Origin of the sequence: Mesorhizobium sp. M3A.F.Ca.ET.175.01.1.1 (genome assembly GCF_004791945.1) — a bacterium.
GTDB lineage: Bacteria > Pseudomonadota > Alphaproteobacteria > Rhizobiales > Rhizobiaceae > Mesorhizobium.
In genome coordinates this window covers 110,735-165,280 of the sequence record NZ_SRTP01000013.1, presented here as the reverse complement: position 1 = coordinate 165,280, position 54,546 = coordinate 110,735, and the positions used below count along the sequence as shown (strand labels likewise).

The 54,546-nt window shown below is 64.3% G+C and carries 58 protein-coding genes (2 of these 58 only partly in view); 25 read left to right on the top strand and 33 right to left on the bottom strand.

From position 1 onward, the window contains the following. Positions 1-713, top strand: partial view of an MBL fold metallo-hydrolase gene (locus EN818_RS25035; RefSeq protein WP_095807013.1) — the 3' portion only. It extends 325 nt beyond the left edge of the window; 713 of the gene's 1,038 nt are visible here — the last part of the coding sequence; the start codon falls outside the window, past its left edge; its stop codon occupies positions 711-713. Positions 714-752: 39 nt separating this feature from the next. On the opposite strand, the gene EN818_RS25030 is transcribed toward EN818_RS25035, so the two are convergent. After that, a complete protein-coding gene (locus EN818_RS25030) occupies positions 753-2,825 on the bottom strand; it encodes a transcriptional regulator (protein ID WP_129553835.1) in 2,073 nt (690 codons plus the stop codon). A 172-nt stretch (positions 2,826-2,997) separates the two neighbouring features. Here EN818_RS25030 and EN818_RS25025 point away from each other — a divergent pair, with 172 nt between their 5' ends. Together EN818_RS25025 and EN818_RS25020 are read left to right on the top strand one after the other, a co-directional pair. Beyond that, positions 2,998-4,083 (top strand): pyridoxal-phosphate dependent enzyme, encoded by a 1,086-nt coding sequence (locus EN818_RS25025; RefSeq protein WP_095807012.1) that lies wholly within the window; start codon positions 2,998-3,000, stop codon positions 4,081-4,083. Between the two features lie 90 nt (positions 4,084-4,173). Then, on the top strand, positions 4,174-5,652 hold the full coding sequence (locus EN818_RS25020) for an aspartate aminotransferase family protein (protein WP_129553836.1): 1,479 nt from the start codon (positions 4,174-4,176) through the stop codon (positions 5,650-5,652). Positions 5,653-5,673: 21 nt separating this feature from the next. Here EN818_RS25020 and EN818_RS25015 read toward each other — a convergent pair whose 3' ends face one another. Beyond that, positions 5,674-7,683, bottom strand: a complete 2,010-nt coding sequence (locus EN818_RS25015) for a BTAD domain-containing putative transcriptional regulator (RefSeq protein WP_095807010.1) — start codon at positions 7,681-7,683, stop codon at positions 5,674-5,676. Positions 7,684-7,843: 160 nt separating this feature from the next. Here EN818_RS25015 and EN818_RS25010 point away from each other — a divergent pair, with 160 nt between their 5' ends. After that, on the top strand, positions 7,844-8,080 hold the full coding sequence (locus EN818_RS25010) for a DUF1127 domain-containing protein (protein ID WP_095807009.1): 237 nt from the start codon (positions 7,844-7,846) through the stop codon (positions 8,078-8,080). Positions 8,081-8,107: 27 nt separating this feature from the next. On the opposite strand, the gene EN818_RS25005 is transcribed toward EN818_RS25010, so the two are convergent. From EN818_RS25005 to EN818_RS24995, 3 genes are all read right to left on the bottom strand, one after another. Next, the gene (locus EN818_RS25005; RefSeq protein WP_095807008.1) at positions 8,108-8,488 is read right to left on the bottom strand and encodes a YciI family protein; all 381 of its coding nucleotides are present in this window, start codon (positions 8,486-8,488) and stop codon (positions 8,108-8,110) included. 106 nt (positions 8,489-8,594) lie between these two features. Next, a complete protein-coding gene (locus tag EN818_RS25000) occupies positions 8,595-10,004 on the bottom strand; it encodes an ATP-binding protein (protein WP_095807007.1) in 1,410 nt (469 codons plus the stop codon). Beyond that, on the bottom strand, positions 10,001-10,717 hold the full coding sequence (locus tag EN818_RS24995; RefSeq protein WP_095807006.1) for a response regulator transcription factor: 717 nt from the start codon (positions 10,715-10,717) through the stop codon (positions 10,001-10,003). Before EN818_RS24995 ends, EN818_RS25000 begins: the two co-directional genes overlap by 4 nt. Positions 10,718-10,952: 235 nt before the next feature. Between EN818_RS24995 and EN818_RS24990 the strand changes: the two genes are divergently transcribed. The 4 genes from EN818_RS24990 to clpS all read left to right on the top strand — a co-directional run bounded on the left by EN818_RS24990 (position 10,953) and on the right by clpS (position 12,515). Next, positions 10,953-11,255, top strand: a complete 303-nt coding sequence (locus EN818_RS24990) for a hypothetical protein (protein ID WP_095807005.1) — start codon at positions 10,953-10,955, stop codon at positions 11,253-11,255. 38 nt (positions 11,256-11,293) lie between these two features. Then, on the top strand, positions 11,294-11,542 hold the full coding sequence (locus EN818_RS24985; protein WP_095807048.1) for a hypothetical protein: 249 nt from the start codon (positions 11,294-11,296) through the stop codon (positions 11,540-11,542). A gap of 146 nt (positions 11,543-11,688) precedes the next feature. Beyond that, entirely contained in the window at positions 11,689-12,024 is a 336-nt protein-coding gene (locus EN818_RS24980) for a hypothetical protein (protein WP_245420394.1), read from the top strand. A 185-nt stretch (positions 12,025-12,209) separates the two neighbouring features. After that, positions 12,210-12,515, top strand: a complete 306-nt coding sequence (gene clpS, locus EN818_RS24975) for an ATP-dependent Clp protease adapter ClpS (protein ID WP_095807004.1) — start codon at positions 12,210-12,212, stop codon at positions 12,513-12,515. A 61-nt stretch (positions 12,516-12,576) separates the two neighbouring features. Here the strand turns inward: clpS and EN818_RS24970 are convergent, their stop codons facing one another. From EN818_RS24970 to EN818_RS24955, 4 genes are read right to left on the bottom strand one after another with little or no spacing between them, the layout of a single operon-like run. Beyond that, positions 12,577-14,664: a hypothetical protein gene (locus tag EN818_RS24970; RefSeq protein WP_095807003.1), complete on the bottom strand. Its 2,088-nt coding sequence runs from the start codon at positions 14,662-14,664 to the stop codon at positions 12,577-12,579. 3 nt (positions 14,665-14,667) lie between these two features. After that, on the bottom strand, positions 14,668-17,484 hold the full coding sequence (locus EN818_RS24965; RefSeq protein WP_095807002.1) for a DUF4159 domain-containing protein: 2,817 nt from the start codon (positions 17,482-17,484) through the stop codon (positions 14,668-14,670). Next, positions 17,481-18,413 carry a DUF58 domain-containing protein gene (locus EN818_RS24960; protein WP_095807001.1) on the bottom strand — a complete coding sequence of 311 codons (933 nt, stop codon included), beginning with the start codon at positions 18,411-18,413 and terminating at the stop codon, positions 17,481-17,483. The genes EN818_RS24965 and EN818_RS24960 overlap by 4 nt, the downstream gene beginning before the upstream one ends. After that, positions 18,413-19,417: a MoxR family ATPase gene (locus EN818_RS24955; RefSeq protein WP_095807000.1), complete on the bottom strand. Its 1,005-nt coding sequence runs from the start codon at positions 19,415-19,417 to the stop codon at positions 18,413-18,415. The genes EN818_RS24960 and EN818_RS24955 overlap by 1 nt, the downstream gene beginning before the upstream one ends. Before the next feature lie 153 nt (positions 19,418-19,570). Between EN818_RS24955 and EN818_RS24950 the strand changes: the two genes are divergently transcribed. Genes EN818_RS24950 through EN818_RS24940 form a run of 3 tightly spaced genes read left to right on the top strand, consistent with a single transcriptional unit; the run spans position 19,571 to position 22,112 of the window. After that, positions 19,571-20,215: a DUF1285 domain-containing protein gene (locus EN818_RS24950; protein ID WP_095806999.1), complete on the top strand. Its 645-nt coding sequence runs from the start codon at positions 19,571-19,573 to the stop codon at positions 20,213-20,215. Next, a complete protein-coding gene (locus EN818_RS24945) occupies positions 20,215-20,847 on the top strand; it encodes a CoA pyrophosphatase (protein ID WP_095806998.1) in 633 nt (210 codons plus the stop codon). Before EN818_RS24950 ends, EN818_RS24945 begins: the two co-directional genes overlap by 1 nt. Beyond that, positions 20,844-22,112, top strand: a complete 1,269-nt coding sequence (locus EN818_RS24940) for a CCA tRNA nucleotidyltransferase (RefSeq protein ID WP_245420393.1) — start codon at positions 20,844-20,846, stop codon at positions 22,110-22,112. Before EN818_RS24945 ends, EN818_RS24940 begins: the two co-directional genes overlap by 4 nt. Positions 22,113-22,165: 53 nt before the next feature. Here the strand turns inward: EN818_RS24940 and EN818_RS24935 are convergent, their stop codons facing one another. The 5 genes from EN818_RS24935 to hemF form a co-directional block, all read right to left on the bottom strand. Further along, positions 22,166-23,152, bottom strand: coding sequence for a S8 family serine peptidase (locus EN818_RS24935; protein WP_095806996.1), 987 nt, complete (start codon positions 23,150-23,152; stop codon positions 22,166-22,168). A gap of 78 nt (positions 23,153-23,230) precedes the next feature. Further along, positions 23,231-23,809: a hypothetical protein gene (locus tag EN818_RS24930; RefSeq protein WP_095806995.1), complete on the bottom strand. Its 579-nt coding sequence runs from the start codon at positions 23,807-23,809 to the stop codon at positions 23,231-23,233. Between the two features lie 273 nt (positions 23,810-24,082). Then, complete coding sequence (locus EN818_RS24925; RefSeq protein WP_095806994.1) at positions 24,083-24,268, bottom strand: DUF1059 domain-containing protein; 186 nt, start codon at positions 24,266-24,268, stop codon at positions 24,083-24,085. Positions 24,269-24,537: 269 nt separating this feature from the next. Continuing rightward, positions 24,538-24,798, bottom strand: coding sequence for a DUF1344 domain-containing protein (locus tag EN818_RS24920; protein ID WP_095806993.1), 261 nt, complete (start codon positions 24,796-24,798; stop codon positions 24,538-24,540). A 259-nt stretch (positions 24,799-25,057) separates the two neighbouring features. Next, entirely contained in the window at positions 25,058-25,972 is a 915-nt protein-coding gene (gene hemF / locus EN818_RS24915) for an oxygen-dependent coproporphyrinogen oxidase (RefSeq protein WP_095806992.1), read from the bottom strand. 122 nt (positions 25,973-26,094) lie between these two features. On the opposite strand from hemF, the gene EN818_RS24910 reads away from it, so the two are divergent. Further along, positions 26,095-26,352, top strand: coding sequence for a hypothetical protein (locus EN818_RS24910; RefSeq protein ID WP_095806991.1), 258 nt, complete (start codon positions 26,095-26,097; stop codon positions 26,350-26,352). Between the two features lie 152 nt (positions 26,353-26,504). Here the strand turns inward: EN818_RS24910 and soxR are convergent, their stop codons facing one another. Further along, positions 26,505-26,948 (bottom strand): redox-sensitive transcriptional activator SoxR, encoded by a 444-nt coding sequence (gene soxR / locus EN818_RS24905; RefSeq protein WP_095806990.1) that lies wholly within the window; start codon positions 26,946-26,948, stop codon positions 26,505-26,507. A 148-nt stretch (positions 26,949-27,096) separates the two neighbouring features. Next, the gene (locus tag EN818_RS24900; protein WP_095806989.1) at positions 27,097-27,555 is read right to left on the bottom strand and encodes a tRNA (cytidine(34)-2'-O)-methyltransferase; all 459 of its coding nucleotides are present in this window, start codon (positions 27,553-27,555) and stop codon (positions 27,097-27,099) included. Positions 27,556-27,838: 283 nt separating this feature from the next. Here EN818_RS24900 and EN818_RS24895 point away from each other — a divergent pair, with 283 nt between their 5' ends. Genes EN818_RS24895 through EN818_RS24880 form a run of 4 tightly spaced genes read left to right on the top strand, consistent with a single transcriptional unit; the run spans position 27,839 to position 32,505 of the window. Next, complete coding sequence (locus EN818_RS24895; RefSeq protein WP_165350001.1) at positions 27,839-28,399, top strand: hypothetical protein; 561 nt, start codon at positions 27,839-27,841, stop codon at positions 28,397-28,399. A gap of 25 nt (positions 28,400-28,424) precedes the next feature. Then, positions 28,425-30,305 (top strand): ABC transporter ATP-binding protein, encoded by a 1,881-nt coding sequence (locus tag EN818_RS24890; protein ID WP_095807046.1) that lies wholly within the window; start codon positions 28,425-28,427, stop codon positions 30,303-30,305. Next, entirely contained in the window at positions 30,302-32,185 is a 1,884-nt protein-coding gene (locus EN818_RS24885; protein WP_095806988.1) for an ABC transporter ATP-binding protein, read from the top strand. The genes EN818_RS24890 and EN818_RS24885 overlap by 4 nt, the downstream gene beginning before the upstream one ends. Before the next feature lie 8 nt (positions 32,186-32,193). Beyond that, positions 32,194-32,505, top strand: a complete 312-nt coding sequence (locus EN818_RS24880; protein ID WP_095806987.1) for a DUF6665 family protein — start codon at positions 32,194-32,196, stop codon at positions 32,503-32,505. On the opposite strand, the gene EN818_RS24875 is transcribed toward EN818_RS24880, so the two are convergent. Continuing rightward, complete coding sequence (locus tag EN818_RS24875; protein ID WP_095806986.1) at positions 32,506-32,850, bottom strand: cupin domain-containing protein; 345 nt, start codon at positions 32,848-32,850, stop codon at positions 32,506-32,508. A 311-nt stretch (positions 32,851-33,161) separates the two neighbouring features. Here EN818_RS24875 and petA point away from each other — a divergent pair, with 311 nt between their 5' ends. From petA to EN818_RS24855, 4 genes are all read left to right on the top strand, one after another. Next, the gene (gene petA, locus EN818_RS24870; RefSeq protein ID WP_095806985.1) at positions 33,162-33,722 is read left to right on the top strand and encodes a ubiquinol-cytochrome c reductase iron-sulfur subunit; all 561 of its coding nucleotides are present in this window, start codon (positions 33,162-33,164) and stop codon (positions 33,720-33,722) included. A gap of 17 nt (positions 33,723-33,739) precedes the next feature. Further along, the gene (locus EN818_RS24865) at positions 33,740-35,041 is read left to right on the top strand and encodes a cytochrome b N-terminal domain-containing protein (protein ID WP_095806984.1); all 1,302 of its coding nucleotides are present in this window, start codon (positions 33,740-33,742) and stop codon (positions 35,039-35,041) included. 19 nt (positions 35,042-35,060) lie between these two features. Then, positions 35,061-35,933 carry a cytochrome c1 gene (locus EN818_RS24860; protein WP_095806983.1) on the top strand — a complete coding sequence of 291 codons (873 nt, stop codon included), beginning with the start codon at positions 35,061-35,063 and terminating at the stop codon, positions 35,931-35,933. Between the two features lie 195 nt (positions 35,934-36,128). Next, positions 36,129-36,674 carry an adenine phosphoribosyltransferase gene (locus EN818_RS24855; RefSeq protein WP_095806982.1) on the top strand — a complete coding sequence of 182 codons (546 nt, stop codon included), beginning with the start codon at positions 36,129-36,131 and terminating at the stop codon, positions 36,672-36,674. 95 nt (positions 36,675-36,769) lie between these two features. Here EN818_RS24855 and EN818_RS24850 read toward each other — a convergent pair whose 3' ends face one another. The 5 genes from EN818_RS24850 to EN818_RS24830 form a co-directional block, all read right to left on the bottom strand. Then, positions 36,770-37,249: a MaoC family dehydratase gene (locus EN818_RS24850; RefSeq protein WP_095806981.1), complete on the bottom strand. Its 480-nt coding sequence runs from the start codon at positions 37,247-37,249 to the stop codon at positions 36,770-36,772. Beyond that, a complete protein-coding gene (locus EN818_RS24845; protein WP_095807045.1) occupies positions 37,246-37,716 on the bottom strand; it encodes a MaoC family dehydratase in 471 nt (156 codons plus the stop codon). Before EN818_RS24845 ends, EN818_RS24850 begins: the two co-directional genes overlap by 4 nt. A 124-nt stretch (positions 37,717-37,840) precedes the next feature. Then, a complete protein-coding gene (gene ychF / locus EN818_RS24840; RefSeq protein ID WP_095806980.1) occupies positions 37,841-38,944 on the bottom strand; it encodes a redox-regulated ATPase YchF in 1,104 nt (367 codons plus the stop codon). A gap of 94 nt (positions 38,945-39,038) precedes the next feature. Then, entirely contained in the window at positions 39,039-39,764 is a 726-nt protein-coding gene (gene pth, locus EN818_RS24835; RefSeq protein WP_095806979.1) for an aminoacyl-tRNA hydrolase, read from the bottom strand. Positions 39,765-39,788: 24 nt separating this feature from the next. After that, entirely contained in the window at positions 39,789-40,433 is a 645-nt protein-coding gene (locus EN818_RS24830; RefSeq protein ID WP_095806978.1) for a 50S ribosomal protein L25/general stress protein Ctc, read from the bottom strand. Between the two features lie 383 nt (positions 40,434-40,816). Here EN818_RS24830 and EN818_RS24825 point away from each other — a divergent pair, with 383 nt between their 5' ends. Next, positions 40,817-41,467 (top strand): glutathione S-transferase family protein, encoded by a 651-nt coding sequence (locus tag EN818_RS24825; protein ID WP_135904617.1) that lies wholly within the window; start codon positions 40,817-40,819, stop codon positions 41,465-41,467. Between the two features lie 31 nt (positions 41,468-41,498). On the opposite strand, the gene EN818_RS24820 is transcribed toward EN818_RS24825, so the two are convergent. Next, positions 41,499-42,728 (bottom strand): MFS transporter, encoded by a 1,230-nt coding sequence (locus EN818_RS24820; RefSeq protein ID WP_165350002.1) that lies wholly within the window; start codon positions 42,726-42,728, stop codon positions 41,499-41,501. A 126-nt stretch (positions 42,729-42,854) separates the two neighbouring features. Between EN818_RS24820 and EN818_RS24815 the strand changes: the two genes are divergently transcribed. Beyond that, a complete protein-coding gene (locus EN818_RS24815) occupies positions 42,855-43,739 on the top strand; it encodes a helix-turn-helix transcriptional regulator (protein WP_095806977.1) in 885 nt (294 codons plus the stop codon). Positions 43,740-43,843: 104 nt separating this feature from the next. Here EN818_RS24815 and EN818_RS24810 read toward each other — a convergent pair whose 3' ends face one another. The 6 genes from EN818_RS24810 to lgt all read right to left on the bottom strand — a co-directional run bounded on the left by EN818_RS24810 (position 43,844) and on the right by lgt (position 49,654). Beyond that, the gene (locus tag EN818_RS24810; protein ID WP_095806976.1) at positions 43,844-44,779 is read right to left on the bottom strand and encodes a ribose-phosphate pyrophosphokinase; all 936 of its coding nucleotides are present in this window, start codon (positions 44,777-44,779) and stop codon (positions 43,844-43,846) included. A 261-nt stretch (positions 44,780-45,040) separates the two neighbouring features. Further along, positions 45,041-45,646 (bottom strand): hypothetical protein, encoded by a 606-nt coding sequence (locus tag EN818_RS24805; protein WP_095806975.1) that lies wholly within the window; start codon positions 45,644-45,646, stop codon positions 45,041-45,043. Positions 45,647-45,701: 55 nt separating this feature from the next. Then, the gene (locus tag EN818_RS24800) at positions 45,702-46,853 is read right to left on the bottom strand and encodes a Xaa-Pro peptidase family protein (protein ID WP_095806974.1); all 1,152 of its coding nucleotides are present in this window, start codon (positions 46,851-46,853) and stop codon (positions 45,702-45,704) included. Further along, the gene (gene pgeF / locus EN818_RS24795) at positions 46,853-47,647 is read right to left on the bottom strand and encodes a peptidoglycan editing factor PgeF (protein WP_095806973.1); all 795 of its coding nucleotides are present in this window, start codon (positions 47,645-47,647) and stop codon (positions 46,853-46,855) included. The genes EN818_RS24800 and pgeF overlap by 1 nt, the downstream gene beginning before the upstream one ends. 88 nt (positions 47,648-47,735) lie before the next feature. Next, complete coding sequence (locus EN818_RS24790; protein ID WP_095806972.1) at positions 47,736-48,803, bottom strand: class I SAM-dependent methyltransferase; 1,068 nt, start codon at positions 48,801-48,803, stop codon at positions 47,736-47,738. Next, a complete protein-coding gene (gene lgt, locus EN818_RS24785) occupies positions 48,800-49,654 on the bottom strand; it encodes a prolipoprotein diacylglyceryl transferase (protein ID WP_095806971.1) in 855 nt (284 codons plus the stop codon). The genes EN818_RS24790 and lgt overlap by 4 nt, the downstream gene beginning before the upstream one ends. A gap of 127 nt (positions 49,655-49,781) precedes the next feature. Here lgt and EN818_RS24780 point away from each other — a divergent pair, with 127 nt between their 5' ends. The 3 genes from EN818_RS24780 (at position 49,782) to EN818_RS24770 (ending at position 51,269) form a co-directional block, all read left to right on the top strand. After that, complete coding sequence (locus tag EN818_RS24780) at positions 49,782-50,084, top strand: accessory factor UbiK family protein (RefSeq protein WP_095806970.1); 303 nt, start codon at positions 49,782-49,784, stop codon at positions 50,082-50,084. 306 nt (positions 50,085-50,390) lie between these two features. Then, positions 50,391-50,891: a YbjN domain-containing protein gene (locus EN818_RS24775; RefSeq protein WP_095806969.1), complete on the top strand. Its 501-nt coding sequence runs from the start codon at positions 50,391-50,393 to the stop codon at positions 50,889-50,891. 18 nt (positions 50,892-50,909) lie between these two features. Next, on the top strand, positions 50,910-51,269 hold the full coding sequence (locus tag EN818_RS24770) for a tRNA-binding protein (protein ID WP_095806968.1): 360 nt from the start codon (positions 50,910-50,912) through the stop codon (positions 51,267-51,269). A 158-nt stretch (positions 51,270-51,427) separates the two neighbouring features. Here EN818_RS24770 and EN818_RS24765 read toward each other — a convergent pair whose 3' ends face one another. The 4 genes in view from EN818_RS24765 to EN818_RS24755 are tightly spaced (at most 56 nt apart) and all read right to left on the bottom strand, a layout consistent with a single transcriptional unit that may run on beyond the window. Next, complete coding sequence (locus EN818_RS24765; RefSeq protein ID WP_095806967.1) at positions 51,428-52,450, bottom strand: glycosyltransferase family 1 protein; 1,023 nt, start codon at positions 52,448-52,450, stop codon at positions 51,428-51,430. After that, a complete protein-coding gene (locus tag EN818_RS32825) occupies positions 52,438-52,602 on the bottom strand; it encodes a hypothetical protein (RefSeq protein WP_165350003.1) in 165 nt (54 codons plus the stop codon). Before EN818_RS32825 ends, EN818_RS24765 begins: the two co-directional genes overlap by 13 nt. Before the next feature lie 56 nt (positions 52,603-52,658). After that, positions 52,659-54,074, bottom strand: coding sequence for an ATP-binding protein (locus EN818_RS24760; RefSeq protein ID WP_095806966.1), 1,416 nt, complete (start codon positions 54,072-54,074; stop codon positions 52,659-52,661). A gap of 51 nt (positions 54,075-54,125) precedes the next feature. After that, on the bottom strand, positions 54,126-54,546 hold the 3' portion of the coding sequence (locus EN818_RS24755; protein WP_095806965.1) for a response regulator transcription factor. It continues 299 nt past the right edge of the window; the window shows 421 of its 720 coding nt (coding positions 300-720); its start codon lies beyond the right edge, outside the window; it ends in the stop codon at positions 54,126-54,128.

Sequence of the window (54,546 nt, the reverse complement as noted above, 5' to 3'; positions counted from 1 at the left end):
ACACGCCTGGCCATACCGACGATTCCTACAGCTTCATCCTGCCGGACCGCGTCTTCACCGGCGATACGCTGCTCATTCGCGGTACCGGGCGCACCGATTTCCAGAACGGCGATCCGCGGCAGCAGTATGAGTCGATCTTCGGCCGCCTGCTCAAGCTGCCGGACGAGACGCTGATCTTCCCGGCGCACGACTACAAGGGGGAGACCGTGTCGACCATCGGCGAGGAGAAAGCTTTCAACCCGCGCCTGCAGGTGAAATCGGTCGACGAATATGTCGAGATCATGAACAATCTGAAGCTTTCCAACCCGAAGATGATGGATGTCGCGGTGCCGGCCAATATGAGGGTCGGGCTGCACCAGGACGACATCGCCAGTCGCGGCTGGTCGGTGACCGCCGAAGAGGCGCTGGCGCTGGTCGGACGGCCCGATGTGGCGCTGATCGACCTGCGCGAGCAGACCGAGCGCGAGCGCCACGGCGTCATTCCGGGCGCGATCCATCTGCCCTATGCGCGGCTGCAGGAAAACATCACCCCGGGCGGCATGCTGCACGAGCTGGCAAAATCGACGACCAAGCAGATCCTGTTCTATTGCGCCTTCGGCGAACGCTCGGCGATGGCCGTGCAGGCGGCCCAGGACGTCGGCATTGCCAGCGCCCGCCACATCCAGGGCGGCATCGATGCGTGGAGGAAGGCGAGCGGACCGCTCATGCGCTAGGCGTGCCGATGTTCAGGTGATGCCGGCGTTGCCGGTGGATCAATGCAATCCGATGAGCTTGGCGCCATTGCGGAACAGGGCTTGGCCGTCACGATCGAAGCGGAAGGTGGCGATGAAATCGTCGGCCCGGTAATCCGGCAAGGTGTTGCGGATCGCGGCGGCAAACTTCCGCGCCTCGTCCAGTCGCCCGGCCAGAGCCAGGCAATGCGCGGCGATGGCCAGGATAATGACATGGGCATTGGGCCGGGCTGCCGCCTTCAGGGCCCATTCCGAGGCCTGCTCGAATTCGCCCAGCCGCGCATGGGCCATGGCGCGCGCGCCCATCATGCCGAACAGCAGCGGATCGAACGGGCTGAGATGGCGCGAGTGGTCGGATGAGCCGATCGCCGATTGCGGGTCGCCGGACTGCGAGTGCACGAAGGACAATGCATAATGGCCGAGCGCGAAGTTCGGGCTGAGGTCGACGGCCTTCGACAGCTCGAGCAAAGACCCGTCCCCGTCGCCGCGCATCCATAGCGCCCGGCCCATGGCCCAGTGCGCGGCCGGGTTGCGGTCGTCGACGAGAAGGCTTTGGCCGGCGCTTTCAAAGGCAAGGGCCGCCTCCCGGTCGCGATCGCCCCAGCGCTGGAAGGCGTTCTGCCAATGGGTGAAGGAAAGCCCGGCATAGGCGCGGGCGAAGGTGGGGTCGAGCTTCAGCGCTTCGTTGAAGAACTGCTGCGCCAGTTCGTTCTCCTGGCGGGTGAAGCGGTACATGTGCCAGAGGCCGCGATGATAGGCCTCCCAGGCATTGAGCGAGTTGGGCGCCTTCAGCATCGCGCGATTGCGCTCGACCATCGCGATCTCGGCCGCGATCGAGGAGACGATGCTGTTGCCGATGCCCTCGATGACGGTGAAGATTTCATCCGGCCTGTGCTCGAAGGTCTCGGTCCAGACAATTCTGGCCGTGCGCACTTCGACGAGCTCGACCGCGACCATGACGCGGCCGGACAGGCTGCGGACCGAGCCCGTCGCAACATAGTCGACATTGAGCCTGCGCCCGGCGTCTTCGGGTGCGATGTCCTTCTCGGCGAGCGCAAAGACCGAGCCGCGGGCGATGACGAAGAAATCCCGAAGCTTGGCGAGGCGCGTGATGATGTCGTGCGTCAGGCCGTCGGCCAGCCCACCGCGGAAAGTGCCGATGCCGGCGGCTTCCGCAAACGGCATCACCGCCAGCGAGGCCCGGCGCGTCGCAGCCGGTTCGGAATCGGCCGCAACGATCGGCGGTTGCGGAGCCAGGAACGGCAGCCCGGATCGGGCGCAGGGCGTCGCGCTGAGGTTGCGGGCCCTGATCTCCTGCCATGCCTCGCGCAACGGGGTGAAATCCAGCTCTTCCGAGTGGAACAGCTCCGCCGCGGTGGCAAGGTGCTCCTCGCCGGCGCCGATCTGTCCGCGCCGTGCGAGACTTTCCAGCAGCGCGACATGCGCGCGCCCGTCGAACGGCGCCAGCTCCAGCCATTTGTCCAGATAGACGCCTGCTTCATCGGCGCCCTGCGGGAGAAGACCGATGATGTGCTCCAGAACGGCGACGTGGCATGAGCTGAAACGGCGGCGTTGAGCGGTCAGCCAGCTGGTGAAATGCGGGCTTCGATCGAGCTCCAGCCCGTCGAGGAAATCGCCGGCAAAAAGTTGCTCGAGCGCCCGCAGGCGTTCGAGGCTGAGCGTATCGATACCTTCCGTCGCCGCGGCGGCCGCTTCGAGGGCATCGACATGCAAATCGACGAGGCGAAGCGCCACCGTGTCGCCTTCGGTCTCGATCCTGTGGCGGCCCGGCTCGTCCAAGGCGCCGCGAAGCTTGCTCAGGCACCAGCGAAGCTCGCCGCGCGGATCGTTGGGCACATCCCAGAGAAGTTCGCAAAGCCGGCTGCGGCTGACCGGGTGTGGCGCGAGCGCCAGATAGGCAAGCAATGCGCGCAGCTTGCGCGAGGAAGGCAGCGTGACGGGCGCGCCGCCACGAGCAATCGCCAGTTGCCCAAGCAGTCGTACGGACAGGCCGGCGACGGTGTCGTTCAGGCTCGATCGGGTGGATTCCACGTATGTTTCCACGCTCTCTCCAACGCTCACCAGTTGGTCCATGTTCTATCACCAAAGACGACAGGAAGCATCCGGCAGCCCCATTCCGTGCCGGAATGCCGCCGTTGCCGCATCCGCGGCAGGTCGAGCAACCCTAGCGCGGCAACGTGTCGAAACCGCGCCGCCGAAGCCGCCGGTTTGTAACCGGCATGTGAGATATCGAGGAGAGAAGCCCATGCTGCAGAAGTTAAAAATCAGGACCACTGCCGGTCGCGGCCGGCTGTTCGACAGCATTCTGGACACGGTCGGCGACACGCCGGTGATCCGTATCAACAATCTCGGCCCGGCCCATGCGACGATCTATGTCAAGGCCGAGTTCTTCAATCCGGCGGCCTCCGTGAAGGACCGGCTGGCGCTCAACATCATCGAGGAAGGCGAGCGCAGCGGCAAGCTGAAGCCCGGCCAGACCGTGGTCGAGGCGACGAGCGGCAACACCGGCATCGGGCTCGCCATGGTTTGCGCGCAAAAGGGCTATCCGCTGGTGGTGACGATGGCCGACAGCTTCTCCGTCGAACGCCGCAAGCTGATGCGCATGCTCGGCGCCAAGGTGGTGCTGACGCCGCGCGCCCAGAAGGGTTTCGGGATGTACAAGAAGGCGGTCGAGCTCGCCGAAGCCAATGGCTGGTTCCTGGCCCGCCAGTTCGAAACCGAAGCCAATGCCGCTATCCACGAGGCGACGACGGCGCGCGAGATCATCAACGATTTCGCGGGCTCCAGGCTGGACGTGCTGGTCACCGGCTACGGCACCGGCGGCACGGTGGCCGGCGTCGGCCGCGTGCTGCGCCGCGAGCGACCGGAGGTCAAGATCGTGCTGGCCGAACCGGCCAACGCGCAGCTGATCGGCAGCGGCAAAGGGCAGGAGCGCGGCGCCGGCGGCGCGCCGGCGGCGAGCCACCCGGCTTTCGAGCCGCATCCGATCCAGGGCTGGACGCCGGACTTCATTCCCAACGTGCTGCAGGAGGCGATCGACAAGCGCTACTATGACGAGGTGGTGCCGATTGCGGGTCCCGAAGGCATCAAATGGGCGAAGGCGCTGGCGCAGCAGGAAGGCATCTTCACCGGCATCTCAGGCGGTGCCACCTTCGCCGTGGCGCGCCAGATCGCCGGAACTGCGCCGGCCGGGTCGGTGATCCTGTGCATGCTGCCCGACACCGGCGAGCGCTACATGTCGACGCCGCTTTTCGACGGCATCGAGGCCGAGATGGATGCGGAGGAAACGGCGCTGTCGCGGTCGACGCCGAGCTGCCAGTTCGACGCCTGAAGCCAAGTCGCGGCGCCATTCGTTTTCGGGTGGCGCCGCCGTGATTGGTTGCACATCGGCCGATCTGGGAAAGGCTGTGGGAGAAATCGCATGGACAGCTTGCGGGAACTAATGGCCACTGAAGAAACGCTCGATCCGGCGGACTGGGCCGATGTTCAGGCTCTGTCGCACCGGATCGTCGACGACGCCATCGGACATCTGCGGGATGTGCGGGAACGTCCTGTGTGGCGCGAGATGCCGGCCGAGGTTCGCGCGTTCTTTTCAGCACCGCTGCCGCACGAACCGTCGTTGATCGCCGACGTCTACGGCGAGGTTGCCCGCAATGTCATGGCCTATCCGATGGGCAACATCCATCCGCGTTTCTGGTCCTGGTATATGGGCTCGAGCAATTTCACCGGCGCGCTCGGCGACTTCCTGGCGGCGATCCAGGGCTCGAATCTCGGCGGCGGCAACCATGCCGCCGGGCTGATGGACAGCCAGGTGGTCGACTGGTTGAAGGAGATGGTCGGTTTCCCGGCCTCGGCCAGCGGCACGCTGGTCAGCGGCGGCTCGATGGCCAATATCATCGGACTGACCGTGGCGCGCAACGCCAAGGCAGGTGTCGATGTTCGGGAGAGTGGCGTCGGCGCGATCCCGAAGCCGCTGCGCTTCTACGCTTCCGACCAGGTCCATTCCTGCCATCGCAAGGCGATGGAGGTGCTCGGCCTCGGCAACCGGGCGCTGCGGCGCATTCCAACGGATGCCGCGTTGCGGATCGACGTCGATGCGCTCAAGCGCGCAATCGCGGAGGATCGTGAGGCAGGTTTCAAGCCGGCCTGCGTGATTGGCACCGCCGGCACCGTCAACACGGGCGCCCTGGACGATCTTCGATCGTTGGCCGCGTTGGCGGCCGAGGAAGACATGTGGTTCCATGTCGACGGCTGCATCGGTGCGCTGATCGCCATCGCGCCGCAGAACGCGTCGCTTGTGGCCGGCATCGAGCAGGCCCACTCCATTGCGCTTGACCCGCACAAATGGCTGCACGTGCCGTTCGAGGCGGGATGCGCGCTGGTGCGCGACGCATCCGCACACCGCAACGCTTTCGCTGTCACGCCGGAATATCTGGAATCGACGCCGCGCGGTCTCGCCTCAGGGCAATGGCTGCACGATTTCGGTCTGCAGACATCACGTGGTTTCCGCGCCTTAAAAATCTGGATGGCACTGAAGGAGCACGGCGTCGAGAAGTTCGGCCGGCTCATCGACCAGAACATCGCGCAGGCACGCTATCTCGCCAGTCTGATCGAAGCAGAGCCGGCGCTCGAACTAACAGTGCCGACCACGATCAACATCGTCTGCTTCCGTCATCGGGTGGAGGGCGCTTCCGAGGAACAGCTCAAGGCCTTCAACACCGAGCTTATGCTGCGCCTGCAGGAAGAAGGCATCGCCGCCTTGTCCGACACCACGATTCACGGCCGGCATTGCCTGAGAGTGGCGATCACCAATCACCGCACGCGGCGCGACGATCTCGACCTGCTGGTGCGTGAAACGCTTCGCATCGGCAGGGAAGTCGAGGTTGCGGGCCTCATCTGACGTGAGCCCGTTCAAGCCGCCTCATTCGGGCAAGCCGGCCAGCCGCAGCGCCTCGACATATTTGGCGAAATAGGCTGGCCTGATCTGCCCAACGCGGTGCTTGAGGCTGGAGAGCGTCAGTTCCGGGTCGAGCTGCAGCGAACGCGCGATATACTTGCGCGCGGCATCGGGCCTGCCGGCCATGGCGTTGCTGGCCGCCGCCACGCGCAATCCGGTGAGATAATAGGGCTGCGCGCGGGAAGCCGCCTCGGCGAGCGGCCAGGCGGCATCGTAACGCCCGGCTACGAAATGGGCGAAGGCGGTAAAAGTCTGCATGAAGAAGGTCAGCGGATCGAGCGGGCTCAGCCGTCTTGCCCGCGACAGATGCTCGATGGCGATGTCGGGATCGTCGTGACACGCCTTGAGGCAGCCGCTGGCGCTCCAGGCGGCAGCGCAGTTCGGGTTGAGCACAAGCGCGCGGTCGGCCAGTGCCGAGCCGGCCTCGTAGTCGCCGAAGATATAGCCCAGCGCCAGGCCGCTGAAGGCCAGCGCCACCGCGTCGTCCTGGCCTGAAATGGCGACGTTGCCGACCAGCCGGGAGACCTCGGCGGCTTCCTTCTGGCGGTCGCTCATCCAGCCATTCGCCATTCGCCAGAAATAGCACCAGGCGGCCGCGCCCTGGGCGGCGGCAAAATCGGGGTCGCGCTCGATAGCCTTGTAGAACTGCGGCAGAGCCTCCTCCAATCCTTCTTTCGTCCAGCGGTAAAGGCTTGCCATGCCGCGCAGATAGTGGTCGTAGGCGTCGAGACTTTCGGTGGGTTTGCGCTTGGCGCGCGCCATCTCGGCCTGTTCGAGCTTGGGCGAAATTGCACCGATGACGCTGGATGCGACGAGGTCCTGCAGTTCGAACACCTGCGAGACATCGCCTTCGAAACGGTCGGCCCAGAGGCTCACGCCCGCCGCCGCCTCGATGAGCTGGCCTGCCACACGCAGCCGGCTGCCCGCCCTGCGGACGCTGCCCTCCAGCACGTAGCGCACCCCGAGTTCCCGCGCTACGCGCGTGACGTCGACGGCTTGGCCCTTGTAGGCGAAGGCGGAATTGCGCGCGATGACGAACAGCCAGTTCACATGCGACAGCGCCGTCGTGATCTCCTCGACCACGCCGTCGGTGAAATATTCCTGCTCGGGGTCGCCGCTCATGTTCTGGAACGGCAGGACGGCAATCGACGGCTTTTCCGGCACCGAGGCAGTCGGGTGCGGCGGCTCCGCCGTCGCTTCCAGGCGGGACGGTTCGACCTCGGGCGTCGGCTCTTTCAGGCGCGCTGTGACGGGCGCTTCAATGCGTTCGACCAGCGCCCGCGTCGCTTCTTCGGGCTCGACACCGAGCTCGCGCTGCAGCGCGTCCTTGCAGGTCAGGAACTGTCGGAAGGCATCATTGGTCTTGCCGCGGCGGCGCAGGATGCGGATCAGGGCCCGGTGGGCCTGCTCGGCGCACGGATCGAGCGTGACCAACCGTTCGGCCAGTGTTTCACAGGCTTGTTCCTCGCGCGGCCCCAACTCGGGCAAGAGGCTCAGCCGCTCGGCCAACTCCAGCGCCTTACGGGTATAGCTCGCCCGAAGTGGCGCAAACCATTCGTCGATCTCGCCGGGAAATGACAGCCCATCGAGCAGGTCACCGTAGTAGAGGTCGGCTGCCGCCGTCAGGCTCGTGCCGTCTTCGGCCTGAATCTTCCGGTCGAAAATCCAGATGTCGGTTTCCTCGGCATTCGCCGCCAGCCAGATGGTGTCGGCATTGCCTTCAATGCGAATGGCTTCGTCGCCGGTGGACGGAAACAGGCGCCTGATGTCGACCAGGGCCTGGCGCAGGCTGTTTCGCGCCTGCTGCTCGCCGCTGTCGGCCCACAGCATAGCCGCCAGCCTTTCGCGGCGAACCCCCTTGGGTCCGGCCAGAACGAGCGCGGCAAAGAGCAGCGACGTCTTGCGCGTCGCGAAGTGCAGAGGTTGTCCGTCTGCGGAGACAACCTCGATGCCGCCAAGCAATCGAATGTGCACTCCGGCCCCCGTGAAACAGCCGTTGGAAGAATATCACGTCCCGCCGCCGACTTAACGACGATTTAGCGCGGTTTTTCCGAAGGTTTCACACGTGGATGAACGTTGGCAAAGCGCGCCGGCGGGACATTGCCCTCGTGAGTTCCAACGAGGGAGCGTGACAATGACCTATATCAGCTTGAGGACCTTCCAGCCGACCACCCGCCATGCCGGCACGTTCGCCGCCAATATCGCGACCGTCCTCGCGGCGCTGCGGCGCCGATACCGGGATGCCATGCAGCGCAGGGCCTTGGCCGGCCTGTCGATGCCCGAACTGAAGGATCTCGGCTACCCTGCCGATGAAGCCCCGGCCGATGTCGCGGCTGGCGGCCGCCTCACCCGGCAGCGCCCATTGCGGTGACCCCCGATGTTGCCGGGCTGGCTGTCCTCAGCCTGCCCCAGCAGGCAGCGGCGCCCCCGGCAGATAAAGCATGATCGGCCTTATCTCGTAGACGGCCGTGGGATTGACGCGCCTGAGGTCGCGCGCCACCGCAATTGCTTCATCCTGGTTTGCGCAATCGATGACATAGAGGCCGAGCAACTGTTCTTTGGTTTCGGCAAAGGGACCGTCGATCACCATGCCGTCGCCGGGACCGCGCAGGGTGACGGCTTGCGCGGTCGCGCCCAGCCTCGCCGCCGGTCCAAGCTTGCCGGCGCGGGTCAGCCTGTCGTTGATCTCGAGCAGGTCTTTCATCAGCGCCGCATCCTCCTCGGGCGTCCAGGACTGCACGGTCTGTTCGACGTGATAGGCAAGGATTGCGTAGAACATGGTTCGGTTTCCTCGAGCCGTTGTGGCGCGGCACTATCACAAGGATGGCGCCGCCGATCCAGCCCCGATCCGGCCCTGGAGGGCAGGCGACTGGCCGCCTGCTGACTCAAGCTGCCAGCGGCAGGCGCAGTTCCGTCAGCAGGCCGCCGCCGGGATGATTGGAAAGACTGATCTCGCCGCCTGCGGCCCGGGCGATGTTGCGGGCAATGGTGAGGCCGAGGCCCAGGCCGCCGGTCTCGCGGTTGCGCGATTGCTCTATGCGCACGAAAGAGCCGAACACCTCATCCAGCTTGGCCTGCGGGATGCCCGGGCCCTCATCGCGGATGGTGAGCTTGATCGCATCGCCCGAGCGTTGCACGCTGAGATGAGCCTTCTTGCCGTAAGTCACGGCGTTCTGGACGAGATTGGTGACGCAGCGACGCAGCGCCACCGGTCGCGCCGTGCAGATCAGGCCGCGCGAGCGCGCTGCGTCGTCGTCGAACGAGGCGTCCTCGAAGGCGTCGGCGACCGCCTCCACCAACGACCAGAAGTCGATGCGCTCAGCCTTTTCCTCGGTGACCTCGAATTTGGCGAAGTCGATGACCGAGCTGGCGATGCTCTCGATGTCGGCGAGGTCGTGCGCCAGCGCCTCGCGCGCCGGCGATTTCCGCAGCAGTTCGAGGCGCAATCGCATCCTGGTCAGCGGCGTGCGCAGATCGTGGGCCAGGGCGGCGGCAAGATGCTCGCGATCCTCGACATAGTCGCGCAGTCTGCTCTGCATGGCGTTGACCGCCTTTGCAGCAGCGCGGATCTCGCGGCTGCCGGTCTCGGCGATGGGCGGACTCTTCAGGTCTTTGCCAATGCGGTTGACCGCGGTTTCCATCATCCGGTAGGGCGCGGTCAGGCGGCGCAGCGACCAGATCGACATCACCACCACAAGCCCGGCGATCAGGACATAGAGCGGCAGGCTGTCGAAGCTGAGGATCGGTCCGGCCGGGGTGATCGGCTCGGTGAAGTTCAGCCACTGCCCGTCCGCGAAGCGCAGCGATGCGGTCAGCTTGTCGCTCTGGGCGAAATCCGCGGCCAGCACCAGAAGGTCGCGCTCGACCTGGCCGACGTCCTTGTTCGCGACCCGGCCGTCGGGAATGTCGGCCTCCTGTGTGGCGGGGTCGCGCCGCACACGCGCGTCAGTGATGCCGAATTTGGACAAGCGGCCCACCAGGATATCCTCCAGCTCGGCGAGCTGGTCATCACCTGCGATCGACGAGGTCACCGCCGGCGTGTCCGTGACCGTCAGCGCATAGGTGGCGTTGAACAGGCCGGACGCGGTCGCCTTGCGCTCCTCCGGCGTGGCGTCATGCATCAGCTGCACGAGCGAATAGGCTCGGTCGTTGAGACGGTAGAGATCGACCACGTCATTGGCTGCGGCGCGGTCGCGCGAGACGATGTAGAGCGTTGCCACCTGGCTGATCATCAGGCCGGCAATCACGATCAGCAGCACCCAGACCGGCAGGGTTTGCGGCAGGAAGCGTCTCATTCGGACGTCGTTTCAGGCAGGAACTGATAGCCGCCGCTGCGCACGGTCAGGATCAGCTTCGGCGTCTTGGGGTCGTCCTCCATCTTGCGGCGCAGGCGGCTCACCAGGATGTCGACGCTGCGGTCGAAGCTGTAGCCGGTATCGCCGCCGGACAGCTCGATCAGCTGCTCGCGGGTGAGCACGCGCTGTGCGCTCTTGACGAAGGTCTGCAGCAGGTTGAACTCCGCCATCGTCAGCTCCACGCGGACGTCGTCGGGTGCCGTCAGACGACGGCGTGAGCAGTCCATGGTCCAGCCGGCGAAGCGGTAGACCTGCCTGGCCGCGGGCCGGCGCGGCTCGGCCGCGCCGTTGCGCCGCAACACCGCCCGGATGCGCGCCAGGAGCTCGCGGGGGTCGAAGGGTTTCGGGACATAGTCGTCCGCGCCCATTTCGAGGCCGACGACCCGATCCGTCGTTTCGGTGACCGCCGTCAGCATGATGATCGGGGTGGTGTAGTTGGCGCGGATCTCGCGGCAGAGCTCCAGTCCGCTTTTGCCGGGCAGCATGACATCCAGAACGATGAGGTCGACCTGCGCTCGGCGCAGGATCGCTTCCATCTCGGTGCCGTCGGCGGCCACCGTCGTGTGCAGCCCCCGCTTCTGGAAAAACTCCTGAAGCAGGTCCCGTATGCCCTTGTCGTCATCGACGATGAGTATGTGCGCGTCGGATTTCACGAGAACCCCGCGGTTGCTTGGCCAAGCCGTCTTTCGGTGACACCCACACGATAGAATTCGGGCCACATCTTGGCCAGGGGCGGCGATAGTGGCCGCATTGGCCTCCCCAGAAACAATTCAGAAACAAAATTCTACAGTCGGGAAAAACTCGTGAAAAATTACAAGGGCATAACCGGTGCCGTGGCGGTCAGGTCATCGGCTGCGACGCGAGTTTCCGGAGTAACGGACAAGGCCAATGCAGAGGTTCACGATCAGCTTGATGGGGGCGTTGCTCAGCATGTCGCTCATCACAGCCGCGGCCGGTGCCTCCAACGCAAAGGTTACGCCGATCACCCGGACCGAGCGCTGCACCAATCTCAGCCGTCAAGTTGACGAAGCCCTCGAAACCCATGCCGCGGCAACGCAGGTCACCGCGGCGAAAGCACTGCAAAGAAAGGGAAACCGGTTCTGCGCCGCCAAGAAACAGGCACAGGGCATCCGGATGCTCGCAAATGCTTTGAAGCTGCTTGGAGTGACACCGATCGACCCGGTTCAGTGACGCTCACCTCGACCCGCACGAAAAAAGGAAATGAAACCATGAAAAAGTCCCTCCTCTCCGCCCTCGGCCTCGGTGTTGCTCTCGCCTTCTCGATGCCGGCTCTCGGCAATGCTGCCGCGACCACGACCGCTGCTCCGGCTGCTTCGACGACCACCACGGCTCCGGCCGCTGCCGCTCCGGCCAAGACCGCTCCGAAGAAGGTTTCCGCCAAGAAGGTCTGCAAGGTGACCAAGACCCACAAGTGCCCGGTGAAGAAGGCGCCGAAGAAGGACGTGAAGAAGTCCTGATCCAGGCTCTCGCAGCTGATCTTGCAAGCCGCTCCAGCCATTGTGGCTGGGGCGGCTTTCTGGCGGCCGAAGCTTGACGCCGGAGCTTCCGCCGCGCGCTCCGATCCTTAACCCGATAGCAATGCCGGTGCCGTAGGACAATCCGCATGAAGAAGCGGCTTTCGTCCCTGATGCGCTCGCTGACCCTGGGCGGCCTGGTCGCCACCGCGGCGGCAAGAGCGTTGATCATCTTCACGGCCAGCCCTGTGCCTGATCCCGCCAGCGGCAGAACCGAGCCGGAACTCTTCGCGCCGGTGATTTCATCGAGCTTCGACTACATCACGCCGGCGCAGAGCTGGATGCTGATCGTGCTGACCGGCGCGACCCTGATAAGCTTTGCCGCCTGGATGGTTGCCGCGCTCCGGGAGCGCGCTTCCGGCATGGGCGATGGCGGCTCCGGGCGATCCGGCATCCGCCGCACTGCCGGACGGCAGGGCCGTTGAACGCCATTCAGCGCTCCCCCACATAGAGTCCGTCTGCAATCTGCCATCTCCGGCGGAGAAATGGACGTATGCTCTCCAGCGTGAGAAAATGGAAGCGTGCATGGCGGTTATCTTGCGCAATTCCGGACGGAAGACCGCTGAGCACTCCTCCTGGAATTGCTTTGGTTCACAACTGGCCGATTGCGATGCCCGAGACCGTCCTCAAACCCCGTGCCAAGACGCAGCCGAAGACAGAGCGGCCAAAGCTCTACAAGGTCATCCTGGTCAATGACGATTTCACGCCGCGCGAGTTCGTGGTGACGGTGCTCAAGGGTGAATTCAAGCTCAGCGAGGACCAGGCCCATCGCATCATGATCACCGCGCACACACGCGGTGTGTGCGTCGTCGCCGTGTTCACGCGCGATGTCGCCGAGACGAAGGCCGCGCGGGCCACCGATGCCGGCAAGGCCAAGGGCTATCCGCTGCTGTTCACGACCGAGCCGGAAGAGTAGGGCGCTCTGGCAGGGCAAATCGGGGCAATCCGACTTCCCCATAAGGGGAGAGGTAAGAAGCTCAGCGCCCCTCCCGATACCACATGGAGCCGATTGCCAGCAGCAGCAGGCCGAGGCCGAGAAAGCCGCCGAACAACGGCACGCGCGAAACGGCCTTGAGGGTGCTGTCGTCGGTGGTGCGCAGGCCGATCCAGTCGTCGCCGGAAGCAGCGCCAGAGGAGCGGACCGGCACGATCGACGGCAAGGTCACGCCGCCGGCGAGGCTGCCGAGCGTGGAGGTCTGCGCCAGCCGGCGAACGCTGCCGCCGGTCGCCTCCGCAGGGGCCTTCAGCCTGTCCTCGGTGGAAATGACGTCGGAGAATTCGGGCGCGTTGATCGGACCGACATGGGCAAGCGCGGTGAGGTCGCCATTGCCGACCTGGTAGAGGCCGATCTCGCTGGTCTGCAGGCTGCCGGTGAAGATGCCGGGCTCGGCTTTTTCGAGCTTGACCGTCATCGCCTTGCCCGACGGCGTGATCACCTGGGCGGGCCCGGGATCGTCGCTCATCGTCTGGCGGCGGATCTCCAGCACCATGCCACGGCCGTCAGCGGTCAGCCGTTCCTCTTCAAGCTCCGGCTCCTTCATCAGCCAATGGGCAATGCGGCGGTAGAGCTGCACATGCGGTCCGCCGCCCTCGAAGCCACGCGCCCACAGCCAGCCCTGGTCCGAAAGCAGCATGCCGACACGGCCTTCGCCCTTGCGGTCGAGGAGAAGCAGCGGTCGCTCGTCAGCCCCCTTCATCACCACCTCGCCCTCGGGGTTCTTGACCCCGATGGTGCGGAACCAGCGGCTCCAGTGCGGCGGCTCGCTGGCGGCGCCATCGAGGCCGCGCGTCACGGGATGGCGCTGGCCGAGATCGGTAAGACGCGGATAGAAGGCCTTGTCGACGATCTCGCCGCTGGGCATGGCCGGCAGCGCCGACATCAGCGGCGTGCGGGCAATCGAACTTTCGCCGGCATATTCGGGGCCGGCCGCGATCAGCAGCGCGCCGCCCTTTTCGACATATTCGGAGATGTAGTCGTAATAGAGGATCGGCAGCACGTCGCGATGCTGATAGCGGTCGAAGATGATCAGGTCGAAATCCTTGATCTTCTCGACGAACAGCTCACGCGTCGGGAAGGCGATCAGCGACAGCTCGTTGATCGGCGTGCCGTCCTGCTTCTCCGGCGGCCGCAGGATGGTGAAGTGGACCAGATCCACCGATGCATCGGACTTCAACAGGTTGCGCCAGGTGCGCTCGCCGGCGTGCGGCTCGCCGGAGACGAGCAGGACGCGCAGATTCTCCCGGATACCGTCGACGAGCGCGATGGCGCGGTTGTTGGCGTCGGTCAGCTCACCCGGTTCGTGGTCGATGGCGAGCTCGACGATGTTGCGGCCGGCATTGGGGATGGTGACTTCAAGCTTCATCGGCTGGCCGATGGTCGCGTGTTCGACCGAGACCTGCTCGCCATTGACCGAGACCCGGACGTCGACGGGGCCGGTTTCACCGTCGCTGGCAATGACGCGGTAGCTCATGTCGAGCGGCTTGCCGACAAGGCCGAAGCGCGGCGCGTTCTCGAACCTTATGCGGCGGTCCTTCTCATGCTCCTCGCCGGTGATCAGGGCATGCAGCGGGGCGTTGAAGTCCGGAGCGCCGGCCGGGGCGTCGTGCACCTCGCCGTCGGTGATCATGATGGCGCCGCCGATGCGCGAGGGCGGCACATCGCGGAATGCGCTTTCCAGCGCGCTGAACAGCCTGGTCTCGGTGCGCTCGTCGGCGGCTTCCGACTTTCCGGCCTCGACCACGCGCACATCGAATTGCTTGAAACGGCCGAGGCGCTGCTGAAGGCCAGCCAGCGCCTCGTCGGTCTGCCTGGTGCGGTCGCCGATGTCCTGGCTCTGGCTGCGGTCGACCACGACCGCGACCACACTCTTCAACGCCTCGCGCTCCTCGTCGAGGAAAACGGGATTGAGCAGCGCCGCGCCAAGCGCGAGCAGCGCGATGCAGCGCAGCAGCGAGCCGCGCTGGCGGAACCACAGGCCGGCCAGCGCCAATAACAAGAGCGGCGCAAAGACAAGGCCGAAAAGCGGCCAGGAAACCAGCGGCTCAAAGGATATCGACCAGTTCATGAGCTACTGGCCCAGCCGTTCGAGCAGGATGGGCACATGCACCTGGTCGGATTTGTAGTTGCCGGTCAGCATATACATCATGATGTTGACCCCGGCGCGCAGCGCATAGACGCGCTGCATCGGATCCGGGGGCACGGTCGGCAGCATCGGATCGCCATTCTCGTCGATGGCCCAGGCACCGGCAAAATCATTGGCGGTGATCATGATCGGCGACACCCCGTCACCGGTGCGCACCGGACGGTTTTCGGTGTTGCTGGCGTCGAGCGAAGTCTCGACCCAGAGCGGGCTGCCATTGAAGCGGCCCGGGAATTCCGGAAGGATGAAGAAGGATTTCGTGAGCACGTGATCGGATGGCACCGGCTCCAATGGCGGCACGTTGAGATTGCCGAGGATGTCGCGCAGACGCTCTGTCGCCGGGCTCGCCGAGCTGGCGCCGATGCCGTTGGAGAACTGGTCACGGGTGTCGAAGAGGACCGTGCCGCCCTGCTGCATATAGGCGTCGATGCGGGCGATCGACGCTTGGCTCGGCATCGGCGCGGTGGCGTCGATCGGCCAGTAGATCAGCGGATAGAAGGACAACTCGTCCTTGGCTATGTCGACGCCGGCAGGCGGGCCAGGCTCCAGCGCCGTCTTTTCGATCAGGAAGCGGGTCAGCCCCTCGAGGCCGGCGCGGCTGATCGAATCGACGCCGGGCTCGCCGGTGATGACATAGGCGATGCGGGTCTTGGAAATGTCGTCGATCGCCTGCGAATCGCCAGGCTTTGCATCGTCGGCGCGGGCAAGGTCGGCGTGACCGAAGACCCCGCCGAGCGCGATCAGGACGGCAGCGGCGACTGCTGCGGCGCGACGCGGCCGGCGCGACAAAAGCCCTCCCATCCAAAAGACGGCAAGCGTGTCGAGCACCATCAGCAGGAGCGCCGTGGCCACCAGAGGACCCTTGAGGTTCTCGGATTCATCGAAGGCATAGGGAATAGCGGTGACCGGCAGCGAGACCTGCGGGCGAACGAGCGGTGCAAACGTGCTCGCGGCATTGAGCAGGTTGTGGGCGAAAACGCCGGTCTCCGAGCCGTAGAGGCCGGGCGGGTTTTCCAGGGTGACCGGCAGCGGGCCGGCGGCTGGCACCAGCGGCCGCGCATCGGGAGTCGGCGGCACCAGCATGCCGTCGGCATCGATCATGCGATAAGGCGCCAGCGACGCAGCGGCGGCCTCGGCGTTGGCTACAGCTGCACCCTGGTTGCGCGACAATTGCACGATGCGTCTCAGCATCTCGACGAAGCTACCGGAGATCGGCAGGTTCGACCAGGTCGCCTCCGGCGTGACGTGGAAGAGCACGAGCGTGCCCTTGTCCTTCTTCAGGCCCGTCACCAGCGGCGTGCCGTCGGCAAGCGTCGCCCAGGTGCGCTCGACGATGTCGGGCGTCGGCTCGGCCAGCACCTGCCTGCTCACCGTCACCTCGGTCGGCGGCGCCAGATCGGCGAAAGGTCCGGTCTTCGGAAATTCGGTGACGGGCTGCGGCGTGGTCCACGACAAAGCGCCGCCCAGCGCGCGCTCGCCGCTGCGCAGCCTGACCGGCAAGAGGTCGTCGTCATTGCCGGAAGCGGCGAGCCGCGATCCTGCAAAGCGCACCAGCGTGCCGCCCTTGTCGACCCAGTCGACCAGCCGCTGGCGGACCTGCTCGGGGATCGTGCCGACATCGGCCATGATGATCATCGCCGGCTTCTGGTCGAGAAGTTGCGGAATGGCGTCGGCCAGATCGGCGCTCGACGGCTCGACCAGATCGGCGAAGGGCTGCAGCGCGCGGCGGATGTAGTAGAGCGGCGACAGAAGCGGCTGTGCCTGGTCGGCCTCTGCCTGCGACAGCAGTCCGACGCGGCGGCGCTTCGAGCTTTCGTCGAGGACGCGCACGGCACCCGCCTGATGCTCGCCGTCGAGGGCGACAGAGGCGAAGTCGTTGCGCAGCTCGAACGGCACTGCCATCGTGGCGGTGGCGGTGGTTTGGTTGGGCGCGAAGGTCAGCGTCGCGTCAGCGATGCGACGGCCCTTGTCGTCGAAGGCGCCCGCCGTCACTTGCGCCGGTGCCGGATCCCCTGCCGCTCGGATGGCGGTCAGCGCGAAGCCGTCGACCTGGTTGTCGGCACCGGTCAGGCCGGTCAGCGCAAGCCGGTCGGACGTAACCCAGACCAACCGGGACGCGTTCTTTTCCAGAAGCGTCTTGAACGCGGCGTCGTCGCCCTTGGCAGCGAGCCCATCGGCAAGCACGGCGACGCTGGCGCCGGGCAGACGTTCCAAGGCACCGGCGACGCGGGCATAAACGGCCGGCCGGTCGGTCGGGATCGGACGCGGCTTTGCGGCGCGCAGGCGATCGAGGGCGGCCGACGCATCGAAAGGACCGATCTCGGCGTTCGGCTTCTCGGCAGTGAAGGCGATGACGACCGGCACGCCGTTCGACCCGGCATCGGCAATCAGCCGCTCGGCGGTGGCGACGCGCTTGCCCCAATCGGATGCGCTTGCCCAGTCGTTGTCGATGACCAGCGCCAGGGCCGAACCCTCCGCAGGCAGTTTCTCGCGCGGATTGAAGACCGGCTCGGCGAGCGCGATGATGATCAGGGCGGCCATCAGCAGCCTGAGCAGGGTCAGCCACCAGGGGCTTTGCTGCGGGGTCTCCTCGCGCCGCAGGACGCGGGCGAGGATCTTGAGCGGCGGAAAGACCTCCATCTGCGGCTTCGGCGGCGTCAGTCTCAGCAGCCACCAGATCACAGGCAGAGCCAGGAGGCCCCACAGCACCATGGGCGCACCGAAGGACAGCGGCAGCCAGTTCATGCGACTGCCTTTCCGCCAGCGGCGGCCAATCCAGAATGACCGCTGCTGGCGGTCATCGCCAGGTGGACGCGCACCAGCGCTTCCGATGCGAGCCGGTCGGTGTGGTTGACGGTGAAGCTCCAGCCGAGTCGCTTGCACCAGCCGGCCAGTTCCTGGCGCCGGGCGGTGTAGAGCAGACGGTATTCCTCACCCAGCATTTCGGCGCGGCCGGCGGTCAGCTTGTCGCCGGTCTCGGGGTCGGTGAATTCGGTGCGGCCGGCATAGGGGAAGTTCTCCTCGGCCGGATCGGCGACCTCGATCAGATGGGCGCGCACGCCGTGGCGGGCAAGCACGTCGAGCCAGGCCTTGGTCTCCTCGACCGGATCGAGGAAATCGCTGACGATGACGATGTCGCAGAAGCGGCGGATGGCGGACAGATCGGGCTTGGCCGGCAACGAAGCGGCATGGCTGAGCTGCGCTGCGATCCGCTCGGCACCATTGCGCGCGGTGAATGGATCACTCAGGCCCGGCCAGGCGATGCGTTCGCCACTGCGGGACAGAAGCTCGGCCATGGCGAGCGCCAGCACCAGCGCGCGCGATTCCTTCGAGACGGTGGCGCCGGCCGATTTGTAGAGCATGGAAGAGGAGGGGTCTGCCCACAGCCAGACGGTGTGGGCAGCCTCCCATTCGCGGTCGCGCACATAGGTATGGTCGTCCCGGGCCGAGCGGCGCCAGTCGATGCGCGAGGAGTCGCCTTCGACATAGGGCCGGAACTGCCAGAAGTTCTCGCCGATCCCGCGCTTGCGGCGGCCGTGCCAACCGGCGATCACCGTGTTGACGATACGGCGCGCCTCGACCAGCAGGTCCGGCACCAGCGAAGCCCGCAACCGGCCGCGGGCGAGCGCGTCGCGCGTCGCAACCGGTGCCTGGACCTCGCCTATTCGACCCATCAGATGCCTTTTGCCAGTTTCGCCACCACGTCGCGCACGGAGGTGCCTTCGGCGCGGGCGGCGAATGTCAGCGCCATACGATGCTGCAGCACCGGTTCGGCGAGCGCCCGGATGTCGTCCACCGACGGTGCCAGCCTGCCATCATACAGGGCGCGGGCGCGGGCGCACAGGGTCAGCGCCTGGCTGGCGCGCGGCCCAGGACCCCAGGCGACGTGCCTGTCGGTATCGGCATTGCCCTGGCCCGGACGGGCCGAGCGAACCAGCTTGAGGATCGCTTCGACGACGCTTTCCGGCACCGGCATGCGGCGGATCAGAGTTTGGATCTCCTTGAGCCGCGCCGGCTGCAGCACATTGCCGGCCCTGGCCTCGTCGACACCCGTGGTCTCGAGCAGGATGCGGCGCTCGGCGTCGATCTCCGGATAGAGGATGTCGACCTGCATCAGGAAACGGTCGAGCTGGGCTTCAGGCAGCGGATAGGTGCCTTCCTGCTCCAGCGGGTTCTGCGTCGCCAGCACATGGAAGGGCGAGGGCAGGTCGTGGCGCGCGCCGGCGATGGTGACGTGATACTCCTGCATCGACTGCAGGAGCGCCGACTGGGTGCGCGGCGAAGCGCGGTTGATCTCGTCCGCCATCAGCAATTGCGCGAAGATCGGCCCGGAAATGAAGCGGAAGGAGCGCTTGCCGAACTCGTCCTGCTCCATCACCTCGGATCCCAGAATGTCCGACGGCATCAGGTCGGGGGTGAACTGGATGCGGCGGGAATCGAGACCGAGCACGATGCCAAGCGTCTCCACCAGCTTGGTCTTGGCGAGGCCCGGCACGCCCACCAGCAGCGCGTGGCCGCCGGCAAGAAGCGCCACCAGCGTGCGCTCGACGACGGCTTCCTGGCCGAAGATCACCCGCCCGACGGCATCGCGAACCTTCGAGATGTCGGCCAGCGCCTTTTCGGCCTGGTCGATCATGGCCTTTTCGCTCATCGGGCTTTCCTTGATCATCACGCTCATGCCGTTGATCCTTGTGGTTGGAAATACCGGCCCGCATTCTCAAGGTCGCAGAATGCCGCGATTCGGTCTCGCCTGGCGTCTGGGTTTGAACTTAAATCACAGACTTGGGCTGACAAGGCTGACAAGCGGGACAACAGTGACTATTTCGTGACGATGACCGATCAATCCCGACATCGCGAACAGGGCCTGGGCGAGCAAAGCCTGATTGGCGCCACCGAGGCGCGTGGGCTGGAAGCGCTGATCTCGCGGGCGGCCCGGGCCGGCAAGGGACCGGCTCCGGTGGAGCGCTGGAATCCCGAGTTCTGCGGCGATCTCGACATGGAAATCAAGGCCGACGGCACCTGGTTCTATCTCGGCACGCCGATCGGGCGCATGCCGCTGGTGCAGCTCTTCTCCAGCGTGCTGCGCAAGGACGCAGACGGGAAAACCTATCTGGTGACCCCGGTGGAGCGCGTCGGCATCCGCGTCGCCGACGCGCCGTTCATTGCCGTCGAGATGAACGTTTCGGGAGTTGGCGACGGCCAGGTCATCACCTTCCGCACCAATGTCGGTGATGTCGTCCAGGCCGGCCCGGGCCATCCGCTGCGGTTCGTCGACGAGGACGCGACCGGCGGGCTGAAACCCTATGTCCTGGTGCGCGGGCGCCTTGAAGCGCTGGTGGCCAGACCGGTGATGTACGAACTCGTCGAGCACGGCGAGGAAATCGATATTGGCGGCAGGACCATGTTTGCCGTCCGCTCCGGTGGCGAGGTCTATCCGATCATGCCGGCCGAGAAGCTCAGGCGGCTGAGCGCGTGATGGACCAGATGGCGCCAATGCCGTTCTCGATCGCGGATTTTCGCGTCCGCGTCGCGGCGCAGGCCGAGGCGCAAACCGGCGACGAGTTCGGCGACCACCGCTTCAATCCCGGTCACCCAAGGCTCAAGCACATAAAGCCACTGCGCGATGCCGCGGTGCTGATCCCGGTGGTCGATCATGCCGACGGCGCCACCGTGCTGCTGACCAAGCGGGCCGAGAGGTTGCGCAGCCATTCGGGGCAGGTGGCCTTTCCCGGGGGCACGATCGATCCGACAGACCCCGGGCCGGAGGCGGCGGCGCTGCGCGAGACCTTCGAGGAGATCGGTCTCGACCGTGCTCATGTCGAGATCATCGGCCGCATGCCGGACTATGTCTCGGGGAGCGGCTACCGCATCGTTCCGGTGCTTTCGGTGGTGCGCCCGGGGTTTTCCCTGACGCTCAATGCCGATGAGGTCGACGCCGTCTTCGAAGTGCCGCTTCGCTTCCTGATGGATCCCGCCAATCACGCTCGCGACAGCCGCATGTGGAACGATCTCGAATGGTTCTTCTACGAGATGCCCTATGGCGGCCAGCGCATCTGGGGCGTGACCGCGGGCATCATTCGCACGCTCTACGAAAGGCTTTATGGGTGAGCGCCACGGTATCTCTTTCAGGCAGGGCAGACTGGCTCGGCGAAAAGCACCTGCAGCGACTGCTTGGGGCGCTGAAGGAGGGTGGCGAGGAGGCGCGCGTGGCCGGCGGGGCGGTGCGCAACGCACTGATCGGCCAGCCGGTGGCAGACATCGACATTGCCACGACGACAGTGCCGCAAGAGACAATCCGACGCGCCGAGGCGGCAGGGTTCAAGACGGTGCCGACCGGGATCGAGCATGGCACGATCACGGCGATCGGCGGCGGCAAGGCCTACGAGGTCACGACGCTCAGGGCCGATGTCGAGACCGATGGCCGCAGGGCGAAGGTGATCTTCGGGCGCGACTGGAAGCTTGACGCCGAGCGGCGCGACTTCACCATCAACGCGCTCTATGCCGAAGCCGACGGGACGGTCGTCGACCATGTCGGCGGCGTCGCCGATATCGAGGCGCGGCGGCTGCGTTTCATCGGCGATGCGGAAGCGCGCATCCGCGAGGATTACCTGCGCATTCTGCGCTTCTTCCGCTTTTTTGCCTGGTATGGCGACGGTCGGCCCGATGCCGAGGGCCTAAAGGCCTGCGCCAGGCTGAAGGACGGACTGAGCCGGCTTTCGGCCGAGCGCGTCTGGTCGGAGCTGAAGAAGCTGTTTTCGGCACCCGATCCCTCGCGCGCCCTGTTGTGGATGCGCCAGGCGGGCGTTCTCTCTGCCGTTCTGCCAGAGAGCGAGAAATGGGGCATCGATGCCATACACGGGCTGGTAAGGACCGAGAAGGACCTGGCCTGGCCGGCCGATCCGCTGCTCAGGCTGGAAGCCATCGTCCCGCCCGATGCCGCGCGCATGAGGACGCTCGGCGAACGGCTGCGATTTTCGAAGGACGAGATCGAACGCCTGCGGCGTTGGGCGCTGACCGTTGCGCCGGACTCCAGGACGACCGAAACGGAACTGGCAAAGAAGCTCTACTTCGGTGACCCGGGTGGGTTTATCGACCGGCTGAGGCTTGCGCTGGCGTCCGCGCGATCACGTGCCGTCGAGGACAATCAGGCGATGATGGAAGCGGGCGGCTTGTCGCGCCAGCTCGCTTTCGCCCGGAAATGGGCGAGGCCGGTGTTTCCGGTCAAGGGTGCCGACCTGACGGCGCTCGGCGCGTCGCCCGGCCCGAAGCTCGGCGCCACCTTGAAGAATCTCGAAAAGGAATGGGTCGAGTCGGGCTTCGCGCTGGGGCGCGACGCGCTGCTCGAACGCGCCGCACAGGCACTTGGAACGTAACGCTATTCCCAGCCGGACCGCGTCATGGCGGATCGGCCTGGCGCGGCATCTTCCTACTTGATCGACACCGGAGCCAGGGCACGCGAAAGGCTTGCTTCGCCCTTGCCGTAGATCGAGGGGTTATAGTTGGCCAGCGTGTCCGTACGGGCCGTTTTGAGCAGGTCATTGGTGATCTGAGTGGCCGTCGCGCTGGTGAACTTGCTGCCGATGATGGCGGCGTAGCCGGCTATGATGGGCGCGGCGAAGGACGTGCCATAGAGGCCGGTCTTGCTGCCGTCGACGCCGACCACCAGGAAGTGGCTCTGCACGAGCGGGTTGGAACCGGCATAGTTCGAATACCAGGCGAGCTGGGCCGGGTTGGCCGTCGTGCCGTTCGTGGACAGCGCGCCGACGAAGATCGCCGAGGCCTTTCCGACCAGGGCGATGTCGAGATAGTCCTGCTGGCCGCCCGTGATGCCGCCGACGGCGACCGAGTCGTTGCCGGCCGCCTTCGCGACTACGGCTTTCCCATTGGTGGCGTAGGAGATGATTGAAGACTCCTCCGGGCTCCACCTGATCTGACTGACGCTGTAGCCGGCCTTGGCATACATGCCGTAGCTAAGGTTCAGCACGTTCAGCCCCGGCGCCAGCGTGACGGCCGAATTGGTGCTGAAGTCCTTCGATTTGATGGTCGCCAGGGGAGCAATCATGCTTGCTTCCTCGCGGGTCCATTCGCCATGCCGCTGATACTGCGTGCCGAGGCCGAGATTGCCGCTGAAGCGCGAGCTGCTGGAGAAGTCGTCGACGACGGTGATCGTAACGCCCTTGCCCTTGTAGCCGGCGGCCCAGGCGGCGCCGACATCAGGGCTCATCCAGCCTTGCACGGCCTGCGTCGTCGCGGTTGGTACCGTGGCGCTCAGGCATATGGCCTGATCGGACTGACCGCCGTTGCAAATCGCAGACAGCGGGTCCGGACCGAGCTTATCATCCGCCATCGCCATCGATGCCGGCAGCAGGGCCAGAGCTACGGCGACGCCCAACTTCCAAGGATTGCACGGCATGTTCTTACTCCAGATCAAGACAAGAGCCAGGACGGATGATCGCGAATTTCGGCGGCTGCTCTCACGCGCGCGCCCCGATCAGAACGTAACACGGTAGTTGAGCCAGAGACGCTGGGTCTCTGGTTTAGCGTTAACCAGATATTTCAAGGTCTCCTCGGGTGCCAACAGGCCGGCCGCGAGCCGACAGTTGACGTTGTAGGTGCCCAGATCGCCGTAATCGGCCTCGCACGACTTCTCGCTCAGATTGCCGCCGATGACCGTGGTGAAGGAGAAGGACAGAATGCTGTTGGCACTCGGATGCACCTGGGTAAGGAAGCCCAGCTTCAGGCTGGGCTCGATCCGATATTTCTCGCCTTCTTCGCCGGTGCCGAAACCCCACAGAATGCCGGTGTCCTCGGTGATCTGGGTAAGCAGGTCGACATGCATGTCGACCCAACTCGTGCGGTACCACTGGTTGAACGAGACCCAGCTCCCGTTCTGCAGCTCGTAGCCGCCGTTGCCTAGCCCTCTCGCCCTGTCACTGAGCCAAGAGCCCTGGTGGATGTCGACCAGCGATGTCGTGAATTCCTGGGCCGCTGCCGGAGACGCTGCAAGGAGCGCGCAGAGCAGAAGCGCCACCACGCTGAACCTGTCCCGACTGCCGTGCCTTTCGCGCATCCGCGAAAATACCTCGCCTCTCTGTCTCCGGGTCAGCGCCTGGATGGCGAGGGGCTTCTCGGGTGGCCCGGTGCAGCCGGATTATTGGTCCGACGATCGCACGGCCTAGTTACCGCGAGGTTTATTTAGCGGGCTGAAATATGATTTGAGCGGGTTGCCGGGCTAAAATCCGCCCTCGGGTATCCGCTCGCCAACATAGCGCTGACGGCGGGCACAACGTCAGGCGCCGACGGGGGCTGCCGCCGCTGGCAGGCGGTGACGCAGGCGGGAAATCTAAGCCGCGTCGCGGACCTTCTGGATGCGCGAGCGGATCGCCTCGATCATCGTCTCGCGAATAATCGTTTCGCCATGTGTCTCACGCAAATGCTCCACTGCGCGGCGCATGACCTCCGCCTCCTCCTCGGCGCGCGTATGCCATTCACAGCCCGGGACGAGCGATCCGCACTGGAATTCCTTCATGGGCTTTCCTTTCCTCGCTTCGAAGCGGCCCAGATCTGACCGGCTCCAGCTATCAGTCGTTCATGCAATCCCCGCGCGGAAACCGGTGCGCACTTTGCTGGAATTGCTCAGGTGGACAACAATAACACATGCCGCCGGTTTCGGTTGCATCGAAAGCCAAACGGCAAATCGCCATTCTTGGGCTGCATTCGAACGGAAGGCGGAGCTGTTGCTGCTCCGCCTTCCTTGCTGCCTGAGAACGATAGAATCTGCTCGTGAAGAGCAGGACGTCATTTCATGATCTTGACGGCCTCGGCGATCTTGTTCTTGCCGCTTTTGTCCCAGGAAACGCGCACCTTCTCACCCGTCTGGATGCCAGGATCCTTGAAGTCCTTGGACAGGGTGAAGGTCGACCCGTCGTCCAGAACCAGGCTCATGGCCGTTCCATCAAAGCTCTTTACCGTTCCGGTGGTGTGCTTGACCGCCGCGAACGCGGCGCCACTGGAGGCGAGAAAGGCAGCGGCTGCTGCCGTCACAATAAGCTTGCGCATTGGCATGCTCTCCTGGAAATGCGGGCACCCGTTTGGCAAGGCACCCCTCTCTATCAGGGTCGTCCGGTCGCGTCGGGTCGCGGCCTGTGAGAGTTCATGATTCTCACTCCGGCCGCCGGCGCTTCCCGACCCGCCAACGTTAAATAACTCAATTTTTTCAAAAGGATATTAGACGAAAAAGAAATCATCCCCGCCACATTGCCCGCCAAGATTCGGCGAATGGGACATCAATGAGGCCAGCCTTCGATTCACCAGATTGTTACGGCCACTTTACCTCCGGCGGCAGGCTGGACAGGATCGATGCGACATTGCCACCGGTCTTCAGGCCGAAGATGGTGCCGCGATCGTGAAGCAAGTTGAATTCGACGTAGCGGCCGCGGCGGATCAACTGTTCGTCGCGTTCGCCATCGGTCCAGTTGTCGTTGAAATTGGCCCGCACCAGGTGTGAATAGACGACGAGGAAGGAACGGCCGACGTCCTGGACGAAGTTGAAATCGGCATCCCAGCCGCCCTTGTCCTCGTCCGAGTGCAGCCAGTCGAAAAAGATGCCGCCGATGCCGCGCGGCTCGTCGCGATGCGGCAGGAAGAAGTACTCGTCGCACCATGCCTTGTAGCTCTCGTAGTCGGCGACTGCGGCGTTCTTCTCGCAGGCGAATCTCATGGCGCGATGGAAAGCCAGCGTGTCCGGATCGTCCTGAGTGCGGCGCCGGTCGAGAACCGGCGTCAGGTCTGCGCCGCCGCCAAACCACTGGCGCGTGGTGACAACCATGCGCGTGTTCATGTGCACGGCCGGCACGTTTGGGTTCCAGGGGTGCGCAATCAGCGAAATGCCGCTCGCCCAGAAGCGCGGATCCTCCTCGGCGCCGGGAATCTGGTTCCTGAATTCGGGCGAGAACTCGCCATGAACCGTCGAGGTGTGCACGCCGACCTTCTCGAAGACGCGGCCGTGCATCATCGACATCGTGCCGCCGCCGCCCTTGCCTTCGTCGCGCTCCCACGGCGTCTTCTCGAAACGACCTGGCGACCATGAGGATTGCGGCCCTTGAAGCTCCTCTTCGATCTGCTCGAACGTGCCGCAGATGCGCTCGCGCAGCGCCTCGAACCAGAGGCGGGCCTTCATCTTCTTCTGTTCGATGTCGGCCGGCAGCTCCGGGGGAAGGTCACGTCGTTGCAATTCTTTCTCCAGTCGCAGGCACCACTTGCCTGACAAATGACTCGTTTTTTCCGCGCGCGATCCCTAATCTCTTAAGGGCAAGGGTCAAGTCCTGTCTGACCAAGCTGCAAGGAGTTTCCTTCGTGCGCGCGCCGGCAAGACCGCCGCTGGATGGACTGAAGAAGAGGCTGGAGCGCTCGCGTGCCGAGCGCGAAGGGCAGCCTCGCGATGGATTCCTGCGCGAGACCTTCGTGCTGCCCCGACCGGCGGCGCGGCTCAAGGCGAAGGAATGGTTCGAGCGCTTCCCCAAGCAAGCTTACTGGACCGAGATCGAGAGCTGGTTCGAACGGCCGGGCGACGTCATCGAATTCACCATGCGGCGGCTGCCGGCGGCGGATTAAGGCGCGTTGAGATTCAGGTCAGACCGGCCTGCAAATGGCGGTTTCCTGCGCTCCGGTGCTCACGTACGAAAAGTACGCTCCGCTCCGGTTCTCGAAACCACCATTTTCGACTCGGCCTGACCTGAATCTCAACGCGCCTTGGAGCTAGACCATCAGCGTACCGCCAGCCGCCTTGCGCCCGTACCCTCTCGCGCCAGACGGTCTTCTTTGTTCCTGAGCGGGCATTTGTCGATCGACATGCAGCCGCAGCCGATACAGTCGGTCAGGCCGTCGCGCAGCTTCTTCAACTGGCTGATCTTGTGGTCGAGTCCGTCGCGCCAGGCCGTTGAAAGCAGATTCCAATCCTCGCGCGTCGGCGTACGCCCCTCGGGCAGCGACCCGAGCGCCGCGGCGATCTCGGCAAGCGAGATGCCGACCTCCTGGGCGACCCGGATGATCGCCACGCGCCGCAGCACGTCGCGGCCGTAGCGCCGCTGGTTGCCCGATGTCCGGTGGCTGCGGATCAGGCCGCGCGCTTCGTAGAAATGCAGCGCCGATACCGCGACGCCGCTGCGCATGGCCACCTGGCCGACCGTCAATTCCTTTGCCGGAGTCATTCGAATTTTCCGCTTGACCTCAAGTTAAGTTGAGCTTGTAGCGAAGAAATCCTGACAGGGCAAATGCAGGAGAAAGCGAATGTGCGCCTGGGTGAAAGTGACGGCTGGAGCCGAGGCGGTAAGCCAGAGCGGGGAAGGCCTGAGGATCCTATCCGAACTGGCGGAGGGCTTCGCCGGCGACCATGGCGACGGACAGCGCGACATTGATACTCCGCGCGCCAGGGCGCATCGGAATGGTCAGTCGCGCATCCGCCGCCTGGTGAACCTGTTCCGGCACGCCAGCGGATTCGCGACCGAACAGAAGGACGTCGCCGGCGGCGAAAGCAAAATCGGTGTAGGGAATCGCGGCTTTGGTGGTGAGCAGCACGAGGCGGCGGGCGTTCGTCCGGCGCCAATCCTCGAAGGCGTGCCAGTCGGCATGGCGGGAAAGCGCCGCCATTTCGAGGTAATCCATGCCGGCCCGCTTCAGCGTCCGGTCGGAGAGCGGGAAGCCGGCCGGCTCGATGATGTCGACCCCCAGATCAAGACAGGCGGCAAAGCGCAGGATTGTCCCGGTGTTGCCGGCAATATCCGGCTGGTAGAGCGCGATGCGGAGACAATCGTTCATTTCCGCATCCTTCTAATAAGTGGCAGATCGGCCACAGCGGCTTCGCGGGTTTTCCGATTTCTGGACTGGCGGGTGGCCATATTCTGCGAAATCGAGTATATGCCACTCATCGTCAACCCGAACCGAAGGGAGGGGACCACATGATGACTATGCACATCCAGCGCCTCTCCTGGGGCCATCTACGCCCGACGGCGGTTTCGGTACGACGATTTTCCTGACACTTTAAGTCCTCATCGCACCGATTCCCGCCGAGCCCAGTTTCGGCTCTCGAAGGAATCTCGCGATGTTTTTCAAACTGCCAAAGGGACGCCACGTCCCACCTGAACGTGTCACGGCCGACGTCTGTCGTGTCTGGACCGACGCATTCCGTGCCTCCGGCCGAATGCCGGCGGTCGTGTTCGTTTCACCCTTTTTATCGCAATTGCACATGGAGGACGGACCAGTGTTCGATCCCTACAAAATACCCGGCTCGAGAACCCTGCACGAGCGCAAGATGGCGACTTGGGCGCTGCTGATCGGCGAAACCTATTCGTCAGCGGTGCACGCCGAGACGCGCCGACGTCCGCATCGCGGCATGCTTCCGGACGTCGATTTCTCGCATGCCGTGCCCGACCCCAGCCGGCCTTCGCTGGTGCGCCGCATCATCCGGATGATCCGGCCGGGCAACAAAGCACGGGCCGGCGACAGCTTGTCGTCAGGATCATCGGCCCGGCAGCCTGTCGGCGAAAAGCCCGCGACACCCTATATTGCGCGAAGCAGGGCCGGCGATGCGGTCGATTCCGTATCGCCGGCCCGCGGCGCCGCGCGGCCAGGCAAGCTTGTCCATCAATCCCGCGCCGCGTGAGCGCAAGACAGTCGAGTGCCCGGAAATGTTCCGCTGGTTTGAAAAAAGGCTCGATCCGTTTCCCGCCGCGGAGCCGGTCGAGCCGCCGAAGACGCTGGTCGCCTTCTGCGTGCACTACACGCGCGGCGTCTGGCCCTACATCATTTTGGACGCCTTGCTGGTGGCGGCAATCGCCGTCGCCGAAGTGTGGATGTTCGGTTTCATGGGCCGCATCGTCGACTGGCTGTCGGCGCAGAACCGCGAAACCTTTCTGCAGACAGAGAGCTGGAAGCTCGCCGGCATGGCCTTCATCGTGCTGGTTGCGCTGCCCGGCACCGTCTGGTTGCGTTCGTTGCTCAACCAGCAGACGGTGATGGGCAACTATCCGATGCGCATCCGCTGGCAGGTGCATCGCTACCTGCTGAAACAGTCCATGGCTTTCTACCAGGACGAGTTCGCGGGCCGCATCGCCACCAAGCTGATGCAGACCGCACTTGCCGTGCGCGACTGCGTCATGAAGATCATAGACGTTCTCAACTACGTCATCGTCTACTTCCTTGGCATGTTGTTCATCGTCGGCTCGGCGGACGTGCGGCTGGCGGCGCCGCTGGCTGTGTGGCTGGTCGGCTACATCGCCCTGCTGCGTTATTTCATCCCTCGATTGGGCAGGGTCGGAGAAGAGCAGGCCAATGCGCGTTCGACCATGACTGGTCGAGTCGTTGACAGTTACGCCAACATCCAGACGGTAAAGCTGTTCAGCCACGCGCGCCGCGAAGCGGGCTTCGCCAGAGAAGGCATGGCGGGTTTCCTCGAGACGGTCTACCGCTCGATGCGGCTGGTGACCATCCTCTACGGCCTGCTCTACATCTTGAACGCGCTGTTATTGTTCTCCGTCACGGCGCTGTCGCTGTGGCTATGGCTCGGCGATGCGGTGACGATCGGGGCGGTGGCCGTTGTCATCGGCCTGGTGCTCAGGATGTGGGGCATGTCGCAATGGATCATGTGGGAGATGTCTGGCCTGTTCGAGAATATCGGCACGGTCCAAGATGGCATCCAATCGATCTCGCTGCCGCGCCTGGTCGAAGACAGGCCGGGCGCCAAGGACATCGCCGTCAGCCTGGGCGAGATCCGTTTCGAAGATATCCGCTTCCACTACGGCAGGCAGAAGGGCGTCATCGAGAACCTGTCGCTGACTGTGAAGCCTGGCGAGAAGGTCGGCATTGTCGGCCGCTCGGGCGCCGGCAAATCGACGCTGGTCAACCTGCTGCTGCGCTTCTACGACCTGGAAGCCGGCCGGATCCTGATCGACGGCCAGGAGATCGCGGCGGTGGCACAGGATTCGCTGCGCGCGCAGATCGGCATGGTGACACAGGATACCTCGCTGCTGCACCGCTCGGTGCGTGAAAACATCCTGTACGGCCGGCCCGACGCGACTGAAGAGATGCTGGTCGAGGCGGCCAAGCGGGCCGAGGCGCTGGACTTCATCGCCGAGCTTTCCGATTCCGAAGGCCGCAAGAATTTCGACGCCTATGTCGGCGACCGCGGCGTCAAACTGTCCGGGGGCCAGCGCCAGCGCATCGCAATTGCCCGCGTCATGCTGAAGGACGCGCCGATCCTCATCCTCGATGAGGCGACCTCGGCCCTCGATTCCGAAGCCGAGGCGGCGATCCAGGAGAACCTCTACAGGCTCATGCAGGGCAAGACCGTGATCGCCATCGCGCATCGGCTGTCGACCATCGCCGCGATGGACAGGCTCGTCGTCATGGACAAGGGCCGCATCATCGAGGAAGGGTCGCACGACGAACTGGTCGCCAAAGGCGGGCTCTATGCCCAGCTCTGGCAGCGCCAGTCCGGTGGCTTCCTGCTCGACGACGCGCCCACCGATGCCGCCAACGATGCGATAGCCAAGGGTGAAGCCGCCGAATGATGAAGGCCGTCTACCGCTGGTTCGAGCGCTGGGTCTACCCGTTCCGCGAGCCGGCGACACTTCGGCCACCTGCCAGCGTCGGCGGCTTCATCTGGCACTATGTCGGGCAGGCAAAGCTCGCCTTCTTCGCCATGCTGGTCATCGGCGGCGTCGCGCCGCTGGTCGAAGCCGGGCTGTTCTACTTCGTCGGTCGGCTGGTCGACATACTGGACCAGTTGCCCGGACAGCGCAGCTGGCATGCGCTGTGGGCGGCCGCCGGTCCCGAGCTGCTGTTCATGGGCGCGGTGGTGCTCGTCATCCGCACGCTGGTGGTCGGTCTGTCGGCGCTGGTCGACGAGCAGACGATCACGCCGGGCTTCTACAATCTGGTGCGCTGGCAGGCGCACCGGCATGTCTCGCGTCAGTCCTACGCCTTCTTCCAGAACGATTTCGCCGGCCGCATCGCGACAAAGGTTTGGCAGGCGGGGCAGGCGACCGGCGACCTGATGGAGAGCTTCCTCGAGGTCGTCTGGTTCATGATCGTCTACACGGTGACGACGCTGGCGCTGGTCGCCGGCCTCGATCTCAGGCTGGCGGTGCTGGTGGTCATCTGGATCGTGGCTTTCGCCTGGCTGGCCAGGCTTCATCTGCCGGCGATCCGCAAGCATGCCGAGGCGACGGCCGAGGCCGGTTCGATGATCAATGGCCGCATCGTCGATTCCTATTCCAACGTGCAGACGCTGAAGCTGTTTTCGGCCGATGGCGACGACCGCTATATCCGCAACGGCTTCGACATCTATCTCGATGCGCTGCGGCCGTTCACGCGCCGGCTGACCGGGGTGCGCATGGCGCTGACGACGCTTTCGGGGGTGATGATCACGGCGATCGCCTGTTTTGCCATCTATCTCTGGGTGGAAGGCTCGATCACCGTCGGCGCCGTCGCCTTCACGCTTTCTCTGGTGCTCAGGCTCAACATGCTGCTTGGCCGGCTGATGATGCAGCTCAACAGCATCCTGAGGAATCTCGGCGTGCTGGAAAATTCAAAGGCGCTGATCTCGCAGCCGCTCGGGCTGATCGATGCGACGGACGCCAGCGAACTGTTCGTCAACGGGGGACGCATCGACGTCAGTCGCGTCACCTTCCATTACGGCAAGGGAGCGGGCGTTCTCGACGGCATCGATCTCGTCGTGCGGCCGGGCGAGAAGGTCGGACTGGTCGGTCCGTCGGGTGCCGGCAAGACGACCTTGGCCAATCTGATCCTGCGGCTCTACGATCTCGAAGGCGGCAAGATCCTGATCGACGGCCAGGACATCGCGCATGTGACGCAGGATTCGCTGCGCGCCAATATCGGTGTGGTGAGCCAGGACACGGCGCTGTTCCATCGCTCGCTGCGCGACAACATCAAGCTCGGCATGCCGGATGCGACCGACGCTCAGGTGATCGCCGCGGCGAAAAAGGCCGAGGCGCATGAGTTCATCATGGGGCTGCGCGACAACCGCGAGCGCGTCGGCTACGAGGCCTATGTCGGCGAGCGCGGCGTGAAGCTCTCCGGCGGCCAGCGCCAGCGCGTCGCGATCGCGCGCGTGTTCCTCAAGGACGCGCCGATCCTGATCCTCGACGAGGCGACTTCGGCGCTCGATTCCGACATCGAGGCCGCGATCCAGGAAAATCTGGCGCGGCTGATGGAGAACAAGACAGTGATTGCCATCGCTCACCGGCTGTCGACCATCGCAGCACTCGATCGTCTGGTGGTGCTGGACGGCGGTCGCATCGTCGAGCAAGGCACGCATGACGAGCTGGTCGCGCTCGACGGGCTCTATGCGCGGCTGTGGAAACGGCAGTCCGGCGGCTTCCTGTTCAACGAGGAAAGCGCGCTGGAAGAGACGCGGCCGGCGGAGTAGAACGGGCCATGTCGGTACGGATGCCCACGAATTTTGGACGAAGCGGCGCCCAGGAAAGTGCGTTCGACCTGCTCGGCCACGAAATCCTCGCCGAGAAGGCGGCCGCTCTTGGCCGCGCCGGCCAGCGCGTCGAGCAGACTCTGGCGAAGCTGCGCGAGAACGGCGAGGGCGAGCATCGCAGCCGGCTGCTCAAGGAAGCGGCGGCTGCCGTCCACGCATATTTCATCCAGCGCGAGCTCTGCGGTTTTCGCAAGCATGACGCCGCGATCCGCGAGTACGATATCCCGCGGGCGGTGTTGGTCAGGCTGGGGGCCAGCTAGCTACTCCAGCCATTCCGTGATGAAGCTGCCATTCTCGTGGATGTCGATGGTCTCGAGCGGACCGGGGCCGAGATTGGTGAATTTGTGAGGCGTGCCGGGCGGCACGATGAGGATCTGCCCGGCCGAGGCCTCGATCTCCTGGTCGCCGACCGTGAACAGGCCGGTGCCGGAGCGGACAATGAAGATCTCCGCGTAGGGGTGCTTGTGCAGGCGCGGGCCGCCGCCGATCTCGGGCAGGTAGTTGAAGATCAGGCAGCTATTGGAGCCGAAGGCGCCGCATTGCAGCTCACCTTGCCAACGGTCGGGCGCTTGCGCCCATCTGTCACGCTCGATGACATGCGCCATGGCTCCAGAATAGCCCGCGCCATCTGCCGCTGTCGAGCCGGGTAGGGGCTGGAAAACGGGCAGGATTTCCCGTTGTTTCGGGGCGCTCGAGGGGCAGTCGGCGCACCGCTTGGCGGGGCCGCGCCAGGCACCCGCGACAATCTGCCCTTGTGCCTTCACCCGTCTGGACAAAAACGGGCTTCACGCATAAACCGAACTCCAAATGCCGGAGGAATTCGCTAGCCTGTTCGCCATGCGCTGTCGGGCCGGCGCGATTGAGCGGGACAAGGCTCGGCCGCCGGCACGGAAAGAGGCGAAAGGATCAGGCACCCGTGAGCGCAACCGACATCCACGATCCCAACCGTCGCGATTTTCTCTATATTGCCACCGGCATGGCCGGCGTGGTCGGTGCGGGCGCCGTCGCTTGGCCGTTCATCGACCAGATGCAGCCGGATGCCTCGACGCTGGCGCTCGCCTCGGTCGAAGTCGACGTCTCCTCGCTGCAGCCCGGCAGCTCGCTGATCGTCAAGTGGCGCGGCAAGCCGGTCGTGGTGCGCAACCGCACCGAAAAGGAAATGAAGGACGGCGAGGCGGTAAGCCTTGACGAGCTGAAGGATCCGATCGCGCGCAACGCCAACCTGCCTGCAGATGCCCCGGCGACCGATGCCAACCGCACAACGGCCGGCAAGGAAGCCTGGATGGTCATGGTGCAGGTCTGCACCCATCTCGGCTGCATCCCGCTAGGCCAGGAAGGCGATTTCGGCGGCTGGTTCTGCCCCTGCCATGGCTCGGTATACGACACTGCCGGCCGCATCCGCAAAGGTCCGGCGCCGGAGAACATGGCGATCCCGGTATTCAAATTCATTTCCGATACCAAGATCCTTATCGGTTGAGGCAGGGGGATAATTCGATGAGCGAGGGACACTCGACCTATACGCCCAAGACCGGTATCGAGCGCTGGTTCGACGCGCGCATGCCGCTGCCGCGGCTGGTCCATGACAGCTTTGTCTCCTACCCGGTGCCGCGCAACCTCAACTACATGTGGACGTTCGGCGGCATCCTGTCGATCATGCTGGCCTCGCAGATCCTGACCGGCATCGTGCTGGCCATGCACTACACGTCCGACACCAATCTCGCCTTCGATTCGGTCGAGAAGATCATGCGCGACGTGAACTCGGGATGGCTGCTGCGCTATCTCCATTCCAACGGCGCCTCGTTCTTCTTCGTCGCCGTCTACATTCACATCTTCCGCGGACTGTTCTACGGGTCCTACAAGGCGCCGCGCGAGCTGCTATGGATCCTGGGCTGCATCATCTACCTGCTGATGATGGCGACCGGCTTCATGGGCTACGTGCTGCCATGGGGCCAGATGAGCTTCTGGGGCGCCACCGTCATCACCGGCTTCTTCAGCGCCATTCCGCTGGTCGGCAACTGGATCCAGGAACTGCTGCTTGGCGGTTTCGCCGTCGACAATCCGACGCTCAACCGCTTCTTTGCGCTGCACTATCTGCTGCCCTTCATGATCGCAGGCGTCGTCGTGCTGCACATCTGGGCGCTGCATGTCGTCGGCCAGTCGAACCCGACCGGCATCGAGGTCAAGTCGAAGACCGACACGGTTGCGTTCACGCCTTATGCGACCATCAAGGACGCGTTCGGCATGATCGTGTTCCTGTTCTTCTTCGCCTATTTCGTCTTCTACCTGCCGAACTATCTCGGCCATCCGGACAACTACACGATCGCCAACCCGCTGAAGACGCCGGCCCATATCGTTCCGGAATGGTACTTCCTGCCGTTCTACGCGATCCTGCGCGCCATCACCTTCAACATCGGGCCGATCAACTCGAAGCTCGGCGGCGTGCTGTGCATGTTCGGCGCCATCGCCATGCTGTTCCTGGTGCCGTGGCTCGACACATCGAAGGTGCGCTCGGCGGTCTACCGGCCCTGGTACAAGCTGTTCTTCTGGCTGTTCGTGGCCGACGCAATCCTGCTCGGGTGGCTGGGCTCGCAGCCGGCGGAGGGCAGCTATGTGTTCATGGCGCAGATGGCGACGCTGTTCTACTTCACCTTCTTCCTGGTGATCATGCCGGTGCTCGGCCTGATCGAGACGCCGCGGCGTCTGCCGAACTCGATCACCGAGGCGGTGCTGGAAAAGAAAAAGGGCGGCAGCGGGCATCCGGCGGGCGCGACGGCCGCGCCGGAAACCAAAGGCTGAGAATCTGAGGGGATTTGGCATGAAGAAGATTCTCACCTCGCTGGCTTTGTTTGGCCTGGTGGTCGCGGGTACTTGTATGTCAGGTGCAGGGACCTTTGCCGCCGAGGAGGAACACAACGCGGCCGCGCCGACGCATTTCCCGATCAATGAACCGAAGGAAATGGGCTGGAGCTTCGCGGGTCCCTTCGGCACCTACGACAAGGCCCAGCTGCAGCGCGGCCTGAAGGTCTACAAGGAAGTCTGCTCGGCCTGCCACTCGATGAACCTTGTGGCGTTCCGTACGCTAGAGGACCTCGGCTATTCCGACGCGCAGGTGAAGTCGCTTGCCGCCAGCTACACGATCCATGACGGTCCCAATGACGCCGGCGACATGTTCGACCGCCCGGGCAAGCCGTCGGATCACTTCCCGGCGCCGTTCCCGAACGAGCAGGCAGCCGCCGCCGCCAATGGCGGCGCCGCTCCGCCCGACATGTCGCTGCTCGCCAAGGCGCGCGGTGTCGAGCGCGGCTTCCCGCGCTTCGTCTTCGACATCTTCACCCAGTACGCCCAGGGCGGTCCGGACTACATTCATTCGCTGCTCACCGGCTACGACCAGACGCCGCCGGCCGGCATGGTGATCCCGGAAGGCACGCACTACAATCCGTACTTCCTGTCCGGCGTGTCGCTGAAGATGCCCAAGCCGCTCTCAGACGGCCAGGTGACCTATGACGACGGTTCGCCGCAGACGATCGACCAGTATTCGCGCGACGTGTCGGCGTTCCTGATGTGGGCCGCGGAGCCGCATCTGGAAGACCGCAAGAAGACCGGGTTCCGCGTGCTGATCTTCCTGGTTCTGTTCGGCGCGCTGGTCTATCTCACCAAGCGCCGGGTGTGGGCCGACGTGGCGCACTGAGCCCGCGACCAGTCCCACAAGATCTTGAAGGGCGCCGCAGGGCGCCCTTTGTCTTTCAACTGCCTCGGCACGCCGATCTGATCATTTGCCAGACAATTTTCCGGTAGGCGGTAGCCGTCATCCTTGCGGGCGGCTACGATCGGTCCGTTCACGATCATTGCCCGAATCTCAGATCATGGGCCGGGGAGCCGCCTGATGAAATCGTCGCTCGAAGACACGCTGCTTGCCGCGATCCGCACCATCCCCGACTATCCCAAGCCCGGCATCCTGTTCCGGGACATCACGACCTTGCTTGGCGATGCGCGCGCCTTCCGCCGCGCCATCGACGAACTGGTGCATCCTTACGCCGGGCTGAAGATCGACAAGATCGCCGGCATCGAGGCGCGCGGCTTCATTCTCGGCGGTGCGGTGGCGCACCAGCTTTCGGCGGGCTTCGTGCCGATCCGCAAGAAGGGCAAGCTGCCTTACGAGACCGTGCGCGTCGCCTACAGCCTCGAATATGGGCTCGACGAGATGGAGATGCACAAGGATGGCGTCTCGGAGGGTGAGAAGGTCATCCTCGTCGACGATCTGATCGCCACCGGGGGTACGGCGGAGGCGGCGGTGAAGCTGCTCAGGCAGATCGGCGCCGACATCGTTGCCGCCTGCTTCGTAATCGACCTGCCGGATCTCGGCGGGCGCCGGAAGCTGGAAGCGCTCGGCGTGCCGGTCCGGACGCTGATCGGCTTCGAGGGGCATTGATTGGTGGTGAATGGTGAATAGTGAATAGTGAATAGTGAATAGTGAATAGTAGCTCCGTGGCTACTACTTACTACTTACTATTCACCATTCACCCTTCACCATTCACCATTCACCCTCACCAACACAGCGCTGTCGAACTCGATCACCTTGGCGCCTGTCGAATCGAACGCTTCCGAGCGCAGCGTGAGCAGGTTCCAGCCGGGGCGCGCGGCAAGCGGGCGATGGGCGAGCGCGGTGCGCGTGAAGGTCACTGTCTCGCCGGCATAGACCGGTTTCAGCCATTTCAGGTTGCGGAAGCCGGGCGAGGGGCCGAATTCCGGCTGCGGTCCAGGGCCGGTCCAGCGGACGCCCTCGGTCTCCATGCGCTTTTGCAGATTGTATTTCATCCAGGTGGCGGCGGTGTGCCAGCCGGAGGCGCAGAGCCCGCCGAGAACGCTCTTCTGCGCGGCTTCCTCATCGACATGAAAGGCCTGCGGGTCGTACTTGCGGGCGAAGGCCTTGATCTCGTCGGCCTCGAACTTGTGCGAGCCGAGCGTGACGGTTTCGCCGATCAGGAAGAACTCGTCCAAAGTCATGACAGGCCCTGTGCGGCATCACGCGCGAGGAACATGCCAGTGTTCTCGAGCTCGAAGACACTCTCGCCGCGCTGGTTGAAGAGCTCGCTGCGCATGGCAACCAGGCCGAGCTGCGGCCTGGACTTCGACTGGCGCTTGGAAAGCACGGTGACTGTGCCGGTGAGCCGGTCGCCGGCCAGGACGGGCTTCTTCCACTTCACATGCTCGATCCCGGGCGAACCCTGCGAGGTCGAATCGAGAAGGAAGGCGTCGCACAGCATGCGCATGAACATCGCGCAGGTGTGCCACCCAGAAGCCGAAAGACCACCGAGGATGCTCGCCTTGCCGGCCTCCTCATCGAGATGCATCGGCTGGGCGTCGAATTCGCTGGCGAATTCAATGATCTCGGCGGCACTCACATCCTTGCTGCCGAGGTCGAGCGTGGCGCCCTCGACGAAATCCTCGTAGGCCCAGGTCTTTCGGGTCATGTCGACAATCCGGAATGCGTGATCCCCAAGGTTGGGCATCCCGGATGAAGGCTCAAGGCAATTCGGTCAAGTGATTTCTGGTGAGCGGAGCCGAGCGCAGCCACCAGCCAATTGCCGGGCAAAATCAGGTGTTGAACTTGAAGAGCATGACGTCGCCGTCCTGGACGACATATTCCTTGCCTTCGTCGCGCGCCTTGCCGGCTTCCTTGGCCGCGACTTCGCCGCCCAGCGTGACGAAGTCGTTATAGGCGATCGTCTGGGCACGGATGAAGCCGCGCTCGAAATCGGTGTGGATGACGCCGGCGGCCTGTGGCGCCTTGGCGCCCTTGTGCACGGTCCAGGCGCGCGTCTCCTTCGGCCCGGCGGTGAAGTAGGTGATGAGCTGCAACAGCTCGTAGCCGGCCCGGATCACCTTGTTGAGACCCGGCTCATCGAGGCCGAGCGAGGCTAGGAATTCCATTTCCTCTTCGTCGGAAAGCTGGGCGACTTCGGCTTCGATCGCCGCCGAGATCACCACGGTGCTGGCGCCCTGCGCGGCAGCCATCTTTTCCACGGCCTTGCTGTGCTCGTTGCCGGTCGCGGCATCGGCCTCGGCGACGTTGCAGACATAAAGCACCGGATGCGAGGTGAGCAGGTTGAGCCCCTGCAGGATGCGCAGGTCCTCGGCCGCGATGCCCTCGAGCAGGATGCGGGTCGGCTTGCCGCCCTGCAGCAGCTCGAGCGCGGCTTCCATGAGCGGCAGCACCGTCATTGCTTCCTTGTCCTTGCCGGCAGCGCGCTTGCGGATCTGGACGATGCGGCGTTCGAGGCTTTCGAGATCGGCGAGCATCAGCTCGGTCTCGACGGTCTCGGCGTCGGCGACCGGATCGATGCGTCCCTCGACATGGGTGATGTCGTCATCCTCGAAGCAGCGCAGCACATGCACGATGGCGTCGACCTCCCGGATATTGGCCAGGAACTGGTTGCCCAACCCTTCGCCCTTGGAGGCGCCACGCACCAGACCGGCGATGTCAACGAAGGAGATGCGGGTCGGGATGATCTCCTTGGACTTGGCGACCTCAGCGATCTTCTGCAGACGTGGATCGGGCACCGCCACCTCGCCGGTGTTCGGCTCGATCGTGCAGAATGGATAGTTGGCGGCCTGCGCGGCGGCCGTCCTGGTCAACGCATTGAACAGCGTCGACTTGCCGACGTTGGGCAAGCCAACGATGCCACATTTGAAACCCATGTTCTTTCGGTCCTATCGGGAGTTCGATTTGGTGAGGGCTATGGGCGAAAGCGGCGACGATCGTCAAGTCCTGCGCTGCGATCCCTGGTCGGCCTCAGTCTTTGCCGCCAAACAGCTTCTTCAGCATCGCAGCCATCGGCCCGCTTTCAGGCAACTTTGCCGGCGCCTGGTGCTGGCGCGCCTGACGGATGTGGCTCTGGGCCTTCGGCGGCTTCGGCGGCGGTCGGTCGTCGTCGCCGGTCGGCACCAGCTTTTCGCGCAGCGCCAGCGTGATGCGATTCATGAAGGAACTGTCGTCGCCCTTGGCCAGCAATCCGGCATCGTCGGCAATCGCGTCGAGCAGGACGTCGAGCCATTCGCGATCGGCCTTGGCGAAGTCGCCGAGCACATGGCCATGCACCATCTCCTTGACGCCTGGATGGCCGACGCCGATGCGCACGCGGCGAAAATCCTTGCCGACATGCTGGTCGAGCGAGCGGATGCCGTTATGGCCGCCGGAGCCGCCGCCAACCTTGATCCTGACCTTGCCGGCCGGGAGGTCGATCTCGTCGTAGAAGACGGTCAGATCGGAAGGCCCGAGCTTGTAGAAGCGCAGTGCCTCGCCAACCGACTGTCCGGACAGGTTCATGAAGGTCTGCGGCTTGATCAGAAGGATCTTCTCGCCGCCGAGCACGCCTTCGCAAATCAGGCCCTGGAATTTCTTCGACCAGGGCGAAAAGGAATGGCGGCGGGCAATCGCGTCCGCCGCCATGAAGCCGACATTGTGCCGGTTGTTCTCATATTTCGCGCCCGGATTGCCGAGGCCTGCAAAGACAAGCATCGTCGCCTCCGGGCGCGGAAGAGCTTACTTCTCTTCGGCCGCAGCAGCCGCCGCTTCAGGCTCGGCCACTTCGGTGGTCTCCGCCGCTTCCGGCTTCATCGCCGAGGAGCCGGCGATGGTCGCGATGGTGAAATCGCGGTCGGAGATCACCGGCTTGACGCCGGCCGGCAGGGTAACCGCCGAGATGTGGATCGAATCGCCGATGTCGGTGCCGGTAAGATCGACGGTGATGAATTCCGGGATCGCATTGGCCGGGCAGTGGAACTCGACTTCGTGGCGAACGATGTTGAGCACGCCGCCGCGCTTGATGCCGGGCGACTTCTCCTCGTTGATGAAGTGAACGGGAACGTCGACATTGACCTCGGTGTCCTTGCCGATGCGCAGGAAGTCGACATGGACCGGGAAGTCCTTGACTGGATCGAGCTGGAAGTCCTTCGGCAGGACCTGGATCTTCTTGCCGTCGACATCGATCGTGGCGATCGTGGTCAGGAACCCGCCGCCGTGGATCTTGTAGAAGACGTCCTTGTAGTTCAGCGCAATCGCCAGGGGAGGCTGCTTGTCGCCGTAAATGACTGCAGGCACTTTACCGTTGCGGCGAACTGCACGGGCGGACCCCTTACCGACCTGTTCGCGCGCTTCGGCCTTGAGCTCGTAAGTATCGTGGCTCATGGCATTTCCTTTCGCGTGTTATGGAGCGTCCGCGGCAAGCTCAATGCTCCGCCGTAAACGTCGAAAGCCGTCATGGCCTTGCACGATCTGGTCCAAAATCCGATTTGGGGATCATGCAGGCCTAGCCGGCCTTCCTCCGCGTTGCCTCCAAGGGTGTCTACGCGGGTGGCGGCTCTATAGCGGAAGGCGGGCGAGGGTGCAAGCCGCGGAAGCTTGGCTGGGCGTTCATGAGAATTTCCGGCAGGGCATGGCCGACGCTTCGGCTTCATACAAGTTCCACCTCGGTCGCGCGACACCTCTCCGGATGAAAGCATTGGATGTAGCATTGGGCGGATTTCAATCGTCCTGGGGGGCGGACATCCGAAAGATCTGTGTGGACCGACATGAAACTATTGTTCAGCCGCAATCCCAATCCTCGCCTGGCCGTTGCCGTGGCGCGGCATCTCGAGGCGAAAATCGCGTTCGAATTCGCCGCGCCCATGGCGCCCGGGCAAACCGAGCATTACCGCGCGCTCAACCCAAACCTGACCATACCCATACTAGCCGGCCCGGGATGGAGCCTGTGGGAAGCCGACGCAATCGCCTGCCGGCTTTCGCGCGACGCGCGTTCGGATTTCTGGCGCAGCGGCGACGACGAACCGGACATGATCCGGTGGCTGAGCTGGGGCAAGGAGAATTTTGTCCGGGCCTGCGACATGGTGCATTTCGAGCGCGGCACCAAGCAGCGCTACCGGCTCGGCCCGATCGACCAAGCGCTGGTCGAGGAGGGACTGAGGCGGTTCCACACGGCCGCTGCACTCCTGGATACGCTTTCACAACAAGTGTGGCTGGTTGGAGAGACGGTATCCTATGCAGACTTTCGCATGGCGACGTTGCTGCCTTTCAACAGTGTCGCCAGGCTGCCGCTCGATGACTATCCGTCTGTCAGCCGCTGGTACCGGCGGCTCGAGGCGATCGATGCCTGGCGCGATCCTTTCGGCGGACTGGAAGCGCCGGAGCTGCCACCAGTCAGGAGCGCGGCCGAGCCGGACTGACTGCCCGGCCCGACAATTCCAATTCTGGACGTCAGGCCTTCTTCGCCTCCCTCATGTTCGGCAGGAAGACCGTCAGCAGGCCGAGGAAGGGCAGGTAGGAGCAGAGCTGGTAGACGAAGTCGATGCCCTTCATGTCGGCTATGACGCCGAGCACCGCCGCGGCGATGCCGCCCATGCCGAAGGCGAAACCGAAGAAGATGCCGGCGATCATGCCGACGCGGCCCGGGACCAGTTCCTGAGCGAAGACGACGATGTTGGAGAAGGCCGACGACAGGATCAGACCGATCAGCACCGTCAGCACCATCGTCCATTCGAAGTTGGCGTAGGGGAGCGCCAGGGTGAACGGCAGCACGCCGACGATCGAGAACCAGATCATCGCCTTCTGTCCGTAGCGGTCGCCAAACGGGCCACCGAGCAGGATGCCCAGCGCCGAGGCGCCGAGGAACAGGAACAGCATCACCTGCGACATCTGCACCGAAACGCCGAACTTATGGATGGCGTAGAAGGTGTAGTAGCTGGAGATCGAGGCGATGTAGGCGTTCTTGGTCAGCACCAGCAGCGTCAGCACGGCGAGCGCGCCCATCACCTTCTTGCGCGCGAAGGGTGAGACGTGAACAGGCTGCTTGCGGGTGGCCATCGAGGCGCGCAGCCGGCTGTACCAGCCGCCGACCTGCCACAGCACGATGATGCCGATCAGCGAGCCGATGGCGAACCAGGAAATGCTGGTCTGGCCGAAGGGCACGACGATGAAGGCTGCCAGCAGCGGGCCCATCGCCTGGCCGAAATTGCCGCCGACCTGGAACAGCGATTGCGCCAGGCCGAAGCGGCCGCCAGAGGCGAAGCGGGCGATGCGCGAGGATTCCGGATGGAAGATCGCCGAACCGATACCGATCAGCGAGGCGCCGATCAGGAGCAGCCAGTAATGGCCGGCATAAGCGAGCACGACCAGGCCGATCAGCGACGAAGCCATGCCGTAGGGGAGCGAATAGGGCATCGGCCGCTTGTCGGTGATCATGCCGATCAGCGGCTGCAGCAGCGATGCCGTCACCTGGAAGGTGAAGGTCAAAAGACCGATCTGCCAGAAATCGAGACCGTAGTTTTCCTTGAGCAGCGGATAGATGGCCGCCAACAGCGACTGCATGATATCGTTTATGCAGTGGCAGAAGCTCACCGCAAGGATGACGGTGAATGCCGTCGCCTGCGCCGAGATGTTGGTTGCCGTCGCTGGCGTCGCGACGGTGGTGGCGGTCGTATCGGTCAAGGCAATGCTCCGTGGACTTCTGGCGGCAAACCGCGGCCAGCCGTATAGGCTGGGTGCCTTATATTCTGCTTGAATGGCGACTTCTTTCGTGGTTTGGTCCAATTGTTTCGCGAGTGGGCCACAACCATGCCGCACGGCAGGGAGATATTCAGGGGCGATGCGGCCGAGCTTGGCCGGCTGCATCAAACGCGCTGGCAGTGGCTGGAGGAAGTCGTCGCGCCTGCGGTAGCGCTTCCGAACGAGTATCCCGACGGCTATCATGTACCCCTGCACCGCCATAGCCGCAGCCAGTTGCTGCATGCGCTGGTAGGCGTCGTGCTGGTGACGACAAAGCACGGGCGGTGGATGGTGCCGCCAGACCATGCGATGTGGATCCCCGCAGGCATCGAGCATTCCGTCGAGATGCTGGGCGATGTCTCGATGCGTTCGGTCTATGTCACGCCCGGGGCCATTGCCGGGCTGCCGGAGGGCTTGCGTGTCGTCGGCATCACCGAATTGATGCACAGCCTGATCGTGGAATCGGAAAAGCTGCCGCAGGGCGCCGAACTGGAAGGCCGCGGCGGGCTGATCATGGGGCTTTTGCTGCATGAGATCCCCAACCTGCCGGAACGGCCGCTCGGCCTGCCGTTCCCGTCGGATCCGAGGCTGGCCGCACTCTGCCGGCGCTTTGTGGCTGCCCCGTCGCCGCATGCGACGATCGACGAATGGGCGAATGCCGCAGGCATGAGCCGGCGCTCCTTCACCCGCGCTTTCCACCGCCAGACCGGCCTGCCGCTGTCGACCTGGCGCCAGCAGGCCTGCCTGTTCGCAGCGCTGCCCAGGCTTGCCGACGGCGAGCCGATCACCAGGGTGGCGCTCGATCTCGGCTATGACAGCGTGCCGGCCTTCATCACCATGTTCAAGCGCATGCTTGGAACCTCACCCCGCGGCTATATGCGGGGCGCGCGCGAACCGAGCGAGGGACACAAGCGGCCCAGCGGCCCTGCAAGGTCGGAAGCTGGGGCGGTCTAATGCATGTCACCCATAAGGGTGCAGCGGTTCTGGGGCAACGACATGCATCAAATAAAAAAAACTTAAAGTGCGTCGCCTTTCGAATCTGTTCAGCGCGACGCGCTTTAGTCGAACAGGCTCGACACCGATTCTTCGGTTGCCGTGCGCGAGATCGCCTCGCCCATCAGGTCGGCGATCGAGATGACGCGGATGTTGGGGGCGTCGAGCACGGCTTGGGTCGGCTGGATGGAGTCGGTGATCACCAGTTCCTGCAGCTTCGAGCCAGCAATGCGGGCGACCGCGCCGCCCGAGAGCACGCCATGGGTGATATAGGCGGTGACGCTGGTGGCGCCGTTGGCAAGCAGCGCGTCAGCGGCGTTGCAGAGCGTGCCGCCGGAATCGACGATGTCGTCGATCAGCAGGCAGTCCTTGCCCGCAACGGCGCCGATGATGTTCATGACCTCGGATTCGCCTGGGCGTTCGCGACGCTTGTCGACGATCGCCAATTGCGCATCGAAGCGCTTGGCCAGCGCGCGCGCCCTGACCACGCCGCCGATGTCGGGCGAGACGACGACGACATTGGCGAGCTGCTTGTATTTGGCCTTCACGTCTCGCGCCATGACCGGCACCGAGAACAGATTGTCGGTCGGGATGTCGAAGAAGCCCTGGATCTGGCCGGCGTGGAGATCGAGCGTCAGGACGCGGTCGACCCCGGCGCGCGTGATCATGTTGGCGACCAGCTTGGCCGAGATCGGCGTGCGGCCGGAGGCGCGGCGATCCTGCCTGGCATATCCAAAATAGGGAATGACAGCCGTGATGCGCCGGGCCGAAGAGCGCATGAAGGCGTCGATCATGATGAGCAGTTCCATCAGATGATCGTTGGTCGGATAAGAAGTCGACTGCAAGATGAAGACATCCTCGCCGCGGACATTCTCCTGGATCTCGACGAAGATCTCCTGATCGGCGAAGCGTCTGACGCTCGCTTTCCCCAGCGGGATGTTGAGATAGCGAGCGACCGCTTCGGCCAGCACCCTGTTGGAATTGCCCGCGAAAAGCTTCATGCACCGTTCCTGGTGAAGGATGGAGAGACCTGACAGACTCTCGTGAGCCTTTGATGCGGGCTTTTAGCGGCCCGCGCCGGTATTGCAAGCCTCGTAATTGGGAATCCTTCAGCCGGCTGCATCAAAGGCCGAGAGCATCGCAAGCCGGCAACAGGTCCGCGGGACCGGTTCGGCGCCCGGCAGAATCTCTGAACGCTCCGCCTCTCTGCTTTGATGCAGTTGCGAACGAAATGCCGTTGCGCACTTTCCTGGAACCGTTGCTCAGCCGGCGCCGCCGGTGCCAAGCCAAGCAGCGAACTGGTCGATCGTCTGGTCGGCGATGGCCTGCATGGTCGCGGGCGCGACCGCCGGCCAGCCTTCGCCACTGCCCGCCGAAGCCGACTTTTGCTGGCCATTGATGCGATGCAGCCGGTTGCCGGACGGGTCGTAGATGTCCCAGACATAGATGACCGTGGTGTCCTTGCCTTCGGTCATGGTGGAAAAATAGCCTTTCAGCACATGCGTTGCCGTCTGGTCGGTGCTGCCGACCAGCGTCACGCCACGCTGCTTGGCACGCGTCTGCAGTTCCGCCGTCAGCGGGGCTGCGGCCTCCACCGAGGCGCCGACGATCGGGGCAACCTGGAGCCGGGTCTTGGCCAGGGCGGCAGTCTGAGCCGGCGTGGCGGGTGCCGAAGCTGCCGGTGCCGGAGCCGGCGAGCTCGTCGTCGGCGATGTGGCGGCCGATGCGCCTTGGGCGGCGGGCACGGATTGGGCGGAGCTCGCCGGCGGTGTGATGGCGGACGGCTCCAGCACGTCCTTGGCATTGGTGCAAGCGGTAAGCGCCAGCGCCGCAAGCAATGACACGGTCGTCACCTGCGATCGTCTCATTTGCCTGAAAACTCCCTGCTGGCGAACGCCCCCGCGTGAGCCCATCATTATGGATTCACTGCACGATCAAGTCGAGATCATGGCGCGAGAGCGGCTTCGGCGCCGATTCCGTGGTGAGATAGGTGCGGCCGAGCGTCATCGCGGTCTCGGTTTCTGAGTCCATGATGATCATGTGAGCGAACAGCGTCATGTTGGGCGCGATCGGTTCGGGATTGCCCTGGTAGAACATCGGCATGTCCATCCAGGACGGGGTGAAGCGGGCGCCGACCGAATAGCCGCAGGCGTTCAGGCGGTGCTTGGTGAGATTGTGCGCCTCGAGCGTGCGGGCATGCGCGTCGAAGACGTCGCCGAAAGTGTTGCCGGGCGTCATCGCCTTCTCGACGGCGAGAATGGCGGCGCGGGCGGCATCGAACAGTTCCTGGTGGCGCTTCGAGGCTTTGCCGGTCAGCACCGTGCGCATCATAGGAGCGTGATAGTGGTGGAAGACGCCCGCCCACTCCAGCGTCAGCTGATCGTTCTTGTTCAGCTTGCGGCGTCCGGACTTGTAGCGGCAAAGCAGGGCATCGATGCCGGAGCCGATGATGAACTCGTTGGCCGGGTAGTCGCCGCCGCCGGCAAAGATCGCGCCTTGCATGGCGGCGAGGATCAGCGCTTCGTCGCCCCCCTGCTTGATCAGCGGCAAGGCGGCATCGAGGGCGTCGTCGGAAAGACCTGCCGCCTTCTCCGCCTTGGCGATTTCGGCCGGGCTCTTGAACAGTCGCAGCCGGCCCACGATGCCGGACGCATCGGCGATCTGCCCGAAGGTCTGCAACTGCTCGTCGAGGCGGCGGCCATTGTAAGCGGTGAGCCCGTGCGTATCATATTCGACGCCGATGCGGGCCCCCAGCAAATCGAGGTCGTTGAGCAGGTTGCGCAGGTCGATCGCCGGGTTTGCACCGTCTCGATCGGTCCACAGTGTGATGTTGTCGATGATCGAGGTCTGGCGCGCCTGCCTGAGATCGGCGGAGCGGGTGAGCAACACCATCGAGCCGTCAGCCTTCACCACCAGACACTGGAAGAAGCAGAAGCCGAACGTGTCGTAGCCGGTCAGCCAATACATGCTCTCCTGGGCGAACAGCAGCACGGCGTCGAGCTTCTTTTCGGCCATCTCGATCAGCAGGCGGTCGCGCCGCGCGTCGAATTCCGAACGTTCGAAATGCAGCGCCATTACTCTTTCTCCAAAACGATTGCCGATACCTGCCGCCCGTAATCCGCTTCCCCGCGGTGGGTGGTGCGCCGGTAAGAATAAAAAAGGTCTTCCTCCGCGTAAGTGCAGCGACCGAGCCCTTCAGCGATCACGCCGGCCTTGCGCAGCCGATCGACCGTATATCGGTTGAGATCGAACATCGAGCGGCCCGCATTGGCCGACGGCCTGAAATAGCTGTGGTTGGCGGCGTCGGCCTCAGCGAAGCGGGCGACGAATTCCGGTCCGACTTCATAGTTCTCGGGTCCGATAGAGGGGCCGAGAACAGCGACGATGCGGTCGCGGCGGGCGCCCAAGCCCTCCATCGCCGCAATGGTGTTTTCGAGCACGCCTGTGAAGGCGCCTTTCCATCCGGCGTGTGCTGCGCCGATGACGCGGGCCTCGGCATCGGCGAACAGCACCGGCCCGCAATCCGCGGTCGAGGCGCCGACCGCGATGCCGGGCCGATCGGTGACGACGGCGTCGGCCGTGGGGCGCGGGCCTGCGAAAGGCTCCCGGGCGATGACGGCGTCCGGGGAGTGGACCTGATGCGCAGTCAAGAGATGGTCGACCGAGACACCCATCCATTCGGCGACGCGGCGGCGGTTCTCCGCAACCAGCGCCTGGTCATCGTTCGACCCCATGCCGATGTTGAGGCCACGGTAGATGCCTCTTGAAACGCCGCCGATGCGGGTGAAGTAACCGTGGCGGATGCCTTTCGCCTTCACCTCGTCCAGATGAGGCGACCTTACTGGATCTGGTTTCGTCTGATTCAGCATGGATGGGTTTGTTGTCTCTGGCGGCCATTTCGTCAAGGCGAAGTTCCGGCAAGTGGCCGGACCAGCCTGTATGGGTTTGGGGCCGATGTCAGCCGGCCTCCACCGCCGGGAGGATCGTCAGGACCTTGAAAAGCTTGCCCATGGCGTCGGGGCCGGCGAGGCGTTCGACGGCATCGGAGATGGTCTGCCGGGTCTTGCTGTCCGCACCGGCGCCGAGCGCGCCGGCACGCTCGAGCAGGCCCATGCCGAGCAGGAAGTCACCCTGCGTCGCCAACTGTGCCGCGAGGCCGTGTGTTTGCGCGGTGGCGGCAAGGGCGGCAAAATCGACGTGGGCGGTGAGGTCGGCCTCGCCCGGATTGGCCAGCACATCTTCGTGATCGTGTCTGCGCAAGGCCTGCAAGGTGTCGCCGACACCCGGTCGCAAATAGCCATAGTCGATGAACAGCCCGGCGCCGCTCTGGACCGCGATCCGTTCGGCAATCGCCGACATAAGCGCCGCGCGGGCAGGGGCAATCTCGACGATAGATCCTTCCGGCGCATCAACAGCGTCGTCGGGCAGCAGCGACGGGTCGACCGAGCCGGCACCGGCGAAGAAATGCAACCGGTCGGCGTCATCGAGGCCCACCAGGCGTTCGCGCCAGCCTGCTCCAGTGCGAACGAACTGGCGGATCGACACGGCGTCGAACAGCTCGTTGCCGACGATGATCAGCGGCTGCCGGGGCAGCGCGTCCACGGATTCATGCCAGGCGAGCTTCACCGGCTGGCCGGCAAGGGTCGCCTGCTGGATCTTGGTCAGGCGCGGGCTGGTCTCGACCATGGCAAAGGAGGCGTCGCCGGCGAAAGCCGGATCGAGGCGCAGCAAGGTGCGCAGCATGTCCTTCATCAGCGTGCCGCGCCCCGGCCCGATCTCGGCCACGGTGACAGGCAGCGGCCGGCCGATGCGTTGCCAGGACTGGTAAAGCCAGACGGCGACGAGTTCGCCGAACATCTGGCTGATCTCCGGCGCGGTGATGAAGTCACCGGCGGCGCCGAACGGCTCGCGCGTCGTGTAGTAGCCATGCTCGGGATCGAACAGGCAGAGCGCCATGTATTCGCTGACCGGGATCGGCCCCACCGCGCCGATCAGGTCGACGATGCGGTCCTTCAGCCGGGTCATGCCGCCTGCGGCTGCGTCACCGGCTTTGCGGTTGCCATGGCCCAGATACCGGCGAGCACCATCGGCGTGGAGAGGATCATGCCCATGGTCAGCCAGTTGGTGCCGAGCAGATAGCCGAGCTGCTGATCCGGCTCGCGGAAGAACTCGACGAAGATGCGCGACAGGCCGTAGCCGCAGATGAAAGCGCCGCCGACAAAGCGCGGCGTCTTCAGCTTGAGCCGCGAATGGGTGAGGAAACGCAGCACCAGAAACAATATGAGGCCCTCCAGCAATGCCTCGTAGATCTGGCTCGGATGACGAGTGAACGGGCCGCCATTGGGAAATTCGATCGCCCAGGGCACGTCCGTCGGCCGGCCCCAGAGCTCGGAATTGACGAAATTGGCGAGGCGTACGAGGCCGAGGCCAACCGGCACCCCGGCCGAGACGACGTCGAACAGCGTCCAGGTGTGAATGCCGCGCCTGAGCGAAAACAGCGTCATGGCGAGGATCACGCCGAGCAACCCACCGTGAAAAGACATGCCGCCCTGCCAGACCGCGAAGATGTCGAGCGGATGCGCGATGTAGCGCGGCAAGTCGTAGAAGAGCACATAGCCGGTGCGCCCGCCGAGCACCACGCCGATCGCAGCCCAGACGATGAAGTCGTCAAGATCTTCCGCCTTCATCGGCAGCTTGCCATCCGGCCAAAGCCGCGGATTGGTGACAAGCCGCTTGGCGTACCACCAGGCAAACAGGATGCCGACGATGTAGCCGACGCCATACCAATGCACCGCCAGCGGTCCGACATGGACGATCACCGGATCGATGTTTGGGAAGGGCAGGGAGGCCAGCGGCAGCAGGAAGTATTCGCTCAAACTGGTCTCCCGGTGGGTGATCGATCGGCGCGGACCATGCGGCAGGCTTTTGGCGGGGTCAAGGCAGGCTTCGCTTGCATTCGGCGCCGCTCGCCACTACGTCAAACTCAGCAAGCGAGGATCTGCCATGTCGAACGGACCGAACCGCATTCTCGATGAATTCGCCAAGCTGATGACCGATGCCGCGGGCGCCGCCCAGGGCGTGCGGCGCGAGGTGGAGACGGCCTTCCGGGGCCAGGCGGAGCGCATCCTCAACTCAATGGATGTGGTGCAGCGCGAGGAGTTCGAGGCCGCGCGCGAGATGGCCGTCAAGGCCAGGGAAGACAACATCCTGCTTGCGGCGCGCATCGAGGCGCTGGAGGCAAAGCTCGCCGAATTGACGGGACAGGCCGCACCTACGGCGGCGGCGAAGCCCAAAACGAAAAAATAATCGTAAACTTTTCCACAAAGCGCGATCCGAAAAATCGCTTTGCCGTGAATCGCTTACCGGCATTGCATGAATCTTTGTGACAGCGCCTTTCCACATGCGAATGACGCAGTGCGAAAAATTGGGCTGTTCACGCGACTCCCGATCAATAGACTGAATTTGTTGCATGATTCGAAGCTGGGTCATGCGCCGGGCGGTGGGGTCCGGTTGGGGTCTGTGAAAGCCCCGGCCGTCCGAGTTCTGGACAGGATTGTTCGTCGTGTGTGCCCCGCGGAGCGTGTGGCGCTCCCCTGAACACAGGAAGCATTCATGGAACTCCTCGAACTCGAATTCTCCCGCGAAATCCACCCGGTGGATGTGATCGAGCAGGTGGCGCACAACAACGACTGGGCTTTCGAGCGCGCCGGCGACGACGAGATCTCGATTTCGGTGGCAGGCAGCTGGACCGATTATCACGTCTCCTTCTCGTGGATGGAGGATTTTGAGGCGCTGCATCTGGCCTGCGCCTTCGACATCAAGGTGCCGGAGATGCGCACGCTCGAAGTGATGCGGCTCCTGTCGCTGATCAACGAGCAGATGCTGTTCGGCCATTTCGACCTCTGGGAGCAGGAAGGCGCCATCATGTTCCGGCAGTCGCTGCTGCTGGCCGGCGGGGTCGAGCCGTCGAGCCAGCAGGTCGAGGTGTTGCTGTCGTCGGCGCTCGAAGCCTGCGAATGCTATTTCCAGGCCTTCCAGTTCGTCGTCTGGTCCGGCACGTCGGCCAAGGACGCGCTGTCCAGCGTGCTGTTCGAAACGCATGGAACTGCCTGAACGCCGCCGGGATTTGCAATGAGTTCAAGTGGCGCGCGCAAGCCCGAGATCAGCTTTGCCGATTTCGACCGTGTCGATATCCGCGCCGGCACGATCATCGAAGCCGAGCCTTTCCCCGAGGCGCGCAAGCCGGCATTCAAGCTGAAGATCGACTTCGGCCCGGTGATCGGCGTGAAGAAATCTTCGGCGCAGATCACCAAATACTATGCGCCGGAGACACTGATCGGCCGGCAGGTCTTTGCCGTGGTCAACTTCCCGCCGCGCCAGATAGGCCCTTTCATGTCCGAAGTGCTGACGCTGGGCTTTCCCGACGAGGAGGGCGCCGTGGTGCTCGGCGCCATCGAGCGCAGGGTGCCGGACGGCGGGCGGCTGTTTTAGGATGCATTGATATTGAGGTGAGGGCGGCTTGCGAACGGCAGTCTCCTGCGCTTCCGGTGCTCACATATCCAAAGACGACGCTCCGCTCCGGTTCTCGGAGCCCACCATTCTCAGCTCGGCCTGACCTGAATCTCAACGCATCCTATACGCCAAGGCGTTCACGCCGCGAGCTTGCGCGTCTTTCCCAGCGCTTCCTCGACGACGTCGAGAAACATTTCGGCGCAGGCCTTCCAGCTGTAGCGCAGAGCGCGCTGGCGCGCCTCGGCGCGGTCGACCTGGAGCGCCTTGAGCGCGGCCTCGCCTAGGTCCTCGGACACGGCCCCGCCGATGCCGTCGCCGACGATGTCGATCGGACCGGTCACCGGGTAGGCGGCCACCGGCGTGCCGCTGGCTAAAGCCTCGATGATGACGTTGCCGAACGTGTCGGTGCGGCTCGGAAAGACGAACACGTCGGCCGATGCGTAAATTTCCGCCAGTTCGTCGTTCGGGCGATGGCCGAGAAAATGCGCGTTCGGATAGCGTGCCTTGAGCTTCGCCAATTCCGGTCCCTCGCCGACCACCACCTTGCTGCCGGGCAGGTCGAGGTCGAGGAAGGCGCTCAGGTTCTTCTCGATCGCGACGCGACCGACGCAAAGGAAGACCGGACGGGGAAAGCTCGTCTGCTTGTGCTTTTCCGGCCGGAAATGCTCGGTGTCGACGCCGCGCGTCCAAGGCCTCAGCTTGTCGAAGCCGCGCGCGGCCAGATCGTCCGCCAGCGACCGCGTGGCGACAAGCGTGCCGTGTCCGGAATTGTGGAAGTCGCGCAGCCAGTTGTAGGTCCAACGCTCCGGCACCGGCAGGCGGGCGCTGAGATATTCGGGGAAGCGCGTGTGATAGCTGGTGGTGAAGGGGCGGCCGGCCCTGCGGCAATAACGGCGCGCCATGATGCCGAGCGGACCTTCGGTAACGATGTGGATATGGTCGGCCTTGCGCGCATCGATCAGCTGCGCCACGCGGCTTGGCGTGGTAAGCGCCAGGCGGATGTCCGGATAGGTCGGCAGCGGCAAGGTGCGGAAAGTGTTCGGCGTCAGGAAGTCGACCTGGACGTCGAAAGTTTTCAGTGTCTCGGTCAGCCGTTCCAGCGTGTGCACGACGCCATTGACCTGCGGCCGCCAGGCGTCGGTGACCATCAGGATGCGCATGGCTGCCCTTCGCTGGAAAGATTTTTAGCCCAGCCCTTGTGATGGCGGAGCGGCGACCAGGCAGCAGCTTGCGCTTCGCTCCAGCGCACCCGGGCGGGCACGGGATCGAAGCCTGGCGGCAGGGCCGAATCGATCTGGGTCGCGCGCTTCATGCGCGCTCTTGACCATGGTTTCATGACGGGCGGATGACTCCCGTCCTTGCCCCGACTTACGCGGGCACCTTGATCACGGCGCGCAAGCCGCCGAGCGGGCTGTCTTCGAGGCTGATGTCGCCGCCATGGCTGCGGGCGATGTCGCGGGCAATCGACAGGCCGAGGCCGGTGCCGCTGGCATCGAGGTTGCGCGCCTCGTCGAGCCTGAGGAACGGCTTGAACACCTCCTCGCGCTTTTCGGGCGCAATGCCCGGACCGTCGTCGTCGATGGTGACCGTCAGCGAGCCGCGACCGTGATTGGCATCGACTTCGACGGTCTTGGCGTAGCGGAAGGCGTTGCCGATCACATTCGAGAGCAGCCGGGCAAAGGCGTTGGGCCGCACATGCACGGTCGGATCGCCGACAAGCGTTGTCGACAGCTTGCATCTGCGCAGCAAAGCTTCTTCCCCGAGCTTCTGGAAATAGGCTTGCAGGTCGAAGCGGCCGGCGTCTTCCGTAGCCTCACCGCGGGCGAAGGCGAGATAGCCCTCCAGCATCGACTGCATGTCGTCGATGTCCTGGTTGAGCGCGGCCTTGGTTTCGGCCTTGCCGCCGGCCAGCGCCAGCTGCAGCTTGAAGCGGGTGAGGATGGTCCTGAGGTCGTGGCTGACGCCAGTGAGCATCGCCGTGCGCTGCTCGATCTGGCGCTCGATGCGCTCGCGCATCTGGATGAAGGCAAAGCCGGCACGGCGCACCTCCTCGGCGCCGCGCGGACGAAAATCGCGCGGCATCGGCCGCCCTTTGCCGAAGCTCTCGGCAGCCTCGGCGAGCGTGAGGATCGGCCGGATCTGATTGCGCAGGAAGGGAATGGCGATCATCAGCAGCACCAGCGAGGTGCCGACCATCCAGATCAGGAAGATATGGGTATTCGAGGCGTAGGCCTGGCTGCGGCGCACGAAGACGCGCAGGACTTTGCCTTCCAACTGCACGCGGACTTCGACGATGTTAGAATTGCCGACCGTGTCGATCCAGAAGGGTCGGTTGATCTGCCTAGTGATCTCCGACGACAGGGCCTCGTCGAGGATCGAGAAGAACGGTTTTGGGCCGGGCGGCGGCAGCGGATCGGGCGGCAGCAGATCCACTTTCAGCTGCATGCGATCCTGAGCGATGCGGATGATGTTGGCGTAGTCGGCGTCGTGCGGATAGGTCTCCATCATGTCGATGATGGCGGCGATGTCACGCACGGTCGCCTGCGACAGGCGCTGGGTGACCGTCTGCCAATGGCGTTCCATGAAGACGAAGGCGACCACCGACTGCAACAGGATCATCGGGGCGATGACGATGATCAGCGAGCGAGCATAGAGCCGCTTCGGCATGTAGAGCGCGACCAGGCGCCAGAACCGGTTCCAGGCGCGCGGCATCGCTCTTAGCGTGCGCATCGCGAGTTCGCCGTGGCCGCCGCCTTCGGGCTGTTCCAGTTGCGTGGTCGCCATTCGCCCTTCCGCTCGTCGATGGCCGTTCACCAAAGGCCGTCGATGAGCATGTTATTCCACGCTGAGCCGATACCCAATACCGCGCACGGTCTGCAGCCAGACCGGGTTGGACGGATCGCGCTCGATCTTGCGGCGCAGCCGGTTGATCTGGACATCGATCGTGCGCTCGCCGACGTCCGATTCGTCGCCGACGAGTTCGTGGCGCGGTATGGTCTCCCCGGCGCGCGCCGCGAAGATGGCCAGGATCTCCTGTTCGCGGTCGGTCAGCTTCAGCGCCTCGCCGCCGCGCTTCAACTCGCGCTTGGCGATCTGGAATGTATAGGGGCCAAACACCAGCTGCTCGACCTTGGGCGTCGCCGTCGGGCCGCCGCGGCGCAGTATGTTGTTGATGCGCAGGATCAATTCGCGCGGATCGAAAGGTTTCGGCAGATAGTCGTCGGCGCCGGCCTCTAGCCCGGTGATGCGGCTGTCG

Excerpts from the sequence above, each read along its gene's own strand:
- soxR (WP_095806990.1), bottom strand. The coding sequence starts at position 26,948 with ATGACTCCGGCAAAGGAATTGACGGTCGGCCAGGTGGCCATGCGCAGC.
- EN818_RS24800 (WP_095806974.1), bottom strand. The coding sequence starts at position 46,853 with ATGGCGCTGCATTTCGAACGTTCGGAATTCGACGCGCGGCGCGACCGC.
- EN818_RS24880 (WP_095806987.1), top strand. The coding sequence starts at position 32,194 with ATGTCGGTACGGATGCCCACGAATTTTGGACGAAGCGGCGCCCAGGAA.
- EN818_RS24985 (WP_095807048.1), top strand. The coding sequence starts at position 11,294 with ATGAAAAAGTCCCTCCTCTCCGCCCTCGGCCTCGGTGTTGCTCTCGCC.
- EN818_RS24920 (WP_095806993.1), bottom strand. The coding sequence starts at position 24,798 with ATGCGCAAGCTTATTGTGACGGCAGCAGCCGCTGCCTTTCTCGCCTCC.
- EN818_RS24900 (WP_095806989.1), bottom strand. The coding sequence starts at position 27,555 with ATGAACGATTGTCTCCGCATCGCGCTCTACCAGCCGGATATTGCCGGC.
- EN818_RS24885 (WP_095806988.1), top strand. The coding sequence starts at position 30,302 with ATGATGAAGGCCGTCTACCGCTGGTTCGAGCGCTGGGTCTACCCGTTC.
- EN818_RS24815 (WP_095806977.1), top strand. The coding sequence starts at position 42,855 with ATGCCGCACGGCAGGGAGATATTCAGGGGCGATGCGGCCGAGCTTGGC.
- EN818_RS24765 (WP_095806967.1), bottom strand. The coding sequence starts at position 52,450 with ATGCGCATCCTGATGGTCACCGACGCCTGGCGGCCGCAGGTCAATGGC.
- EN818_RS24770 (WP_095806968.1), top strand. The coding sequence starts at position 50,910 with ATGAGTTCAAGTGGCGCGCGCAAGCCCGAGATCAGCTTTGCCGATTTC.
- EN818_RS25010 (WP_095807009.1), top strand. The coding sequence starts at position 7,844 with ATGACCTATATCAGCTTGAGGACCTTCCAGCCGACCACCCGCCATGCC.
- EN818_RS24945 (WP_095806998.1), top strand. The coding sequence starts at position 20,215 with ATGGACCAGATGGCGCCAATGCCGTTCTCGATCGCGGATTTTCGCGTC.
- EN818_RS25005 (WP_095807008.1), bottom strand. The coding sequence starts at position 8,488 with ATGTTCTACGCAATCCTTGCCTATCACGTCGAACAGACCGTGCAGTCC.
- EN818_RS24965 (WP_095807002.1), bottom strand. The coding sequence starts at position 17,484 with ATGAACTGGCTGCCGCTGTCCTTCGGTGCGCCCATGGTGCTGTGGGGC.
- pgeF (WP_095806973.1), bottom strand. The coding sequence starts at position 47,647 with ATGCTGAATCAGACGAAACCAGATCCAGTAAGGTCGCCTCATCTGGAC.
- EN818_RS24790 (WP_095806972.1), bottom strand. The coding sequence starts at position 48,803 with ATGACCCGGCTGAAGGACCGCATCGTCGACCTGATCGGCGCGGTGGGG.
- EN818_RS24875 (WP_095806986.1), bottom strand. The coding sequence starts at position 32,850 with ATGGCGCATGTCATCGAGCGTGACAGATGGGCGCAAGCGCCCGACCGT.
- EN818_RS24955 (WP_095807000.1), bottom strand. The coding sequence starts at position 19,417 with ATGAGCGTGATGATCAAGGAAAGCCCGATGAGCGAAAAGGCCATGATC.
- EN818_RS24805 (WP_095806975.1), bottom strand. The coding sequence starts at position 45,646 with ATGAGACGATCGCAGGTGACGACCGTGTCATTGCTTGCGGCGCTGGCG.
- EN818_RS24830 (WP_095806978.1), bottom strand. The coding sequence starts at position 40,433 with ATGAGCCACGATACTTACGAGCTCAAGGCCGAAGCGCGCGAACAGGTC.
- EN818_RS25020 (WP_129553836.1), top strand. The coding sequence starts at position 4,174 with ATGGACAGCTTGCGGGAACTAATGGCCACTGAAGAAACGCTCGATCCG.
- EN818_RS32825 (WP_165350003.1), bottom strand. The coding sequence starts at position 52,602 with ATGAAGCGCGCGACCCAGATCGATTCGGCCCTGCCGCCAGGCTTCGAT.
- EN818_RS24780 (WP_095806970.1), top strand. The coding sequence starts at position 49,782 with ATGTCGAACGGACCGAACCGCATTCTCGATGAATTCGCCAAGCTGATG.
- EN818_RS24935 (WP_095806996.1), bottom strand. The coding sequence starts at position 23,152 with ATGCCGTGCAATCCTTGGAAGTTGGGCGTCGCCGTAGCTCTGGCCCTG.
- EN818_RS25030 (WP_129553835.1), bottom strand. The coding sequence starts at position 2,825 with ATGGACCAACTGGTGAGCGTTGGAGAGAGCGTGGAAACATACGTGGAA.
- EN818_RS24970 (WP_095807003.1), bottom strand. The coding sequence starts at position 14,664 with ATGAACTGGTCGATATCCTTTGAGCCGCTGGTTTCCTGGCCGCTTTTC.
- EN818_RS24825 (WP_135904617.1), top strand. The coding sequence starts at position 40,817 with ATGAAACTATTGTTCAGCCGCAATCCCAATCCTCGCCTGGCCGTTGCC.
- EN818_RS24895 (WP_165350001.1), top strand. The coding sequence starts at position 27,839 with ATGTTTTTCAAACTGCCAAAGGGACGCCACGTCCCACCTGAACGTGTC.
- EN818_RS24960 (WP_095807001.1), bottom strand. The coding sequence starts at position 18,413 with ATGGGTCGAATAGGCGAGGTCCAGGCACCGGTTGCGACGCGCGACGCG.
- pth (WP_095806979.1), bottom strand. The coding sequence starts at position 39,764 with ATGCTTGTCTTTGCAGGCCTCGGCAATCCGGGCGCGAAATATGAGAAC.
- ychF (WP_095806980.1), bottom strand. The coding sequence starts at position 38,944 with ATGGGTTTCAAATGTGGCATCGTTGGCTTGCCCAACGTCGGCAAGTCG.
- EN818_RS24810 (WP_095806976.1), bottom strand. The coding sequence starts at position 44,779 with ATGAAGCTTTTCGCGGGCAATTCCAACAGGGTGCTGGCCGAAGCGGTC.
- EN818_RS24760 (WP_095806966.1), bottom strand. The coding sequence starts at position 54,074 with ATGGCGACCACGCAACTGGAACAGCCCGAAGGCGGCGGCCACGGCGAA.
- EN818_RS24930 (WP_095806995.1), bottom strand. The coding sequence starts at position 23,809 with ATGCGCGAAAGGCACGGCAGTCGGGACAGGTTCAGCGTGGTGGCGCTT.
- clpS (WP_095807004.1), top strand. The coding sequence starts at position 12,210 with ATGCCCGAGACCGTCCTCAAACCCCGTGCCAAGACGCAGCCGAAGACA.
- EN818_RS25025 (WP_095807012.1), top strand. The coding sequence starts at position 2,998 with ATGCTGCAGAAGTTAAAAATCAGGACCACTGCCGGTCGCGGCCGGCTG.
- EN818_RS24950 (WP_095806999.1), top strand. The coding sequence starts at position 19,571 with ATGACCGATCAATCCCGACATCGCGAACAGGGCCTGGGCGAGCAAAGC.
- EN818_RS24980 (WP_245420394.1), top strand. The coding sequence starts at position 11,689 with ATGAAGAAGCGGCTTTCGTCCCTGATGCGCTCGCTGACCCTGGGCGGC.
- EN818_RS24865 (WP_095806984.1), top strand. The coding sequence starts at position 33,740 with ATGAGCGAGGGACACTCGACCTATACGCCCAAGACCGGTATCGAGCGC.
- EN818_RS25000 (WP_095807007.1), bottom strand. The coding sequence starts at position 10,004 with ATGAGACGCTTCCTGCCGCAAACCCTGCCGGTCTGGGTGCTGCTGATC.
- EN818_RS24990 (WP_095807005.1), top strand. The coding sequence starts at position 10,953 with ATGCAGAGGTTCACGATCAGCTTGATGGGGGCGTTGCTCAGCATGTCG.
- EN818_RS24855 (WP_095806982.1), top strand. The coding sequence starts at position 36,129 with ATGAAATCGTCGCTCGAAGACACGCTGCTTGCCGCGATCCGCACCATC.
- EN818_RS24925 (WP_095806994.1), bottom strand. The coding sequence starts at position 24,268 with ATGAAGGAATTCCAGTGCGGATCGCTCGTCCCGGGCTGTGAATGGCAT.
- EN818_RS24860 (WP_095806983.1), top strand. The coding sequence starts at position 35,061 with ATGAAGAAGATTCTCACCTCGCTGGCTTTGTTTGGCCTGGTGGTCGCG.
- EN818_RS24775 (WP_095806969.1), top strand. The coding sequence starts at position 50,391 with ATGGAACTCCTCGAACTCGAATTCTCCCGCGAAATCCACCCGGTGGAT.
- EN818_RS24890 (WP_095807046.1), top strand. The coding sequence starts at position 28,425 with ATGTTCCGCTGGTTTGAAAAAAGGCTCGATCCGTTTCCCGCCGCGGAG.
- EN818_RS24845 (WP_095807045.1), bottom strand. The coding sequence starts at position 37,716 with ATGACCCGAAAGACCTGGGCCTACGAGGATTTCGTCGAGGGCGCCACG.
- EN818_RS24850 (WP_095806981.1), bottom strand. The coding sequence starts at position 37,249 with ATGACTTTGGACGAGTTCTTCCTGATCGGCGAAACCGTCACGCTCGGC.